47 protein-coding genes, 2 tRNA genes, 2 rRNA genes and 6 pseudogenes (2 of these 57 only partly in view) are annotated in these 57,671 nt (G+C 41.0%); 24 read left to right on the top strand and 33 right to left on the bottom strand.

Features of this window, described 5'->3' with window-relative positions; all coding sequences use genetic code 11:
- The 6 genes and pseudogenes from RS130_RS19705 to RS130_RS19730 all read right to left on the bottom strand — a co-directional run.
- Positions 1-100, bottom strand: a 23S ribosomal RNA gene (locus RS130_RS19705); it reaches 2,775 nt to the left of the window's first position.
- Between the two features lie 347 nt (positions 101-447).
- Positions 448-523, bottom strand: a tRNA-Ala gene (locus RS130_RS19710).
- 136 nt (positions 524-659) lie between these two features.
- Positions 660-736, bottom strand: a tRNA-Ile gene (locus RS130_RS19715).
- A 246-nt stretch (positions 737-982) separates the two neighbouring features.
- A 16S ribosomal RNA gene (locus tag RS130_RS19720) occupies positions 983-2,514 on the bottom strand.
- The 16S and 23S rRNA genes sit together here with 2 tRNA genes alongside, the layout of an rRNA operon.
- Before the next feature lie 493 nt (positions 2,515-3,007).
- Positions 3,008-4,184 (bottom strand): annotated as a pseudogene (locus RS130_RS19725) (mandelate racemase/muconate lactonizing enzyme family protein).
- Between the two features lie 49 nt (positions 4,185-4,233).
- A complete protein-coding gene (locus tag RS130_RS19730; RefSeq protein ID WP_316027336.1) occupies positions 4,234-5,001 on the bottom strand; it encodes a class II aldolase/adducin family protein in 768 nt (255 codons plus the stop codon).
- 148 nt (positions 5,002-5,149) lie between these two features.
- Here RS130_RS19730 and RS130_RS23970 point away from each other — a divergent pair, with 148 nt between their 5' ends.
- Positions 5,150-5,239, top strand: coding sequence for a Gfo/Idh/MocA family oxidoreductase (locus tag RS130_RS23970; protein WP_428982876.1), 90 nt, complete (start codon positions 5,150-5,152; stop codon positions 5,237-5,239).
- Here the strand turns inward: RS130_RS23970 and RS130_RS19735 are convergent.
- Positions 5,234-6,064, bottom strand: a complete 831-nt coding sequence (locus RS130_RS19735; protein WP_316027337.1) for a phytanoyl-CoA dioxygenase family protein — start codon at positions 6,062-6,064, stop codon at positions 5,234-5,236. The two genes, RS130_RS23970 and RS130_RS19735, sit on opposite strands and share 6 nt — an antisense overlap.
- A gap of 284 nt (positions 6,065-6,348) precedes the next feature.
- Here RS130_RS19735 and RS130_RS19740 point away from each other — a divergent pair, with 284 nt between their 5' ends.
- The 5 genes from RS130_RS19740 to RS130_RS19760 all read left to right on the top strand — a co-directional run bounded on the left by RS130_RS19740 (position 6,349) and on the right by RS130_RS19760 (position 11,739).
- A complete protein-coding gene (locus RS130_RS19740) occupies positions 6,349-7,038 on the top strand; it encodes a DUF4097 family beta strand repeat-containing protein (RefSeq protein WP_316027338.1) in 690 nt (229 codons plus the stop codon).
- Positions 7,039-7,403: 365 nt separating this feature from the next.
- A complete protein-coding gene (locus tag RS130_RS19745) occupies positions 7,404-9,467 on the top strand; it encodes a M13 family metallopeptidase (protein ID WP_316027339.1) in 2,064 nt (687 codons plus the stop codon).
- Positions 9,468-9,576: 109 nt separating this feature from the next.
- Positions 9,577-9,828, top strand: coding sequence for a DUF1289 domain-containing protein (locus RS130_RS19750; protein WP_316027340.1), 252 nt, complete (start codon positions 9,577-9,579; stop codon positions 9,826-9,828).
- Between the two features lie 243 nt (positions 9,829-10,071).
- Positions 10,072-10,860 (top strand): DUF481 domain-containing protein, encoded by a 789-nt coding sequence (locus RS130_RS19755; RefSeq protein ID WP_316027341.1) that lies wholly within the window; start codon positions 10,072-10,074, stop codon positions 10,858-10,860.
- A gap of 156 nt (positions 10,861-11,016) precedes the next feature.
- Positions 11,017-11,739, top strand: coding sequence for a DUF481 domain-containing protein (locus RS130_RS19760; RefSeq protein ID WP_316027342.1), 723 nt, complete (start codon positions 11,017-11,019; stop codon positions 11,737-11,739).
- A gap of 80 nt (positions 11,740-11,819) precedes the next feature.
- Here RS130_RS19760 and RS130_RS19765 read toward each other — a convergent pair whose 3' ends face one another.
- From RS130_RS19765 to fabB, 11 genes and pseudogenes are all read right to left on the bottom strand, one after another.
- On the bottom strand, positions 11,820-13,034 hold the full coding sequence (locus RS130_RS19765) for a hypothetical protein (RefSeq protein ID WP_316027343.1): 1,215 nt from the start codon (positions 13,032-13,034) through the stop codon (positions 11,820-11,822).
- 7 nt (positions 13,035-13,041) lie between these two features.
- Positions 13,042-13,896: a putative bifunctional diguanylate cyclase/phosphodiesterase gene (locus RS130_RS19770; RefSeq protein WP_428982877.1), complete on the bottom strand. Its 855-nt coding sequence runs from the start codon at positions 13,894-13,896 to the stop codon at positions 13,042-13,044.
- Positions 13,897-13,932: 36 nt separating this feature from the next.
- A pseudogene (locus tag RS130_RS23975) lies at positions 13,933-14,303 on the bottom strand (diguanylate cyclase domain-containing protein); the annotation flags it as partial.
- A gap of 5 nt (positions 14,304-14,308) precedes the next feature.
- The gene (locus RS130_RS19780) at positions 14,309-15,160 is read right to left on the bottom strand and encodes a HAMP domain-containing protein (RefSeq protein ID WP_316027346.1); all 852 of its coding nucleotides are present in this window, start codon (positions 15,158-15,160) and stop codon (positions 14,309-14,311) included.
- Between the two features lie 8 nt (positions 15,161-15,168).
- On the bottom strand, positions 15,169-15,375 hold the full coding sequence (locus tag RS130_RS19785; protein ID WP_316027347.1) for a hypothetical protein: 207 nt from the start codon (positions 15,373-15,375) through the stop codon (positions 15,169-15,171).
- A complete protein-coding gene (locus RS130_RS19790) occupies positions 15,368-16,012 on the bottom strand; it encodes a cupredoxin domain-containing protein (RefSeq protein ID WP_316027348.1) in 645 nt (214 codons plus the stop codon). Before RS130_RS19790 ends, RS130_RS19785 begins: the two co-directional genes overlap by 8 nt.
- Before the next feature lie 199 nt (positions 16,013-16,211).
- On the bottom strand, positions 16,212-20,060 hold the full coding sequence (locus RS130_RS19795; protein ID WP_316027349.1) for a FimV/HubP family polar landmark protein: 3,849 nt from the start codon (positions 20,058-20,060) through the stop codon (positions 16,212-16,214).
- Between the two features lie 472 nt (positions 20,061-20,532).
- Positions 20,533-21,549 carry an aspartate-semialdehyde dehydrogenase gene (locus RS130_RS19800; RefSeq protein ID WP_316027350.1) on the bottom strand — a complete coding sequence of 339 codons (1,017 nt, stop codon included), beginning with the start codon at positions 21,547-21,549 and terminating at the stop codon, positions 20,533-20,535.
- A gap of 56 nt (positions 21,550-21,605) precedes the next feature.
- A complete protein-coding gene (locus RS130_RS19805) occupies positions 21,606-22,724 on the bottom strand; it encodes a 4-phosphoerythronate dehydrogenase (protein ID WP_316027351.1) in 1,119 nt (372 codons plus the stop codon).
- A 335-nt stretch (positions 22,725-23,059) separates the two neighbouring features.
- Entirely contained in the window at positions 23,060-23,257 is a 198-nt protein-coding gene (locus tag RS130_RS19810) for a DUF2970 domain-containing protein (RefSeq protein ID WP_316027352.1), read from the bottom strand.
- 70 nt (positions 23,258-23,327) lie between these two features.
- Positions 23,328-24,542 carry a beta-ketoacyl-ACP synthase I gene (gene fabB, locus RS130_RS19815; RefSeq protein ID WP_316027353.1) on the bottom strand — a complete coding sequence of 405 codons (1,215 nt, stop codon included), beginning with the start codon at positions 24,540-24,542 and terminating at the stop codon, positions 23,328-23,330.
- Between the two features lie 207 nt (positions 24,543-24,749).
- Here fabB and RS130_RS19820 point away from each other — a divergent pair.
- Positions 24,750-25,731 (top strand): annotated as a pseudogene (locus RS130_RS19820) (transposase).
- Positions 25,732-26,152: 421 nt separating this feature from the next.
- Positions 26,153-28,159: pseudogene (gene mnmC / locus RS130_RS19825) on the top strand (bifunctional tRNA (5-methylaminomethyl-2-thiouridine)(34)-methyltransferase MnmC2/FAD-dependent 5-carboxymethylaminomethyl-2-thiouridine(34) oxidoreductase MnmC1).
- 24 nt (positions 28,160-28,183) lie between these two features.
- Here the strand turns inward: mnmC and RS130_RS19830 are convergent.
- The 10 genes and pseudogenes from RS130_RS19830 to RS130_RS19875 all read right to left on the bottom strand — a co-directional run bounded on the left by RS130_RS19830 (position 28,184) and on the right by RS130_RS19875 (position 38,859).
- Complete coding sequence (locus RS130_RS19830; protein WP_316027354.1) at positions 28,184-28,684, bottom strand: Lcl C-terminal domain-containing protein; 501 nt, start codon at positions 28,682-28,684, stop codon at positions 28,184-28,186.
- 1 nt (position 28,685) lies between these two features.
- Positions 28,686-30,389 carry an Lcl C-terminal domain-containing protein gene (locus RS130_RS19835; protein ID WP_316027355.1) on the bottom strand — a complete coding sequence of 568 codons (1,704 nt, stop codon included), beginning with the start codon at positions 30,387-30,389 and terminating at the stop codon, positions 28,686-28,688.
- A 353-nt stretch (positions 30,390-30,742) separates the two neighbouring features.
- Positions 30,743-32,101 (bottom strand): PEP-CTERM-box response regulator transcription factor, encoded by a 1,359-nt coding sequence (gene prsR / locus RS130_RS19840; RefSeq protein WP_316027356.1) that lies wholly within the window; start codon positions 32,099-32,101, stop codon positions 30,743-30,745.
- A gap of 29 nt (positions 32,102-32,130) precedes the next feature.
- Positions 32,131-34,149 (bottom strand): annotated as a pseudogene (prsK, locus tag RS130_RS19845) (XrtA/PEP-CTERM system histidine kinase PrsK).
- A gap of 123 nt (positions 34,150-34,272) precedes the next feature.
- A complete protein-coding gene (locus RS130_RS19850; protein WP_316027357.1) occupies positions 34,273-35,406 on the bottom strand; it encodes a beta-ketoacyl-ACP synthase III in 1,134 nt (377 codons plus the stop codon).
- 183 nt (positions 35,407-35,589) lie between these two features.
- Positions 35,590-36,498, bottom strand: coding sequence for a hydrogen peroxide-inducible genes activator (locus tag RS130_RS19855; RefSeq protein WP_316027358.1), 909 nt, complete (start codon positions 36,496-36,498; stop codon positions 35,590-35,592).
- Positions 36,499-36,575: 77 nt separating this feature from the next.
- The gene (locus tag RS130_RS19860; protein ID WP_316027359.1) at positions 36,576-37,511 is read right to left on the bottom strand and encodes a porin; all 936 of its coding nucleotides are present in this window, start codon (positions 37,509-37,511) and stop codon (positions 36,576-36,578) included.
- 151 nt (positions 37,512-37,662) lie between these two features.
- Complete coding sequence (locus RS130_RS19865; RefSeq protein WP_316027360.1) at positions 37,663-38,010, bottom strand: CofD/YvcK family protein; 348 nt, start codon at positions 38,008-38,010, stop codon at positions 37,663-37,665.
- Between the two features lies 1 nt (position 38,011).
- On the bottom strand, positions 38,012-38,635 hold the full coding sequence (locus tag RS130_RS19870) for a 2-phospho-L-lactate transferase CofD family protein (RefSeq protein ID WP_316027361.1): 624 nt from the start codon (positions 38,633-38,635) through the stop codon (positions 38,012-38,014).
- Positions 38,602-38,859, bottom strand: a complete 258-nt coding sequence (locus RS130_RS19875) for a hypothetical protein (RefSeq protein ID WP_316027362.1) — start codon at positions 38,857-38,859, stop codon at positions 38,602-38,604. Before RS130_RS19875 ends, RS130_RS19870 begins: the two co-directional genes overlap by 34 nt.
- Before the next feature lie 198 nt (positions 38,860-39,057).
- Here RS130_RS19875 and RS130_RS19880 point away from each other — a divergent pair, with 198 nt between their 5' ends.
- The 8 genes and pseudogenes from RS130_RS19880 (at position 39,058) to RS130_RS19915 (ending at position 47,316) form a co-directional block, all read left to right on the top strand.
- Positions 39,058-40,695 (top strand): phosphotransferase, encoded by a 1,638-nt coding sequence (locus RS130_RS19880; protein WP_316027363.1) that lies wholly within the window; start codon positions 39,058-39,060, stop codon positions 40,693-40,695.
- Between the two features lie 43 nt (positions 40,696-40,738).
- Positions 40,739-41,593, top strand: a pseudogene (locus RS130_RS19885) (GAK system ATP-grasp enzyme); the annotation flags it as partial.
- On the top strand, positions 41,593-42,687 hold the full coding sequence (locus tag RS130_RS19890; protein ID WP_316027364.1) for an HprK-related kinase B: 1,095 nt from the start codon (positions 41,593-41,595) through the stop codon (positions 42,685-42,687). The pseudogene RS130_RS19885 and the gene RS130_RS19890, both read left to right, overlap by 1 nt.
- Positions 42,680-43,402, top strand: coding sequence for a histidine phosphatase family protein (locus RS130_RS19895; protein WP_316027365.1), 723 nt, complete (start codon positions 42,680-42,682; stop codon positions 43,400-43,402). Before RS130_RS19890 ends, RS130_RS19895 begins: the two co-directional genes overlap by 8 nt.
- An 80-nt stretch (positions 43,403-43,482) precedes the next feature.
- Positions 43,483-44,691 carry a metallophosphoesterase gene (locus tag RS130_RS19900; protein ID WP_316027366.1) on the top strand — a complete coding sequence of 403 codons (1,209 nt, stop codon included), beginning with the start codon at positions 43,483-43,485 and terminating at the stop codon, positions 44,689-44,691.
- A gap of 120 nt (positions 44,692-44,811) precedes the next feature.
- A complete protein-coding gene (locus RS130_RS19905; RefSeq protein WP_316027367.1) occupies positions 44,812-45,078 on the top strand; it encodes an amphi-Trp domain-containing protein in 267 nt (88 codons plus the stop codon).
- A gap of 346 nt (positions 45,079-45,424) precedes the next feature.
- Positions 45,425-46,381 (top strand): tetratricopeptide repeat protein, encoded by a 957-nt coding sequence (locus tag RS130_RS19910; RefSeq protein ID WP_316027368.1) that lies wholly within the window; start codon positions 45,425-45,427, stop codon positions 46,379-46,381.
- Complete coding sequence (locus RS130_RS19915) at positions 46,357-47,316, top strand: GGDEF domain-containing protein (RefSeq protein ID WP_316027369.1); 960 nt, start codon at positions 46,357-46,359, stop codon at positions 47,314-47,316. The genes RS130_RS19910 and RS130_RS19915 overlap by 25 nt, the downstream gene beginning before the upstream one ends.
- A 134-nt stretch (positions 47,317-47,450) precedes the next feature.
- Here RS130_RS19915 and RS130_RS19920 read toward each other — a convergent pair whose 3' ends face one another.
- Positions 47,451-47,765, bottom strand: a complete 315-nt coding sequence (locus tag RS130_RS19920; protein ID WP_316027370.1) for a phytanoyl-CoA dioxygenase family protein — start codon at positions 47,763-47,765, stop codon at positions 47,451-47,453.
- A 7-nt stretch (positions 47,766-47,772) separates the two neighbouring features.
- Positions 47,773-48,333 (bottom strand): phytanoyl-CoA dioxygenase family protein, encoded by a 561-nt coding sequence (locus RS130_RS19925; RefSeq protein WP_316027371.1) that lies wholly within the window; start codon positions 48,331-48,333, stop codon positions 47,773-47,775.
- Positions 48,334-48,613: 280 nt separating this feature from the next.
- Here RS130_RS19925 and RS130_RS19930 point away from each other — a divergent pair, with 280 nt between their 5' ends.
- The 8 genes from RS130_RS19930 to RS130_RS19965 all read left to right on the top strand — a co-directional run bounded on the left by RS130_RS19930 (position 48,614) and on the right by RS130_RS19965 (position 55,139).
- Positions 48,614-49,240, top strand: a complete 627-nt coding sequence (locus RS130_RS19930) for a hypothetical protein (protein WP_316027372.1) — start codon at positions 48,614-48,616, stop codon at positions 49,238-49,240.
- A gap of 13 nt (positions 49,241-49,253) precedes the next feature.
- Entirely contained in the window at positions 49,254-49,460 is a 207-nt protein-coding gene (locus RS130_RS19935) for a hypothetical protein (protein WP_316027373.1), read from the top strand.
- A gap of 66 nt (positions 49,461-49,526) precedes the next feature.
- Positions 49,527-50,633: a hypothetical protein gene (locus RS130_RS19940; protein WP_316027374.1), complete on the top strand. Its 1,107-nt coding sequence runs from the start codon at positions 49,527-49,529 to the stop codon at positions 50,631-50,633.
- A gap of 144 nt (positions 50,634-50,777) precedes the next feature.
- Positions 50,778-52,295, top strand: coding sequence for a TonB-dependent receptor (locus tag RS130_RS19945; protein ID WP_316027375.1), 1,518 nt, complete (start codon positions 50,778-50,780; stop codon positions 52,293-52,295).
- A 1-nt stretch (position 52,296) separates the two neighbouring features.
- Positions 52,297-53,085: a TonB-dependent receptor domain-containing protein gene (locus RS130_RS19950; protein WP_316027376.1), complete on the top strand. Its 789-nt coding sequence runs from the start codon at positions 52,297-52,299 to the stop codon at positions 53,083-53,085.
- A 21-nt stretch (positions 53,086-53,106) separates the two neighbouring features.
- Entirely contained in the window at positions 53,107-53,616 is a 510-nt protein-coding gene (locus RS130_RS19955; protein WP_316027377.1) for a Ca2+-dependent phosphoinositide-specific phospholipase C, read from the top strand.
- Complete coding sequence (locus RS130_RS19960) at positions 53,576-54,307, top strand: Ca2+-dependent phosphoinositide-specific phospholipase C (protein ID WP_316027378.1); 732 nt, start codon at positions 53,576-53,578, stop codon at positions 54,305-54,307. The genes RS130_RS19955 and RS130_RS19960 overlap by 41 nt, the downstream gene beginning before the upstream one ends.
- Before the next feature lie 289 nt (positions 54,308-54,596).
- Complete coding sequence (locus RS130_RS19965) at positions 54,597-55,139, top strand: type II secretion system protein (protein WP_316027379.1); 543 nt, start codon at positions 54,597-54,599, stop codon at positions 55,137-55,139.
- A 331-nt stretch (positions 55,140-55,470) separates the two neighbouring features.
- Here the strand turns inward: RS130_RS19965 and rluB are convergent, their stop codons facing one another.
- The 3 genes in view from rluB to RS130_RS19980 are tightly spaced (each overlapping or abutting the next) and all read right to left on the bottom strand, a layout consistent with a single transcriptional unit that may run on beyond the window.
- Entirely contained in the window at positions 55,471-56,316 is an 846-nt protein-coding gene (gene rluB, locus RS130_RS19970) for a 23S rRNA pseudouridine(2605) synthase RluB (RefSeq protein WP_316027380.1), read from the bottom strand.
- Positions 56,316-57,008, bottom strand: coding sequence for an SMC-Scp complex subunit ScpB (gene scpB, locus RS130_RS19975; RefSeq protein ID WP_316027381.1), 693 nt, complete (start codon positions 57,006-57,008; stop codon positions 56,316-56,318). The genes rluB and scpB overlap by 1 nt, the downstream gene beginning before the upstream one ends.
- Positions 57,001-57,671: the 3' portion of a segregation and condensation protein A gene (locus RS130_RS19980; protein ID WP_316028105.1), read on the bottom strand. Its footprint extends 205 nt past the window's final position; 671 of the gene's 876 nt are visible here — the last part of the coding sequence; the start codon falls outside the window, past its right edge; it ends in the stop codon at positions 57,001-57,003. Before RS130_RS19980 ends, scpB begins: the two co-directional genes overlap by 8 nt.

The following is a 57,671-nucleotide window of genomic DNA, read 5'->3' on the forward strand; positions in this document are numbered from 1 at the left end:
AAAGCATTTTGTCGGCTCCCCACAGCTTTTCGCAGACTTACACGTCCTTCATCGCCTCTAACTGCCTAGGCATCCACCGTATACGCTTAGTCACTTAACCATACAACCCCAAATGACCTCTTTGTTACCGTAGTAACAACACGTTATGTTTGCTTGGTAGACAGTAACGGCCTCCAATTAACACAACTCGTCTCACCCCTTGGCCTTTTATCCAAGGTTAGGCATAACCTCGCGGTTATCGTTGTATGCGTGACAAGTACTAATCATAAAAATCAGATAGAGTAAGCTCTTAAAGAGTACTCTTTTTGTTTTCGATTACTTTTTTATCAGCTTTCCATATTGTTAAAGAACATTTAAGGTTTAAAAAACCCTAATCAATAAACATACTATTATGCGTATTGATTAAGGCTACTTAATCTTGTTGAGCAAATCACTTCCCAAGGAAAGTGGTGGAGCTAAGCAGGATCGAACTGCTGACCTCCTGCGTGCAAGGCAGGCGCTCTCCCAGCTGAGCTATAGCCCCTCAAATACATTGAGAGTATGTGTCTATTACCATCAACATAACAGTTGTCATGCAATTCGCATTCAGACAAGGCGAAGTAAGAGGACGTGTGGCTTTTCTACACGACGAATACTTCAACGCAGTATCAATGCGAATTTGGTAGGCTTGGGCAGACTTGAACTGCCGACCTCACCCTTATCAGGGGTGCGCTCTAACCAGCTGAGCTACAAGCCTTTCTTGCTTCTGCTTTTCGCCCTATGCTTCGCTTTTGTTTTTCGCTCACTCGGTTATGTACGACTTGTACACGCCCTCGCTCGCTCAAAAGTCAGCTCGCCTAGAACAAAAATCATCGCAATAAACTCGCGATGACTGCAGCGCTAAGAATTTGCTTGAATAACCCAAGCACTTCTTTTTGCTCTTTCTTATCAACAACAAAACAATCTGTGTGAACACTCAGCAAAGCAAGGCCTGCCGTAATAGTAAGGAGGTGATCCAACCCCAGGTTCCCCTAGGGTTACCTTGTTACGACTTCACCCCAGTCATGAAACACAAAGTGGTAACCGTCCCCCCGAAGGTTAGACTAGCTACTTCTTTTGCATCCCACTCCCATGGTGTGACGGGCGGTGTGTACAAGGCCCGGGAACGTATTCACCGCAACATTCTGATTTGCGATTACTAGCGATTCCGACTTCATGGAGTCGAGTTGCAGACTCCAATCCGGACTACGACGAGCTTTAAGGGATCCGCTTACTCTCACAAGTTCGCTTCCCTCTGTACTCGCCATTGTAGCACGTGTGTAGCCCTACTCGTAAGGGCCATGATGACTTGACGTCGTCCCCACCTTCCTCCGGTTTGTCACCGGCAGTCTCCTTAGAGTGCCCAACTTAAGGCTGGCAACTAAGGACAAGGGTTGCGCTCGTTGCGGGACTTAACCCAACATCTCACGACACGAGCTGACGACAGCCATGCAGCACCTGTATCAGAGTTCCCGAAGGCACCCATTCATCTCTGAAAAGTTCTCTGTATGTCAAGAGTAGGTAAGGTTCTTCGCGTTGCATCGAATTAAACCACATGCTCCACCGCTTGTGCGGGCCCCCGTCAATTCATTTGAGTTTTAACCTTGCGGCCGTACTCCCCAGGCGGTCTACTTATCGCGTTAGCTACGCTACTCACGAGTTAAACTCACAAACAGCTAGTAGACAGCGTTTACGGTGTGGACTACCAGTGTATCTAATCCTGTTCGCTACCCACACTTTCGCACATGAGCGTCAGTCTTTGGCCAGGGAGTCGCCTTCGCCACTGATGTTCCTCCAGATATCTACGCATTTCACCGCTACACCTGGAATTCCACTCCCCTCTCCAAGACTCTAGCCTGCCAGTTCTAAATGCTATTCCTAGGTTGAGCCCGGGGCTTTCACATCTAGCTTAACAAACCGCCTGCGTGCGCTTTACGCCCAGTAATTCCGATTAACGCTCGCACCCTCCGTATTACCGCGGCTGCTGGCACGGAGTTAGCCGGTGCTTCTTCTGTTGCTAACGTCACAGCTAGCAGGTATTAACTACTAACCTTTCCTCACAACTGAAAGTGCTTTACAACCCGAAGGCCTTCTTCACACACGCGGCATGGCTGCATCAGGGTTCCCCCATTGTGCAATATTCCCCACTGCTGCCTCCCGTAGGAGTCTGGACCGTGTCTCAGTTCCAGTGTGGCTGATCTTCCTCTCAGAACAGCTAGAGATCGTCGCCTTGGTGCGCCTTTACCACACCAACTAGCTAATCTCGCTTAGGCCACTCTTTGCGCGGGAGCAAAAGCCCCCTTTGGTCCGAAGACATTATGCGGTATTAGCTATCGTTTCCAATAGTTATCCCCCACACAAAGGCATGTTCCTAAGTATTACTCACCCGTCCGCCACTCGACATCATCTAGCAAGCTAGACATGTTTCCGTTCGACTTGCATGTGTTAGGCCTGCCGCCAGCGTTCAATCTGAGCCATGATCAAACTCTTCAATTAAATATATCGAAAATATGAATTTTTTTGGTAGACACTCACTTCGTGAATGTCCACACAGATTGTCTTGTTATTAATTGTTAAAGAACAGTGTCATTTACATGACCGCTACCTCAGTAGCTGCTTCCGTAGAAGCATCGCTTTAGATGCTGTCCGAAGACCCTCTTAAGCGGGAGGCGTATAATACTCGCTTCCGATTCGATGTCAACAAGTTTTTTTAATTTAATTTCAAACTAAACAACTCGCTGCATCCCGCTAACCACAACACTCTCAGAGCATCGCAATGACAATATTTACTCTAGGTAAATCCTATCTCGGTAAGCCGTTTTAAGTGGCCTCCCCGAAGCGAGATGCGCATTATAGAGATAACTTCCCTCACTGCAACCCCTTTTTTCAATTAATTGTTTGAATGGTGATTTATTAAACAAAAAGGCCCTTTCGGGCCTTTTTTTGTACATTTATTGTGCGTAATCGCTAAATCATTTTCTCTTTTGGATTATTTAACTTCCATATGAGGTGAACGGTAGACGATTTCATCGTTAAGTTCGATACCAATACCTTAGCTCTTCTGATACTTCAAAGAAACCGTTTACTGGTTGTGGATCTTGAATACACAATTCTCTGTTCCATGCTTTAATCGCGTAAGTATGGTGTTCATGAATTAAGAAATTAGGTATGGCTGTTTCTAAATGCAGACTTGCCGCCGTTGCTACTGGTCCCCCGCATACATGTGCTTGCACTCGAATATCGTAAACATCTGCGTAATCACATACTTTCTTAGTTTCGGTAAACCCTCCACATAAGCCCACGTCAGGCTGTAACACATCAATACTTTGATCTTCAAAATAAGGACGGACATCCCAGCGATGATAAAGTCGTTCACCACCCGCGATTGGCACCCTTACATTTTCAGCCACTTTTTTATGTACTGCTGAGTTTAAGTAGTTAACTGGCTCTTCGTACATCATACAGCCTACTTCTTCTATTACTTCCCCCATTTGAATCGCTGAGGCAGCCCCCATTAAAGAATGGGATTCGAAAATGATATCTACATCAGACCCCACCGCATTACGAATGGCTCTTAAACGATCTCCAAATAACCTCATTTGTGGTTTAGTAAATAACTTAGTGCGATCAAAAGAAGAGTTTCCTTCTTGGTCATACACTATTGGATCGACTTTTACTGCGTCATATCCTTGTGCCACTGCTTTTAAGGCAGCTTCTGCGTATTGCTCTGGTTGCGTCAGTTTTGTGCACTCTTTGTCCCAATCGAATTGCAATTGGCTGGCGTAGGTTCTCAGTTTACCGTTAGTTTTCCCGCCCAACAATTGATAGACAGGTACACCAAAAGCCTTGCCCTTGATATCCCATAAAGCGGTATCAATTGCACTCATGGCAGCGTACAACACTGGCCCGCCCCCTAATCCCCAAAAACTCTCACGCAACATACGAGACCATAACAATTCGGTATTCATTGGATTAAAACCAATTAACATAGCCTCTGCTATTTCTTTAATCATATGTGCAGCAGCGCTATGTCCTAAATCATAGGCTAACCCAGCTTCACCTACGCCTGTTACTCCTTCGTCTGTATGAATACGAATAAATACGGGATTCCATGGTGGGCGTTCTGGGCAGTGGATGTCGAAGATTTCAACACGAGTAATTTTCATATCATTTTCCTAATTAAACTGTTTGGATAGTATAAATAAAGTAGTTGGGCTATTCACAAAAACTAGGGTCGAGCTTATATGCTTTTCGTAACATAGCCGGCCATGCTTTTTGGCCACCGGTTTCACCACTGTGTACTACGTTAGCTTGAGCATATATGCCATCTACTATTTCTTGAGGTATCTCAATGATAGGTTGTCCAGCTTGTAACAAATCCATCTGAATTTCACAGGCTCTTTGTAAGTCGTAAAAACGCATAAACGCGTCTCCTACCGTAGGGCCTAAGGTTAAACCACCATGATTGTGCAGTAACATATGATTATTACTGCCAAGATCGTTTTGCAACCTGAGTTTCTCTGCTGCGTTAACCGCTAAACCTTCATAGGCGTGATAACTCATAGAAGAAAGGGAAAACATGGCATACTGACTCCAAGGTTTTAGTCCACCTTGAATAGTTGCCACTCCAATTGTTGCTTTAGTGTGTAAATGTAAAACACACTTTGCATCATGGCGTACTTCATGAATTGCACTATGAATAGTGAACCCTGCAGGGTTAATTTGATAAGGCGAACCATCTAGCACGTTACCTTGTAGATCAACTTTAACTAAGTTTGATGCGGTTACTTCTTCAAAAGCCAGACCAAAAGCATTAACCAAGTAGTGATCAGAGTTAGGTACTCTTGCTGAGATATGCGTATAGATTAAATCCCCCCATCTAAAATCTGCCACCAAGCGATAACACGCAGCTAAATCAATTCTGGTCTGCCATTCTTCTTCGCTCACTTTTCCCTTTACACTAAACTTATCTAATTCAAACACGGAAGTCTTGCACCTATCTAGTCCTCTGTTATATACCTTAAATAGTACCCTATTCATCAATTAATTACTGATAGAAAACATGATGATTATATATCTATTTGTTATCGCACAGCGCCGTTCTATCTGCTATTAATTTACTTCTACAGTGATGGTATCAGGCGAAGAAGGCTTGAGAGATATCCGTATCGTACAAGCCGCTTTTGAATCAGCTAAAACCGGTCGAACAGTGACATTATAACAATGCGGAAGGTGTGGTTTGCAGCCAGTTTTCTTTAGCGTAAGCGGTATTCGAACACGTTACGTGCAGAGTGAAGGCATGCCTTGATGTATCCGACAAGTTTGGTGCACTAAAGTGTGGGAGTAGACCATTAAACACCACTAGGCTGCCTTTTTTCACCTCTAAGGCTTTAGCATCTTCATCTTTTGGCCAAGGCAGGTTATGCAAGCACTTCAATTCGGTACTGTCATCAGGATAACGACAGAACTGCTCTTTTAATGGAATGGGCTCACCGCCGTTCTGAACCTGTAAACAGCCATTTTTAATTGTCGCATCTTCAACAGCAAACCAGTAGGTGATGACCGAAATTGGCTTAGTAAAAAAATACGTCGCGTCTTGATGCCATCTAATCACTCCGCCGATTCTAGGCTGCTTAAAAATATACATAGACTGATGGATCTGTGGTTTAACTAATCCCAATGCTAGGGCAATAGATTTAATTCTCTGATCATGACTAAATTCTTTAAATACAGGGTTTTTAGTATGTAATGCATGACCAATTTTGTTAATGCTTAAGGACTTTTCCTGCGACAAATTGCCATTTTGATCGAATGCATTTTCTTCAAAAAAACACCTGACTTTATCACCAGATGACAAGAAGTAATCGTCTTTAGTTTTACTATGATCTTTAGTGGAAAACACTGAGCGCGTTGATTCGGGATCAAAGTCATCCACTATTTCATTAGCGGCGGTTCGCAATTTGTCCATTTCTTGTACAGTAAACAATTCAGGCAATACTATGTACCCTTGTTCTTGATATATATTCAATTGTGCTGCAGATAACATCTCATTCCTAATTTACGTTGTATCACATTCATCTAGCTATCATACCTAAAATAGGCCCCACTGAAAGATTCAATGTAAAGGTTTAACGTTGAATTAGGCAATATGATTTTTGGATGTTTCGTTTTGACTAATTTATTGTGTAAATCGCTAAATAATAGGATTTAATAATTGTGTTTGAGCCATTCTTAAACTAAAACCTAATAATATCAACAAGTTAAATTTTGGCATAAGGACTGCTAATTTCAAATCAACAAAACAATATAATTTAACACCTAAGGACTCACATGAAACTTTCACCTTTAGCTTTAACCGCCATATTAGCCGCCACTGTTATCACGACATCAGGCTGTATTATTCATGTCAACGCTCATGAAGATGACCACCATCATTCTCAACACAAAGAAAAGTACAAACGGGTTTTTGGTGGCATTGAAATTGAGAAAAACCGAGAAGTAGGTGATCTTTCCTCAGTCAATGGTGGTATCGACATTGCAGATGGCGTTACCGCAAACAAAGTTGAAACAGTAAATGGTGGCATTGAAATTGGTAAAAACGTGACACTTAAACAAGCATCTACGGTAAATGGCGGCATCGAAGCCGACCCCTATTTAAATGTGGAGAAAGATTTAAGCACTGTGAATGGGGGCATAGAAGTAGCCGCACACTCAACCATTGGTAAAAGTGTGAGTACAGTCAATGGCGAAATTAACTTGGAGCAAACTTTAGTTAGTAACAACGTCAGCACCAAGAACGGTGATATCAATTTACGCAACGCAACAATCGTTGAAGGAGATGTGATCTTCAGGTCGAAAAAGAATAATTCGTGGTCCAAAGACAAAAATCATTCACTTCCTACATTGAGCATCGATGCTTCTTCTAATGTAAAAGGCCGGATTATTCTTGAACGCAAAGTTATTCTAGAAATTGAAAATGATCAGCTATTGGCCAAAATAGAACATCAATACGCTGAATAACGGCCCCTTACAATAAAGACCATAGGTGAGAGGATTTTCACCTGGTTTGCAACTTCCAATCACTCAACCCCAGAAAAATATCTGCGATGTACAAGCCTCGGCGCTTTTCACTGCTGTGCGTATTTCAATCTTGAGCCTCGAGACAGATTGATACTGTGTCGGCATGCTTGATAGGTATCAGTAACAATTACTCACACTTTTCATTTTCAATCCTTTGCACAGAGATTACTCTCCCAGTAAACTGCATATTCTATAACTAAAAGCGATAAGGCTCCGATTAGAGAGCTTACGTTCAAATCAAGTGGTTAACTCGTTGTAAAAACTCAGTTTTATCTCGTGTTCACTCACCATTTTAAGGTAGGAAAATGAAAAAAAATAGTATGCTAGCACTCGGTGTTAGTTTAGCCCTCGGCCTTGCAGCTTGCAGCTCAAGCACACAATCTGGTAAGACACTAAAAAGTCACACTGCAGTAGTCGCAGCAACGTCAGGAATTGACTTAACGGCAATCGATAACAGTGTGCGCCCTCAAGATGACTTATTTCGCTACGTAAATGGTACATGGCTAAAAAACACAGAAATTCCAGCAGATAAATCTGGCTACAGTACGTTCAACATTTTATATGACGATACCCAGCAGGATCTAAAAACACTGATCCAGGATGCCGCTACAAGCAAGGCTGAAAAAGGTTCGAACACACAAAAATTGGGAGACATGTACAACAGCTATATGGATCTTGAACTGGCGAATCAAAAAGGCCTATCACCTCTTAAAACACAAATAAGTGAGATTGCTAACATTGAAAATATGCAGCAAGTGTCTGAAAAGTTTGGCCAGCTGTTAACATTAGGGGTAGGTGGAACCTTTAACTTCTATGTTTCTCCAGATGCCAAAAAACCCGAAATTGTCACCATGTATTTATATCAAAGTGGCCTGACATTGCCTGATAGAGATTACTACAGTAAAGATGAGCAAAAGTTTGTCAATTTCAGAGCGGCAACAGAAAAGTACATGGCTGATCTGCTAGCCAAAGCCCAACACCCATCTGCAAAAGCGGCGGCCAAAAGATTAATGGCTTTAGAGAAAGATATTGCTTCAAAACATGTTTCTCGCGTAGAAAGTCGAGATGCAGATAAAAACTATAACAAACTCAGCACCACAGAATTACAAAAGATGCTAGGTAACTTTGATTGGCAAGCTTACGCCGACGCCAGCGGCGTAGGTAAAGTGAAAGATTTAGTGGTGAGAAATACGCCATATTTTGAAAAAGTCGCCGACTTATTTAGCCTCTACGATGTACAAACATGGAAAGACTACCTGACGTTTAATTTACTAGATACCTACGCTCCTCGACTCGGCCAAGATATGGTTGACTTACATTTTGCTTTTCACTCAACTACTTTACATGGCATTCCTGAGCAAAAACCACGATGGAAAAATGCAGTTGCCGCTACTAGTAGTGTATTAGGTGAAGTATTGGGTAAACAATATGTTGATAAACATTTTCCACCCATAGCCAAAGCTAAAATGGATACCTTGGTCAAAAATATCACTAAAGCCTACGGTGAAAGTATTGCTCAGCTTAAGTGGATGTCGAAAGAAACCAAACAATCTGCCCTAGAGAAACTTGCCGCATTTACGCCCAAAATTGGTTACCCCGACAAATGGCGAGATTACTCCTCACTAGACATCAAAGCAGATGATTTAGTTGGAAATTACATTCGCTATTCTATATTTAATCACAACGAAGAAGTGAGCAAAATCGGTAAACCCGTAGATAAGAATGATTGGGGCATGACACCACAAACTATCAATGCTTATTACAGCCCAGTAAGAAACGAAATAGTCTTTCCGGCCGCTATATTGCAATATCCATTTTTCAACCTTGAGGCTGATGACGCCGTCAATTATGGTGCTATAGGTGCAGTCATTGGTCACGAAATAGGTCATGGCTTTGATGATCAGGGCGCTAAGTACGATGGCCAAGGAAAATTACGCAGTTGGTGGACGGATGAAGATAGAGCCGCCTTCGATGTATTGGCAGCAAAATTGGTTACACAATTTGATGCCTTTGAACCAATCGAAGGGCAACACGTTAACGGAAAGTTGACATTAGGCGAGAATATCGGTGATTTAGCTGGCGTTAACATTGGCTACAAAGCTTATCAAATGTCACTGGCGGGTAAGCAATCAAAAGTCATTGATGGATTCACCGGTGAACAACGATTCTTTATGGGTTATGCCCAAGTATGGCGAGGCAAATATCGTGAAGACACTCTTAGAGCTATACTACTCAGCGATCCCCATTCTCCTGGCGAATACCGAATCAATGGAATTGTAGGCAACGTCGATGCTTTCTACCAAGCGTTTGATGTAAAACAAGGTGACGCGCTATATTTAAAACCAGAAGATAGAGTGAACATTTGGTAAGTCAGTGCCAACTGTTTTATGTTGTAGGCCGCTTAATGCGGCCTTTTTATATTCTACTAATCCGTATTATACTGGCTGCTAGCGCTTTTCTAACTCCTTGGAACAGATATTGAAGCAAATTGAGATATTTGAAATCAACAGCCCTTGTATTGGTGTCTGTCAATCTGGGCCCAAAGGCTTCTGTTTGGGCTGTTTTCGCTCGAGAGATGAACGGCTACATTGGAACCAATTAGAGCAAGACATACAAAGTAAAATCATTAAAGCCTGTGGACAAAGAAAAAAACGAGCTAAACAACAAAGGGCAAGTAAAATTGAACCAATAGCAGATAACAAACAAATTGATATTTTTGACCAAAACTAGCGGACGATGATTTTTATAGTTTAATTTTTAGAGCGCTATCTCCCTCTTTTACTGCAACTCCCCTTTTCATATTTCAAAATCAATTCACGTCGCTAAAAACTTCGAAGTAGAGCAACCTTCGTCAAATTTACTACCCAGACACTTAGAAATTAGTAAAAACTCCATGCTTTTGCTATCAACATTATGCATAAAACACGGTACACTAGCTGCAATTTTTTTGGCCGTTATTACTTATCACCCTTTATGAAAATCAAGCTATTAATCATCCTGTTATGCTTTCCATTAGGTGCTATCGCAAAACCCAACTTCATGCGCTCTTTGTATATGGCCGACAAACGCAATTATAAAGCCGATGACGAATTATCGATGGTCGGCGAATTAGGCTTTATCCTCGCCAGAGGCAATACCAACGCATCAACATTAAAAGCTAAAATTAATACCAGCCAAGAGTTAGAAACTTGGAGTTATCAAATAATTGCCGACACCCTTTATAAACAAAGTAAGCGAACAGTCAATGGAGAAAACGTTACGACGACTTCTGCACACAATACATTTTTGTCAATTCAGGGAGATTACAAATTAGTTGAGCCAGAAAATCGTGTTTTTGCCTATGCAGAATACGAACAAAAACGTTTTAGTGGTTTTCATTACCAAGCAGCGTTTGCCACAGGTTGGTCTTCAAAATTATGGAACACAAAGAATAGCGAATTAAAATATAGCATTGGGCCTGGATACGCAATTTCAGAAATTGATGAAGGGAGCAACAAGGAAGAGCAAAAAGGCATCATCGCCAGAGCTGCTATGCAATATAAGAAGAAATTCTCTCACCAAGCGACGTTTTTGCAATTTATCAGTACCGAGCTTGCCACCAGCTTCTCCAAAACAAGATCTGAAACCTCTCTATCCACAAAGCTTAGCGGTGCTCTTGCGATGAAATTAAGCTTAGTACTTAATCATGAAACAAGTAACAACGACGATAGCAATGAGGTAGACACCCAAACGGCCGTCACCTTGGTTTACCAGTTTTTTTAAACGGCTAAACCAGACATATCCCAAGAATAGTAAATTAACAATTTGCTCTAATATAAGACGAATGGTTACATGAAATCATCTTTGAATTTAGGTAAACTGCGGCCAATTCTATTCACCCATTAAGTTTAAACACCAATATTTAACAAGGAATTATATATGAAGGCATCTTTACTTTTAGTTGGCCTATTGGCTTCTGGACAAACATTTGCTGCAGAAGAAGAGAAACCTTTCTCAATGGATGGCGAATTTGGCTTTATTGCTACGTCAGGTAATACTGAAACAACATCAATCAAAGGTAAGCTTTCTGCTCATCAAGAACTAGAAATGTGGAGCAATGATTTTAAAGCTGAAGCGTTGTATAAGAAAGACCAAATAAGTGGTACAGCTCAAACGACCGCTCAAAAGTACTTTGTATCAGCTCAAGCCAATTATAAGTTAGAGAACCCAGACCACCGTGTATTTGGCTTTGCGTCATATTCAGATGACAGATTCAGTAGTTTTAACTATCAATCAACTGTATCTGCTGGTTGGTCTCAAAAGTTATGGCAAGACGATAGCAGTAAATTCGACTACAGCATCGGTCCTGATTATTCATTTAACGAAACAGATGAAGGTGAAAAGCAAAATAGCTTCATTGTTAGGGGTGCTTTGAACTATCAATTGAAACTATCAAAGACGGCTAACTTCACACAATTATTTAGTACAGAAGTGGGTAGCGACAATACTAAGTCAAAGTCTGAAAGCTCTGTATCAGCTAAAATTAGTGACGGATTTTCACTGAAAGTATCTTTAATCTTAGATCACAACACTGACGTTGCTGCTGACAAAGAAAAGCTTGATACGCAAACAGCTGTAACCTTAGTTTACACATTTTTCTAAAATGCTCTTACCACTAGCAGTGGTATGATCCGCTGCTAGCTTCTGGTTTACTTAACCTGTGTTCTGATTACTTACTATTTTTACCAACGAAATTGAATCACTGCCATGCTTTGCTGTTGATTGACTGCAACGTCTTCTCCCAGCGAAAAGCGGTTTTCGGCGCGATTTTGATTGAAGTGGTGCTCTACACCTAATTGCCAATTTTGATCCAGAGTATATCGCCAAGCCATGGTTATTGCTTTGCCGTCACTGTTATTCTTATCTGCTGGCATAGCATCGTTTTCACGCACTTTAAAGTGATCGTATCGCACGCTTAATCGATGCTTTTTAATCTTATGACTTAGCATTAAATAGGCCGCATCGAAATTAACATAGGTGACTCGTGGGCCCATAGCAGAAGAGCCTGTTAACCACTGGCCAATTAAGCGAGTACTACTATTAAATTTGTGTTGCACGGCTAACGAATGGAACTTAGTACGCCAACCGTAGAGTCTCTCATTGCTAACAGCTAGTGGATCGGCTTGATTGTCATAATAATAATATCGCAGATTAGTTTGTTTGTAATAGTCAAGATGGGCACCAAGATAAAAGCCCATGTGTCCATCTAATTCATGAAAAGGTTCTACGTAGCTTGGGTGAAAAACTTGATCTTCTTCAACAACACTCGGGTATGGAGCAAATTGTACTTTATCGTTATTTAGGCTTTGTCTGTCGTGTAAGGCAAACCCTCGCCAACTAATCACCGTGCCTAACGGATCATTGGCCTTAAACACGGCCCCATGCACTTCCCAAGACCAAGCGCTTCTTCTCACTCTGCCCGGACTAAACACAGTCAATTCTAAACCAGCGGTTCTTAACTCTTCGCCAATCCAGCTATTGATAGCAGACTGTGTGTAGGTAAATGGAGATAACCAGCCAGTATCTACATTTTCTAATGACATTTTAGGATAGAAGAAGCCTGCACGAGCGCGCCAACGAACCGTACTGTTACTCAAAGGTTTATACGCTAACTGACCTTGCGATATACCAAGGTGCTGTTCTCCCAATTGATAGTAATTGGCAACCAAACTATAACTAAAACCATCAGACAGGGTATCTGACAACTTAACTAAGGCTTGCTGCACTGTGGGCCCATTCTTTGAATACGCGAGTATTCCGGTGCCACTATCAATCCAAGACTGTTGTCCATCAGCCAACACATAATTAACTTGTACCACGCCTGTTGTTTCAACGGCTAAACCGTTGAAGGCAATACCGGCTAAGAGTATGGAAGTGCTAATTTTAAACGAACCCATTGTCGATTTAACCTAATTTTGAATTTTGATTAAATGTTTCATACCACTGATTAAACTGATCAGCAGGCAAGGCTTTACTCAAATAGAACCCTTGTGCTTTAGTACAGCCGAAAGCGTTTAGTAGCTTAAGGCTTTCAATATCCTCTACCCCTTCTGCGACAGTTTTCAGTCCGAGGTTGGCTGCTAGCGATATCAGGGTTTTCACCATCACTTGATCTTCTTTATTTGAGGCTAAATCAAGTACAAAGGCTTTATCAATTTTGAGTTCATGTACCGGCATTTTTTTCAATTGAGCCATTGACGAGTATCCCGTTCCAAAATCGTCAATTGACAAGGTAATTCCCATAGATTTAAGTACATTCAGCGCTTTAAGAGCATTTTCTGGATTGCTCATTACCGCACTTTCTGTGACCTCCAAAGTCAGAAGATTTGGCGTCAACTTATATCGCACAAGCAGCTCAGCAATATAGCTAGGCAATCGCATATCAACCAGATCCATAGCTGAAATATTCACCGCGACACCTAATTGTATACCTTGACTCTGCCAGCTATTCAATTGGTTACATGCCACATCTAGCGCCCAATTCGTCACATTTCTGATAGCACCGGTTTGCTCTGCTAGGGGAATGAACTCATCTGGTGAAACAAAGCCGTGCTCGGGATGGATCCAGCGAATTAAACACTCAACTGTGGTAATAGCGTTCTCTTGGAATGCTAATTTAGGCTGATAATACAAATGCAATTGTCCATCATGCAGCGCCTCTTTTAATTCCGACATCAAATTAAGGCGCATGACAGAATACTTATTTAACGATGGGGTATAGATTGCACTTCGATAATGTTGCTCTTTGCAGCTGTACATTGCTATATCAGCACATTGTAATATCCCTTGATAAGTAGTGGCATCATCAGGATAAACAGCCAAGCCAATGCTACAGTCTATGTCTAACACTAATTCATCAAGGCTAAACGACTGTTCAAACAACGTCTCTAAATTACTGGCAATAACCTGGGTGTCATCTGTACTGTGAGCATTCAGCACGATACCAAATTCATCACCGCTTAAACGAGCAAAAATGGCTGATGCTCGGTATACATAGACAATCTTTGCGCAATCAAAGTTAACAACCTATCACCAATCTCATGGCCTAAGGTATCGTTTATTTCTTTGAATCTATCCACATCTAAGGTGGCAACGACAAAATGGTTATTTGGCTTCGCCTCGATTTGGTCAGCTAAATATTGATTAAATTGTAGGCGGTTCGGCAAACCAGTTAACTCATCAAAAATGCGAGTTGGTTAATGGATTTTTCACGTTGAAAAATACCATCTTGCATATCACTGATTGCTTTTGAAAGGGTCTCAACTTCTTTCGCGTTAGATGAAGGAAACTGGTCGGTATATTGACCTTTGCTAATATTTTTTGCCACTCTGCTTAGCTGCTCTAGTGGACGCGTGATCCCCCGAGAAATAATAATTGCCGCAACCCAAGCAAAAACGGCAGCCAATGCAAGTACTAGAAACAATTCATTTCTTAAGGTTTGATTAGACAAGTAGGCATCAGCTTCATTTTTAGCCAAGACTAAATGCACCGGAGCCTGTAACCAGTCACCCAATTTCGAGCTGGTATAAAGATAAGTCACCCCGGCCACACTTTGCTTACCAATCTCATTGTGCGCGCTAGTGGGTAAAAACTCGTAATCTACAAAGGTTGAGCCAATTGTTAATCTGTTCTCAAAATCAAAAATACCGACATGCATATTAGTCAGTTCAACTAATCTGTCATTAAATAAAGACTCAGCTTTTACCCCTGAAACAATCCAAGCGTTGATTTTACCTGACAGCTCAACAAACCTGACAGGCTTTGCCTGCATTAAATAGAATTCCCCTTTGTGTTGAAACCAATGCACGCCTTCATTAGCCAAAATACTAGCGAAGCCCACATTAATATTTCCAGCATCGTCAGAACTCACAAGCACTTCACTATCGGTACTCAATACCCAGTAAATATCAGTGTTCCACCGATTCTGTTGATAATTGTCCATTGCAGAACGTAGAGATGAGGGATCATCCATTGCCAAAGCAATCAATTTTTTAGTGCTGAAATCTTTGGCTACTGGAGACAAGTCAGCCTCTAACGCTTTTGCACTTGGCTCTGAATTCTCTCTTCGACCACAGCTTTAGCGGTGTTAAATTGCGAAACAAGCTGTGTAGTAAGGTGATTGTAGGTGGTCTGCCAAACCACCACTAGGGTGACACTGACCACAATAATTAATAGCAATAAAAAAAATAACGCAATACGTTTTTGTAAGGAAGCTGTTGCCCGTTTAAGTCTAATCATAATCTTGGAATTCGTCTGAACTCTCGTACTCAATTAGATTAGGTAACAGTGCTTTTTTCAAAGTGATTTTTTGCATTTTGGTATTATCTGACACCTTGAGTTGGGTGCTTAACGTATCTAAATCATCTTGGATCAACGGACTCCAAACTTTCAACGTATAATCCCCTAAAGGCACATCTATCCTAACATTGCCATTTTTATCCGATTTTGCAAAATAGGGAGAGTCGACTATAAAAATATAACCTAGCATCCAATCATGTACGTTACAGCCTAATTCTACTACCCCCTCTTTAGAAAACAGCAAAGGATCAGCTTGCAGATCTTTATAGAGTTGTAGCTCAAATGTTTTGGCCGCAGAAAAAGAGTACACATGGTGTTTAATAGAGTCGGAATTCGGGAATTTTACCAAGGCATTTTTTTGTATCGCTAAAATATGTGGGGAAAATTGAGTATCAATTTGATCCATAATAGCAACGTCGCTCGGTGGAGTACTTTGCTGTTTCACACTAGGTTGCAGATAAACAACCACGTTGGAAACACTAGCACCGTTCAATGCCGACACATTGACCATGATTTCTTTTGAGAAACTATTAGAACCAGAAAACAGCAAAACAAAAACGCACAAAATTCTATACATAACATCTCATTAAAAACAATAACAATAAACTGCAGTGAAATATCTCTACAAACAACTTAAACCGTCTAATAACAAAGATCAACACCTCTTAGACAGAGGTTTTGACTTTAATCATTCAAGGTAAAGGCAATTTCTTTTATCACATTTCTAAAAATTGCCACACTTCGCAGCAGATTGTATGTCCTTAACTAACCTGTTTTTAATCGATTTCACCTAGCACTTTGATTGCACTCTCTTTTTGTGCTTGATCACCTTTTTGAATAATTTCATCCAGTAATTCTCTAGCAGAATCAAGCTCACCAATTTCAATATAGGCATGAGCTAAATCTAGTTTAGCGCCTATACCGTTATCTGCATCCACATCAATCATTTGCAAATCATCATCTTCACTTACAAATGGTTCTATTGACATATCTAAATCTAATTCTTTTACATTTTCTTCAAAGGACTCAGCTGATGCACTGTCATCAAGAAGTGCTTCAACATCCAGAAAATCCTCCTCGTCTAGCGCATCAAGTTCTTCTTCTGGAGATTCATTCAATAGTGCTTCAATGTCGATGCCCGTATCATATTCTTGTGCAGCAACAGGTTCATCATCATCTTTACTATCAATAGAGTCTAACAAGTCATCGAAACTAGATTCTTCTAATTCATCCAAGAGCTCTGAATCTTTGTCTGACTGACTACCATCTAACCAATCACCCAATCCAGGTAAGTCATCTAACTCATCGGCTGCTGAATCATGCTTGGTTGCCGAGTCATCATCAAATTGCCCTAGGGCTTCATCCAAAGCGAGATCATCAAAGTTAGAAACTGACGCGATATCATTAGGCTTTTTCTCTGCATGCGTAGTGTCATTATGCTCGTTAGCGAAAAAATCTTCTGCCGCCGCACCGAATTCTAAATCGTCTAGCGAACCGATAGTCGTTGAATTATTGGAGGTTAAATCTTGTAACACCTCATCTAATTCTTCGTTTTCAAAATCTTCTAAAGCTCTCTCTAGTTGATCTTCGTCTAGCGAGCTTTCAATTGATTCTAGATCATCGAGTTCACTAAGCTCTTCAAGGTCAAGCTCAAGCTCGTCAATATCGACTTCTGATTCAGCTTCGACTTCTGCTTCTGCTTCAGCTTTGGCTTCTGGTTCAGCTTCGGCTTCTGGTTCTACTTCAATTTCTGGCTCAGCTTCGACTTCTGCTTCAGCTTCGACTTCTGGTTCAGCTTCGACTTCTGGTTCAGCTTCAATTTCTGGTTCTGCTTCGACTTCTGGCTCTGCTTCGACTTCTGGCTCTGCTTCGGCTTCTGGTTCAGCTTCGACTTCTGCTTCAGTTTCGACTTCTGGTTCAGTTTCGACTTCTGGTTCAGTTTCGACTTCTGTTTCAGCTTCGACTTCTGATTCAGCTTCGACTTCTGCTTCAGCTTCAGCTTCAGCTTCAGCTTCAGCTTCAGCTTCAGCTTCAGCTTCAGCTTCAGCTTCAGCTTCGACTTCTGCTTTGGCTTCTGGTTCAGCTTCGGCTTCTGGTTCTACTTCAATTTCTGGCTCAGCTTCGACTTCTGCTTCGACTTCTGGCTCTGCTTCGACTTCTGGCTCTGCTTCGACTTCTGGCTGTGCTTCGACTTCTGGCTCTGCTTCGACTTCTGGTTCAGCTTCGACTTCTGGTTCAGTTTCGACTTCTGGTTCAGTTTCGACTTCTGTTTCAGCTTCTACTTCTGATTCAGCTTCGACTTCTGATTCAGCTTCGACTTCTGGTTCAGCTTCAATTTCTGGTTCTGCTTCGACTTCTGGCTCTGCTTCTACTTCTGGCTCTGCTTCGGCTTCTGGTTCTGCTTCAATTTCTGGTTCAATTTCTGGTTCAGCTTCGACTTCTGGTTCAGCTTCGTCTTCTGTTTCAGCTTCTACTTCTGTTTCAGCTTCAATTTCTGGTTCAGCTTCAATTTCTGGTTCAACTTCAATTTCTGGTTCAGCTTCGACTTCTGGTTCAGCTTCAATTTCTGGTTCAGCTTCAATTTCTGGTTCAGCTTCAATTTCTGGTTCAGCTTCAATTTCTGGTTCAGCTTCGACTTCTGGTTCAGTTTCGACTTCTGGTTCAGCTTCGACTTCTGGCTCTGCTTCGGCTTCTGGTTCTGCTTCGGCTTCGGCTTCTGGCTCTGCTTCGACTTCTGGCTCTGCTTCGGCTTCTGGTTCTGCTTCGACTTCTGGCTCTGCTTCGACTTCTGGCTCTGCTTCGGCTTCTGGTTCTGCTTCAATTTCTGGTTCAGCTTCAATTTCTGGTTCAGCTTCGACTTCTGGTTCAGCTTCAATTTCTGGTTCAGCTTCGACTTCTGGTTCAGCTTCGACTTCTGGTTCAGTTTCGATTTCTGGTTCAGCGTCTTCTGCAATTTCATCTAAAACATCATTTAATAGTTCGTCGTCAACCTCGCTTTCAAGCTCATCTAACGTTTGAATACCGTGTTGAACATTTTCTGGGTCGACTGCCTCTTCGTCTTCGTCAGGCAACATTTCACGCATTTGCTCTACTTGTTCAAGCTCATCAATCAATGAGCCTGTCACTTTGTCTAATTCTTCATTCTGCGCAGCTATTTCTTTATCAAGTGACTGCAACGATTCTTCATTGAATTCTTCCGATTCACCAATAGGACTGTTCTCTGGCAACATGTTGGACTGCGAGTCTTCTAGCAGTTCATCAATGCTAATTTCAGGTTGTTCGACTTCATTTTGTTGCTCTGCTACCCCCTCACTCTCTTCAATCAGTATATCTGCAGGATCGTCACCAAGATCAATTTCAGCTAATAGGCTATCATCCGCATTGTTATCTGCGTCCTCATCTTCAACCTCAGCTAGTAAATTGTTTTCTTCAGCAAACAACTCATCCAAATCATCCTGTTTTATGGCTCCACGATTCTTTGCATCTTCCTCTAGAAGGTCATCGCCAAGTTCATCGAATATTTCAGATTCTTCGACTAACGGCTCATCCAATTCATCTTCAGTGAAATCTTCCAGCGACTCTTCCAACTCATCAGACAGTACATCATCTAAAACATCGTCCTCTCCAAACAAATTGTCATCATCTAATTCGTCTTCCACTTCTTCAGATAATTCAGCGCTTAACGCATCAGATAAATCATCCATTTCTATGGTGTGCTTATCTAATGTCAAATCTTGTTCTAAATCTTCATCAATGGGCGTTTCAACAACTGAGGACTTACGTTTAATCAACCAATAGGCTAGACCTGCTAAGGTCAATAAAACAGGCAACATAGATAACAAGATGAGGTTTATTGGGTCATTCAGCCAAGACGACTGCTGCTTTGCAATTAGCGCCTCTTTCTCGGCTTTTTCTTTACGGGCTTGAGCTAATAATTCTTCAACGCTTTTGTCTATTTGTGCTACCTTTTCGTCACTCTTTTCTCCCTGAGTACGCATATTGGTAAGATCGGTATCCACTTTTTCAAGACGTTCAAATAACTTTCTGTTTTCCTCTAGTATTGATTGAACACTACTAATCGACTCAGCAAATTGTTTCCTAATGGCCATAAACTGCCGAGTTTGTAGGTCATTAATATCCCCTAATTTTTGCTCTAAAATTTGCTTGGCTTCGGTTAACTCAGTTTGACTTGCCGCGACTACCTCTGGTTGTTTGGGATTGTTACCAGCGCCTCCTGCAGAAGACTGTAATTTTTGCTTATCTGTTTCAGCTCGACTTGCAGCTTGCTGTTTATTGACTCTTGCAATGTAACTTTCTGAAGGGAGTCTTAACGTAGAACCGTCTTTCAACAAATTAATATTATTTTGTTCAAAAGCGTCAGGATTAAGCTCAAAAATAGCTTGCATAACCTGATAAATCGAAAGCGCGCTGTTTTGGCGATAACGTTGGGAAATCTGCCATAACGTATCAGAAGACTCAATTGGACCGTAGGTAACGCCGGAAAATTCAGGTGCAGAATTCTTAGGGCCTTTAATCCTAACGTTTTCAAAATCAGCGGCGTAAACGGCGGATGTCACAAAAGTCAATAATACAACGATTTGCACCGCTATCTTTCGCAAATTCATAGAGTTCCTTTTTAATCTCAGCATGCTTAACTGACAAACTAGCTCGGTTTAATGTTAGGGCAATAAATGAAGCTAAGTAGACAAATATTTATTTAAATGAAACACAATTATTGTTGTTAACTAAACACTCATACTTTTAATCCTAATACCGCCTGTTTACTAGCTATATTCATTGACAATAATGCGATACCAATGATTTTAGGTATAGATGTTTTAATGCCACTGCCATTTAATTGGCATTATAAAACACATTAGCAAATCATATTCCAAGTTTCACAACAATAAATTATTTTCACAACTATAAACTAGATGCAAATTTTGGTCTATAACACTAGATGTTGTTTTTAAAGGGTTATCGCCTATTTATAATTCAACAAGTGACGAGCATAATTTACCCCTTTAATTCAAGAGCGTTTATGCCTGTCGATCAAAAAAGCCGCAATAAATTGCGGCTTTTTTGACACATTAAATTTTACATATAGTCGCGAATAAGTACTTCAGCGATTTGTATACTATTAAGTGCCGCACCTTTACGTACGTTATCTGCAACAACCCACATATTAATGCCATTTGGGTGAGTGATGTCATTTCTCACTCGGCCCACATATACATCATCTTTTCCGCTAGCATCACCTACTTGAGTAGGAAACTCCTCTCTATCGGCTTTCAAGGTAACGCCTGGGGCATCAGCTAACAGCGCTTTCACTTCTTCAGCATCAATCGGTGCACGCGTTTCTAAATGAATTGATTCGCCATGGCCAAAAAACACAGGAACACGAACAGCGGTAGCATTCACTAAAATACTGTCGTCACCTAAGATTTTTTTCGTTTCCCAGACCATCTTCATTTCTTCTTTGGTGTAGTCATTGTCAGTAAAGACATCAATTTGAGGGATCACGTTAAAAGCAATTTGACGGCTAAACGCCTCTACCTTAACTTCTTTACCACTTAACAATGCTGCTGTTTGGTTGGCCAACTCATCCATTGCAGTTTTACCAGCACCCGAAACACCTTGATAAGTAGATACGTTGATACGGTCAATACCCACAGCATCTTGAATCGGTTTTAGTGCAACCATCATTTGAATAGTTGAACAGTTTGGGTTTGCAATGATATTACGATTGCGAAAATCAGCTAGAGCTTGAGGATTGACCTCTGGCACAACTAAAGGAATATCAGCTTCGTAGCGGTAATGCGACGTGTTGTCTATTACTACGCAGCCAGCTTCCGCAGCCATTGGCGCAAATTTTTCAGAAACACTACCACCTGCAGAAAAGAAACCAATTTGAACTTGACTCCAATCAAATTCATCAGCATTTAACACAGTAATTTCTTCTCCCTTGAAGGTCACCTTACCACCGGCAGAACGTGCGCTAGCTAATGGATAAAGTTTGTTGACCGGAAATCCTCTTTGTTCAAGAATTTCGATCATATGTTGTCCTACTAATCCAGTAGCACCCAACACTGCGACATCAAAGGCCCGAGACATGTTTACATTACTCCTAAAAATTTAAATTTATATTAATTGTTTGGTTACTTGTATATTCACAAAAATCCAAGGTCGTAGATTGCCTTTGAATTAACAAAATTTCCAGCATTAACCTTAATTGCGGAAAACTCTCTTCTTATAGGATAGTGTTTTCGGATATATCTAAATTGTTCTCCACCATCAACCTGCGCCTTAAATTGGCGGTCATCATCAGCAATATTGTATACATCCAGTACTATATTTCTAATACCTTGCCAGAACGGTTCGGTCGATTCTAAGGCAATATCGCTCGGAGCAGCAATTGGCAAATAATCAGTCAATTCCTTATTTGGCTGGATATTAAGTTGTTGGCACAAGTCCAAATACAACATTTCCGTCCCACGAGCTTTTCCTTCAATAGTATGCCCAGCTATATGCGCCGTAGCCAACGCAGTAAATGGCATGAGTTCAAGATTGATGTCGGGTTCATTTTCCCACACGTCTAGCACCAATTGAAACCTATGCCCTTCTTTAAATAATTCAAGCGCAGCTTGATTATTCAATACCTCACCACGACAGGCATTGATCAGGACTTGCCCATCAGACAGTTGCGCAAGTTGTGCCTTGTCAAACATATTCTCTGTCTTATAAACGCCGTCTTTAACCCAAGGCACATGTAGGGTAATGACATCGCACTGCATAATTTCTTGCATTGACACAAATGTTCTAGAGTCCCCATTATCTTGTAACGGTGGATCACACAATTTGTAATTAATCCCTAGTGCTGATAAATGTTTAGACAACGCGGTTCCAACATGACCGGCACCAATAATACCTATAGTTTTGTCAGCCACTTGCCAATCTAGTTTGTCGGCCATCACGAATAATGTACTTAACACATATTCGGCCACGGCCACGGCATTGCAACCTCCAGCAGAGAAAAATGGAATTCCACGACTCGCTAAGTATTTAATATCAACATGATCCGTACCCGCCGTAGCAGTCCCCACAAATTTTAGATTTGTGGCTAAATGCAGTAATTCCTGATTAACTTTAGTAGTTGAACGAACCAGCAAGACATCGGCATCTTTAATGGTTTCAGCATCAATTGTTTTATGAGAAAACACAACTGCTTCACCCAAATCTGCAAAAAATTCCGCCGCGTATGGCATGCTGTCTTCGTAATATATTTTCATCTTTAACTGTCAGGGTTGAAATATGAGGGCAGACATTATGCCATAGTGGATATTTTAAGAAAACTAGCCAAATTACTCTGCGACTAAACGAGCTCAATATGCCGTATTCAGGATAATTAAAAGTTTTTGATTCATGGTCAAGCCTTAAGCAAGAGCTGCGCTCTTTTATGACAGGATAGAACGCAGAAGACTTCTACCGTTTTTTTGTGTTGACGGCAAACGACTAAAACGAATCGGACCGTTGTCAACTCCAAAAGGTTTACCTGATAAACATCCCCTTAATCCAATTGTTTTGCATACTCACTGAAGCGCTGGAATAGCATGTAATTGCTACATTAAACACTCAAATTTACCAATAATAACAGTATTCCAATCAAGCCTAAAACGAAGACTACACCAATGACGACAAAGGGTACAAACGACTCTTGCTCAAAATCACTCTTATAATTAGCATTGCTTTGCACCCCCAACATACTTGCGGCGACACCTTTAAATACCTGCCATAAATTAGTTTTTTTGCTAAGCTTTTTCATCGACTTATCCTTGAAAAACAAAAAAGCCAGCATAAGCTGGCTTTTGTCAATTTGCACGTTTTTCAGACAATTAATCTTGGTACTTTTGCATAACTAAGGTCGCGTTAGTGCCACCAAAACCAAAGCTGTTAGACATAACTGTCGTTAAAGTAGTCTCACGAGTTTCTGTGACAACGTCCATACCTTCGGCTTTTTCATCTAAATTCTCAATATTAATTGATGGTGCAATAAAATCATTTTCCATCATTAATATGCTATAGATAGCTTCGTTTACACCAGCCGCACCAAGAGCATGACCAGTCATCGCTTTGGTCGCACTAAGCGGAGGCGTAGTCTCACCAAATACTTCGCGGATAGCCCATAATTCTTTAACATCTCCTACCGGAGTTGATGTACCATGAGTATTAATATAATCAATTGGTTTATCAATGCCTTGCATAGCTTGCTGCATGCATCGCACTGCCCCCTCACCAGATGGAGCAACCATATCAGCGCCATCTGATGTGGCACCGTAGCCAACAATTTCAGCATAAATCTTAGCACCGCGAGCCAAAGCATGTTCGAGTTCTTCAACTACCACCATGCCGCCACCGCCAGCGCCAACAAAGCCATCTCTAGCAGAATCATAAGTACGAGATGCTTTAGTAGGATCATCATTATACTTAGTAGACATAGCTCCCATCGCATCAAATTCTGCTGACAAAGTGTAATGTAACTCTTCACCACCACCAGCAAAAATAATATCCTGCTTGCCTAACTGAATTTGTTCCAACGCATTACCAATACAATGCGCACTAGTTGAACAAGCCGAGCTAATCGAATAATTGACACCTTTAATTTTAAAAGGAGTCGCTAGACAAGCAGAAACAGTACTTCCCATACAACGTGTAACCATATATGGCCCGATACGTTTCACGCCTTTTTCACGTAAAATATCTATCGCTTCGACTTGGTTTTTCGAAGATGCGCCACCTGAACCAGCAATGATCCCGGTTCTAACATTAGACACTAAATCATCGGTTAGTCCAGAATCCTCAATGGCTTGCTGCATTGCAATATAGGCATAACCAGCTGCTTCACCCATGAAACGTAAAATTTTACGGTCAATGTGTTCTTTAATGTCTAAATCGACTTTACCCCAAACTTGGCTACGCAAGCCAGCTTGCTGAAACTCTTCAGAAAAAGTGATTCCCGAGCGACCTTCTCTTAGAGACTCTGTCACTTCATTTTTATTGTTACCAATACTAGATACAATACCTAGCCCGGTAATTACTGCTCTTCTCATGATTAACCCTTCAAGAAAAATTTGTGGACATATTAATGAATTTTAACGAACAACTGGTCTGCTTTGAGCGTACAAGTGTTAGCTTAAATGAAATCTAAGTAAAAGCCAACAATTGTTACTCCCCCAATCAAGACACCCATGATTAAATTCGACGAATCCGCAATTTGAACTAGACTAACGGTAGTGATTCAACCAAGGATGGCCATGATGCCTCAGTCTCGTAAAAGCCAAATCAGTTTAGTCGACACCCCTTATTATCATTGTGTTTCACGCTGTGTTCGCCGTTCATTTTTGTGTGGTGAAGATACGTTGACAGGCCAGAGCTATGAACATAGGCGGGCTTGGGTTGAAACACGCTTGCTTCATTTAAGCCGTATCTTTGCTATCGACATTTGCGCCTATGCGGTGATGAGCAATCACACTCATGTGGTGCTGTGCGTGAACAAACCATTGGCTGAGCGCTGGACGGTGAAACAAGTGCTCGTTCGCTGGCATCAACTGCATAAAGGCACCTTGTTGTCGCAGCGGTTTATGCGAGATGACACGTTGAGCAAGAGTGAGCGGCATACCCTTCTAGAAACCGTTGAAATTTACCGGATGCGTTTGTATGACATCAGTTGGTTGATGCGTAATCTCAATGAGTACATAGCCCGAGAAGCCAACAAAGAAGATGCCTGCACTGGCAGATTCTGGGAAGGACGGTTTAAGTCTCAAGCACTACTCGATAAATCAGCCCTACTGGCCTGCATGGCTTACGTGGACTTAAACCCCATTCGCGCCAATATGGCCAACACACCTGAGGACTCTGACCACACCAGTATTCAAACTCGGATACAAGCTTTGAGACAACACCAGCAACCCAAAGGTTTAATGCCATTTGTTGGCAACCTACAGGCAAAACATGCCGAGGGGCATCGCTTTTTCACTAAAAGATTACTGCGACCTCATCGACACCACAGGTCGTGTTATCAGAGATGATAAGTCAGGATTAATCGATACACAGCAACACCCCATTCTACAAAGGCTAGGCCTAAACAACGAACAATGGTTGACCTTAACCACCGAATTCGAAAAGCACTTTTGTTACGCTGTAGGCAGTGAACATTTAATGCGAAACTTCAGCCTACACACCCAACATCAAAAAATACGAGGCATAGGTAAAGCCAAAACCCTACTCAAACACGCTTAGCCTTTTTTCCAAAGTAACAAACCTCATCAACATCGCTGTTGAGAATTAGCATGCCTGATATTCCCCCCCCCACAAAATCACGTCATCATACCCGCAAACATCATCAATTTAGTTGTCTTGAGCATAATTTAAACCGAATGGATTAGAAAAGCGGGAGCTAAGATGGTTTAAAGCTCGATTTTGTCATGGGTGTATCAATTGGTTGGTGTCTCAATTGGTTGGTTATGGGTGTCTCAATTGGTTGATTGGTTGATTGGTTGATGGGTGTCTCAATTGGTTGGTTTGATCTCCTCTACTTTTTCAAAGTCTGGGGGCAATTGCAGGATATCCACATAAAGAATACTCAACATCAATTGTTGCTATTCGTTTGATCCTTTAAACTAAAGACTTTTGTACTAGTAAAAAACTGTTAGGCAATCACTTGAGTATTAACACCGCAAATATTGAATTTAATGAAAATGGCACACCTATTGCGACTGAATTTGCAGATATTTACTTCTCAGACTCCCAAGGATTGGCTGAAACTCACCACGTATTCATCGCCAATAATCGGCTGCTCGAACGTTGGTCTAGTTGGAAGTGTGGATTTTTTACCATTGCTGAGACAGGATTTGGCACCGGATTGAATTTTTTAGCGACTATTGCGTTGTTCGACAACTACCTTTTAAGTAATCCGCAGGCTGAACTTAATTTACATTTTATTTCGATTGAAAAGTTCCCTATTTCAGCCAATGACCTCAAACAAGCGTTGACGGTTTATCCAGAGTTGCAAGTTTATTCTGAATCATTGCTAAGACAATACCCGTTGCCAATCGCTGGATGCCATCGCCTCAATTTTTTGCAAGGTCGTGTCACCTTAGATTTATGGCTCGGTGATGTTCATCAAGTGTTACCTCAGATACAAAATACCTCTACAGGTATAGTTGACGCTTGGTTTTTGGATGGTTTTGCGCCGAGTAAGAATCCAGAAATGTGGACGCAGTCTTTATTCGAACATATGGCCAGATTGGCGAAAGATGCATGCAGTTTTGCAACGTTTACCGCAGCCGGTCATGTTCGCCGAGGTTTGATTCAAGCAGGATTTGCAGCCCAGAAATGTCACTGGACACGGACGCAAGAGAGAAATGTTGGCAGGCACCTTTTGTCGTCAAAAAAATGCGCCAGCACGTTTACCTTATTATGTACGTACGGGTTACCAACCTCACCAAGCAAACGAACAACACCTCCCTAGTGTAGCTATTATAGGTGGAGGATTGGCCGGAGCTAATTGTGCTTATGCGCTGGCTAAAAAGGGCTTAAAGGCTAATATTTATTGTAAAGACGCCAGTCTAGCCCAAGGGGCATCGGGCAATCCTCAAGGCGGCTTTTATCCTCAGTTGAATGCAGAGGCGGGCGTATCCAGTCAAATTCATGCGGCGAGTTTTACTTATGCATCTCGCGTTTATAAGCAGCTATTAGTGGATGGTTTTGACTACACCCACAATTGGTGCGGCACATTGCTATTGGCATTCAATGGGAACGTCACGCGTCGCTACCATAAAATGATCGACAATCAGACTTGGCCCACTTCTTTTATACATTGGCTAACAGCCGAGCAAGCCAGTCAACAAGCGAATATCCATTTACCTTATCCGGGATTATTTGTGCCTGACGCGGGTTGGATCAATCCAGCGCAATTAATCCAAGCGCTAATAACCGCCAGCCAAACTGACGTGACGCCTAACAAAAATTTAAGTGATTTAACACGACAGCACAATACATGGCAATTAACTTGGGCGGACGGTAGTCAAAGCTCGGCAGATATAGTGATACTAGCCACAGGCAGTGACAGTGTTGATATCCCACTCATTGCAAACTTACCGTTCCGCTTAGTACGAGGTCAAGTTGAAGCAGTACCCAGTCAAGCAGAATTAGCCGACTTAGCTACCGTGCTTTGCCATAAAGGCTATCTAACCCCAGCATGGCAACAAAGACATGCATTAGGTTCAACTTATATTAAAAATGATAGAGATTGCGAGTACCGTCAGTCAGAACAAAGCACCAACCTCTGCATGCATCAAAAAGCCCTAGCCAATTGCAATTGGATACACAATATTTCGACTGACAGCACAGGACGAGCAGCCATAAGAGCCAGTACCCCTGACCACCTGCCTATGGTGGGTGCGGTACCAAATTTCCAGCAACAAAAAGTAGCATACCAAGATTTGTACAAAGCACTGCCAGCAGCCCGTTACTCTTTGCCAATTGATCATCCCAACCTATATATGTTATCGGGCTTGGGCTCTAGGGGTTAAGTACGGCACCTTTATGTGCTGAAATGTTAGCCAGTCAAATCACTGGACAAGCGCTTCCATTACCTAATCAATTGCTTGATGCACTCAACCCGAATCGATTTTTAATACGTGGCCTTATTCGCAGAGAAATTTAACGATCTAGTCTAACCTAAAGCTTACTAATCGAGGTTGCGAACTAGACGCGTAAAGACAAATAGTTTTTTATCTTTGATAGAGTTACTGCTATTAAAAAATGCCACAACCCACGCCCTTTCGTGATCCATAACCGAAGGGGTTGACGTCCAAAAATCATCTGAAGGAGTATTCGGAAAAAATAACTCATTGATAGCGGGTCGTACGCATTTTCGCTCGGTCAAACTGGCCAACTCTTTTATATTCGGCACTCGCCAACCTAGTTTATCCGCATACTGGTAGCCATGGGCGGCCTGTAAAGCTTGTTGCCAGCTTAACTCACTGGCGTCGCCCTCACAGGTTTCGTTTTGCCATGTTTGTCCCAAGCTACAGCGCATCCACATAAGACCCAACGATAAGTCCGTTGCCGTACCGTCTCCATTATCTAAAAACTCTTCTTCTTGCGTGGCGGCGTCAAAATCTACCAGACAGGTTTGACTCATTGCAGCGAAAGACCAAAATAAACACCCCAGAATTAATAAACGCATATTATCGACCTGCCCTAACTAAGCGAATGCTCGCTGCTGTAGATTTATGTAAAAAATTATCATTGCCTGATGTAAAGTCTATCGCCCAAGCATTTTGGGCACCTTCAGCAGAGGTGCCATCAGCACTAGATTCTCCAGTCCAATACCAAACCGGCGAGCCCAACGCATCACTGGTATAAGGGAAGTATTCCTCATCAACAGTAGGCGCGCTAGTTCTACCAAAATGAACAATCGACAATAATTCTTCATGAGTTGGCAGTCGCCAATCTCTAAAATTACATAGACCTTGTTGGTTAACTTCGTTTACAAAAGCACTAGAATTACACTCGGCCAAATTGCAAACGGCATTAGTGGCCTGTTCATCCCCTTGGAATTCTATCTCACTCTCTTGGTACCAAGAAAAGGTGTGTTGACTACTGTGTAAGGTGGTTGTAGAAACAGCCGTTTTAACTTCCCATACCAAACCGGTAATATTATCTCTCACACAACTCCAATCTTGCGACGGGTCATCGACTTCGTCGCCAACTACATCTAACTTTGTAAAATCAAAGCCTTGCTGTCCTCGACCCGCTTTAGCCGACAAGCCATTCTGGTGAATAACATCTTGTCCACGTTGCCCGTCTTGCCCTGGGAAACCCGCCTGATAAAGACTCACCACTTCTGTGTTGTTAGCTTGTTGTGTCACACCAGTATCATTTAACGGTTGAATAGGTAGAGGTTTAACCGTTACCGTTATACTGTCTTCTACTTCATTACCTTGAAAATCTTCTATCTCTAGTGTGAAGGTAACACTTTGTTGTTGCGAAACTGCAGGGGCAATAGCATAAGTTTCTAGATTGCTTTTATCGGCGATGATAGGCGTATTTTCAGAGTCGTTTAGCCAGTTTGAAGTTAGTGGCCTAGAAGCCGCAATGTTAGTACTGGCAGCGCCATTTAAATTTATTATCTCGCCCGAAAAAACTTCGTGATTAACTCCTGCTTCTACTTTAGGCAAGGTTTGACTAGCACTTTGAATCGCCAAATTGACAACTTGTGTATCCTTTGCTCCTTCTTGGTCCGTCACGGTTAGGCTAAGGGTAATAACATTTGGTTCATCTACAATAGGCGTTGCAAAAGACAAAGTATCACCTACATTATTGATCCCCTCTAATATTGGTTCTCCGGCGGTTTGTTGCCACAAGTACTCGGCAATGGCGTCAGAATTTGCCGGAGGATCGGAATCCGTACTGGAACTTCCATCAAGGGTAATAATCTCTCCCGCGGGGAATTCATTTACAGACAAATTGGCAAAACTAGGCACAGTTAGTACTGCGGCTGGTAAGTTGTTAATAGGATTAACGGTGAATATCACTTCATCAGAACCACGATTACCGTTTTCGTCAATCACCACAGCTGTTAGCGTATAAATTTCTGTTTCAGTCACCGTTGGCGTAGTAAAACTAGCAAGACCTGTAGCAGGATCCTCATGGGTTATCGTGAGTGCTGGTGTAGCACGCCATGAGTAAGTATAAGTGTCAGAATCACCAGATACTTGGGCATTAACCGTAATCAATGTCTCTTCATTTACCGTTTTATTTTGTCCAGCATTCACTAACACGTCGGGCGTATCTTGCCCCGTATTACTATCAAGAGAACCTCCAGAGCAGCTGACAAAAAGTAAACTCACTACCCCAAAAATCAACAACCGTTTATGCACAACGCTCATAAAATAATTTACCAATATGAAGGAAAAAAACGTGAAAATTACAATTAGTAAAGCAGTAACTATACCAACCTTAAATAGCCAGCCATTTTAACAATGGCGACACACAAGGTTGTGAGAAATGAAGTGAGCGTTAGAAAATGCCAATCATTAAATTACAGCTATGGTCTGAGCAATATCGTTCAGTACAAACAACCGAAGGTAGCAACGATTGGCAAACTTGAAATCAGTGCCGCTATTTAGCAGCACTAATAATAATGCGAGCTTGAATTATGAATAAAACGGAATGAAGCAAAAACACTGGCGACGAGATGAATTTGCCAGTATTGATGTAAACACCAACAAAGCCGAGGCCTTTACACTCCTGTTTTTATATCTTCTAAGTGATATTTGTCGATCAATGAGTATAAAGTGGGCCTAGTCACACCCAATAACTCGGCGGCTTTCGACATATTTTTATCTGCCACCAAATAAGCGTTGCGTATAGCTCGACTTTCAGCATGCTCCCGTACTTCTCGCAAATTTAAAGACGTGAGGGTTGGCCCCTCGTCTTTAACAATTAAGCTTAGGTCTTCGGCTTGGATTTGATTACCTTCGGCCATGATCACGGCAGATTTTAATTTATTCTGCAATTCACGAATATTACCCGGCCACTTATGTTGTTTCATCGCTAAAATAGCTGAATCACTAAAGCCTTTAATTTTGGTTTTGAATTCTTCGTTATATTGGGCTAAAAATGTTTTAGCCAGTAACACTACGTCATTATCTCGTTCTCGTAGTGGCGGGATCATGATACTGATTTCACCGACTCGATAAAATAAATCTTCGCGGAATGTCTCTTCCGCCACCATCGATTGCACATCCCTGTGGGTTGCACAAACCACCCTAATATCGACTGGTATTTCGCTACGACCACCTACACGCTCGATTACCCGCTCTTGTAAAAAGCGCAACATTTTAGCTTGCAGCCCAATCGGCATATCACCAATTTCATCTAAAAATAAGGTACCATTTTGAGCCGATTCTATTTTGCCTGGAGTGGTTTTGTTAGCGCCAGTAAATGCCCCTTTTTCATACCCAAACAATTCACTCTCTAATAAATTTTCTGGGATTGATGCACAGTTTATCGCCACAAAGGGTTTGTCTTTTCGTAGACTATGTTCATGAATACTGCGCGCAAAGACTTCTTTACCTGTGCCGCTCTCTCCCAGTAATAAGGTACTGATATCGGTTTGAGCTATTCGCTCGGCTTTTCTACTGGCTAATAATATTCCTTCACTTTGACCTAAAATACGGTCCATCGAAGGTGCTACAGCACTCAGGTGGCGATTTTCCATTTCTAAATCAAATAGATTGATTGCACGACTCACTAAAACTTGGATCGTATCTGAATCAATCGGCTTCTGATAAAAGTCGTAAGCGCCAATTTTAATTGCTTTCAACGCATTTTGTTTGTCATTGTTCCCCGTCACCACTATTACTTTAGTTTGTGGTGCGAGCTCTAAAATCTCTTCTAGCGTAGCTAATCCTTCACTAGCATTGGTTGGATCGGGAGGTAACCCCAAATCCAATGTAACAACCTTGGGCTCATACCGTCTGAGTTGAGCAATAGCCGACGCCCGATCTTCTGCAAAAATCACGTCGTAACCCGTAAAGCTCCACTTTAGTTGCTTTTGAATTCCTAAATCGTCATCTACTACTAAAATCTTATCCATGTAGTTAAACCCTTATATATGCGTAATTACTAGTGTGCTGGAATTCGTAATGTAAACGTACTGCCTACTTGAATTTCACTTTCAACAATTAATTGTCCACCTATTTTTTCTAGGTAGGCTTTAGCATCATATGCCCCAATCCCCATTCCAGCGTTCCCTTTGGTTGTATCAAAAGGTTTAAACAGCCTAGTCCGAATAAAGTCTTTACTCATTCCCGACCCATTATCTACAATTTTTACTATGACAAATTTTTCGTCAAGCGTTTTTTCTAGAATAATATTAACTTCTCCCTGATCGTCAGTCGCTTGTTGTGCATTGCTTATTAAGTGATACATCACATTACTAAACTTATCTTGATCTAATACTACAGGTGATTCATCCAATATTTTTAGCGTTGGGTTAGGTAAATAAGAACCACACCTTTGTGCAATAACTTGCTCTATACATGTAGATAATGTCACAACGCTATCTGAGCCTATTGGCACAGTGTTTTTTTCAGTGAGTTGACGTAACATTTTGTCCATACGTGCTTTGGTATGATGCAGTGTTTCAAAGGTATCTTCAATAAATTCAGGATTATCTTTGTGTTGTTCCGCATTGCACAGAATCAAATCAATTTGTGCTAAAACGTTCTTGAGATCATGTACCACAAACGCTGACATTCGCGTAAAGGCAGAAAATTGTGCGTTTTCTGCGACTTCTTGGGCTGCTAAATGATGAAATACAAAATTTGAAATCTGCGCGGAAACGACCGTTAAATAGTCCCGCAATTCCCAATTTAATTTTTTACTCGTATTTTCATCGCCCTGAATGGCCACCACTCCCCACAAATTTTCCCCTTGATAAATAGGAATAACCAATTGAAATGACACGTCATTGAGCAATGCGTGATTGACTTTTAGGCCTTCATACATAAAGGTTTCACCCTAAGCTCATCAATATCTACAATCCAATTTTTACTCTGAAAGAATTCACAAAAGGTGTATAAAACAGATAATTCGCTTTGCGACAAATCATCTTGATCAATATTAGCAATCATCTCCAATCTACTATTGTTTAACTTCAAAAAGCAGCCTTGCTTATAATCAAACGCTTTTATAAATCCTCTGAGCCCGGTGGCATAAACATTACCTTCTGGGTCACCAGCATCGAGACATTCAGTTAACTTCAACCATTCGTGACGGTAGTCAAATTGATTAGCAAAAAAGTGTTTAGTAATAAATACTTTAATCTTGGTTCTAAAAACTCAAAGATAAAAATAAGGTCGCCAATAAGGCTAAAGACAACGCAACCAGCACCACCTGGATAGTAGAGGTCCATTCACCGCCTAAATATTGCACTGCATAGCCAACCAGTGCCATAACAAATAAATAGCCACCTGCCACCATCAGCAATGTACTATGCATCACTACTTCTCGAGAAATATAAATCTCAACTCCCCAAGTTTTGACTCGTCTAATAGCTAAAATTAAGAATGGAATAAAGGCAGTGTAAATATATCCCATAGCAGCAATATAACTAGGGTGAATGTTTTCTACCATTAGCGCGTTAGCAAATGTCACAAAATCAAAAATACTGATTGCGGCTAAGTATAAAATCAATGGCTTAAGCGCCCAGGCGTTATCACCAGCTTGGCGATAAATCACTTCGAGCAAAACCAATACTTCTAATGCAATAATAGTCTGTAAAAGAAACTCCCACTGCCGATCGTCTATTCCTACAGCCAGTAAAATCAGGGCAATAATTGGCAAGGCCAAAATAAGCCAAGTATCTGCACGGCACAATACATCGGCAATTGTCTTAAAATTATCTTTTAAACAGGAGGCGAGAAATAACAACCAGAAGAAATTTTTGATATTGTCAAAAACGAGTAAGTGAACAATTGTCATCGGCGACAAAAAAAATGGCACGATAGCCCATAAACAAGTTGAAGCCGTCGCTAAAATTAATAGATATTTCGCTAGCCCTGACTTACGTACGGTTAACAGCAATAAAAGTAAAAATATATAACCTATTGTACAAACTGCGTAACCAATTGTTATTAGCATAAATAAACCTGTTTATCCTTCACATCTATACCTTTCATTCTTGAAAAGAATGCTTTATTACTGAGAAAACCTATTCGTGTCAACTACGGGATAGGGTTACTCGAGTGGCGATGAAACATCACATTAAATTTTCTTTAGTACCAAGCTTCCTATGGAATAGCCCGCGCCAAACGAGCACAGCAAACCATAATCGCCACTGTGCATATCTTGATGATGTAAATTAAACGCAATAATAGATCCTGCCGAGGCAGTATTGGCATAGCTATCTAACACAATAGGCGCTTCTTGCGCTGAAGGTTGACGGCCCAATAATTTACGAGTAATGAGTGTGTTCATGTTGATGTTTGCTTGGTGTAACCACCAACGATTTACATGTTCAGGTGTCAGGTGATGACGCGCTAAATGTTCAGAGATATGCGTTGCAGCCATTGGGCATACTTCTTTAAAGACTTTGCGACCTTCTTGATGAAACAGCTTGTCAGCTGCGAATGGGTCTACATCATTTACTCTGCTCACATAACCAAAGTTAGAGCGAATATTGTTCGAATAAGTGGTGACCGCTTTGGTGCTCAAGATTTCGAATACATGCTCAGCGCCTGTGGTGGCCGCGCTTTCTGCACTTTCAACCACCATTGCCGTGGCTACATCACCAAAGATAAAGTGACTATCTCTATCACAGTAATTCACTTGCGGTGACGTCAGCTCAGGATTGATCACCAGCACCGCTTTCGCCGTGCCCGCCGCAATCATTTCATAGGCCCTGTGCAGGGCAAACGTTGCAGCAGAACAGGCAACTAACATATCAAAAGCAAAACCTTCAATGCCTAATGCCCCCTGAACTTCAATTGCAATAGCAGGGTAACTGCGCTGGGTATAGGCGCATGCAACGATCACCGCATCTATATCACTGGGCTGCTTATTGGCCTCTAGCAGTGCTTTGTTGGCGGCAAACACCGCCATTTCTGCTTGATCAGAGATTTCATCGTCAGCACGCTCTGGTATGTTGGGACGCATCCGTTCAATATCTAACACACCGTCTTTAACGTACACGTATCGACTCTTTATACCCGATGCCTTTTGAATAAACTCAGCACTAGAGAAAGGTTTAGCAACTACCTCTTGGTTGTCGATTGCAGCTTGATTAGTACGGTTAAAGTTTTCGGCATAACGATTATATGCGTCAACTAACTCTTCATTTGAAATACTATGTGTAGGAGTCCACAAACCAGAACCACTAATTACCACAGATGATGTCATGTAAAATCCTAATTAAAATAAGCACTACGTCACGCTACAAAAATTTATCTAGGGACGCCTATTAAACACTTAAATAACAGCGATATAGCTAGCTTATCTTTTTGCAACAAAAAAGTCAGCTCGAAGCTGACTTAAAATGCCAGAAACCACCAGAGCACAGTCGTCCTCTAGCTTTATACAGATTTACTTAAACGTAGGAATGGGCATTAAAGGCGTAAGTAATTTAGCTAAATGCCGGAACAACCTCACTCTAGTTGTGCCACTGCGCCAAACCAAGCCTATTTCTCGAAAACCTCCTGCATCTGCTGGCATAGAAATTAACGCTGTTGAATGCAAAATATCATGGTTTATCGCCATTTCAGGCATAAACGTAAAACCCCGCTTACTATTGGCTAACTGAATCAAAGTATACAAACTACTGGCAGCTAACGAGCTAACCTGCTCGGTCTGTTTCAATCCACAAGCACTCACTGCGTGGCCAGTCATACAATGTTCTTGGTGTAACAAAAATACGCTTTGTTTGGGTAATGATGACATATCTAATGGGCTCATCAGTGACTCAGCGAGATCTTTGTGAGCGACTAAATGAAATGGGTCGTGGCCCAAGGCTAATTGTTTGCAATCAGGCGTTTCCATGGGTAACGCTAGCACTAATAAGTCCAAGCTCCCTTCATTCAGTTGAGTCAGTAAGTTAGCGGTTGTATCTTCTTGTAACTGCAGATTTATTTCTGGTAAGTTAACTGTCACTTGCTTGATAATCCCTTCAAACAAAAATGGCGCTATGGTAGGAATGACCCCCAATTTAAGTTGGCCAGCCTGCCAATCCCCTGCACTGTGAGCAAAATTAACCAGCTCATGAGCTTGAGTCAGTAGGACTTTACTACGCTCTACCAATTCCAAACCGAATGAAGTAAACACGAAAGTTTTGTGCTCACGTTCTAAGAGTTGCGAACCAAATTGCTCTTCTAAGTTCTGAATAGCGCTACTGAGGGTAGATTGACTGACATTGCATCGTTGAGCAGCCTTCACAAAATGTAACTCTTGATGCAATACCACTAAGTAATGTAAGTGTTTTAGATTAGGTAATTTCATGCTAAATAGAATCAGTTTAAGCGATTAATACCACTAGTTTACATCATTTAAATTGATTAATTATGATTTATTCAACGCTAGAACTTGTGTTCAACTCCAATCGCTAGCCAAGACTGCTGTGCATCTTGCTGTGCTCTTCGGTCGGTGAGCCATGCGTATATTTTACTTGATTTGGCTAACTTATAGTCGACCATCAGGCTCACACTATTATCACCTGATAACGTTTGATATTGGCCGCTAAGTTGCCATTTACCAATTGAATATTGTGAATTGAGCAAGATACCTGAGTCCGGATCACCTAGCTGATTATTCTTTTCCCTATGGGCTACCGCCCCAAATATCCAACTGCCCATTTTTGCTTTTGCCAATAGACGTTGTACATCAAAACCGTTGGCCTTTGACGCGTAGCCTACTGCCGCATACCAAGTTGACTTGTTTAGAGTGCGATCCCCATAATAAATTGTCGAAATAAAACTATCGTCACCTTTGGCTTTGTTCACGCGAACATAATTGAACTCAGCAGCAAAGCCGGTATTAAACACAGGGCTGATGTAATTAACTGAATCACTATATCGTTCATCACCTTGCCAAAGACCTTTCAGATCTCCTTCGTACCCATTCATAACATCAACAGGCGAGGTCACGTTTTTTAAACCGTTATTTTTTCGACCTACAAGCAACGTACCCAAATTGCCTGTTACACCTATGTATTGATCTCGAGATTGGATGGTTTTACTGCTTGTTAAGTCAGCTAAATCGATCCCCCATTCAACTCGATAGACTAACTGAGCGTCAGGGCTCATGTCGAATTCACCACTTACCCCTAAACGAGACGTGTTACTTTTGAATTCTGTCGAGTGACCATCGCCTTCATCGGCAAGTTGCGCAGACAGGCTCGCTTTGCCATAAATAACGTACGGTTGTGCAACGCCAAAAACAGAATAGCCCAATAAGCTCAAAAGCAGCAATCTAGGCGCAAAATGCATTGTGAATTTAATCCAGTTGATTGACATACATAGTAATTGTACGCCAAGTTTCAGCAATATTTAACGTTTATGATCAATTTATTATATATTAAGACTTTTTAGATATATTTATATACTTATTGTTTTCTAGCTATGTAACCCATTAGCTAGCGCCTTTAACACAATACTCTGGAGCGAGTTAGTCACTCAAGGTTAATAGCGCATTGGCCAATAAATGATTGTCGTAAAAAGGAGCGCTTTGCTGTGTTACCAATGGAATGTCAATCAATTGGATCCCCCACTTTTTCAATTCAACTTTTGGCAATTCACCACTATAGTGACCATTTTGACTGTCAATTAATATTACATTGAGTACTTTATGAGGTGCTATGTCGCTGTCAAAATCACTCTTTAATGTCTTAATTAAGACGCGAATACATTCAGCTAAGTCGGTGCCGAATTGCTCTGGATCTTGGCCTAAATTTGGCACATAAACTTTAGGCACATCACTCTTTGCGATGGCTTGCGCTACACCAGTTGGTAACAAATTAGCGATTAGACTTGTGTAAAAACTGCTCAGGTGGATAACAAATTAAATCAGCGTCACCTATCAAGCCTCGCGTGGTTTTTCTAACCTGACAATTGGCCGGCTCTATTTTCTCTAGCCCTTTATTTAAAAACAAAGAGCGTATAGGTGACTTAATGGGCGCCACTTCTTTGCCGGTTATGTTGTGTTGCCCTAGTATGGTTTTACCATTTTGTAGGGTAGCTCCTAGATGCAAATTTTCATTTACAACGGCTCGCACAACCCCCTGCACATTCACTAATTTTGAAAACAAAAAAATAATAGGATCTAACTTGTGATGATTATTAATGTAACCACCAGCTAACGTTAAATTACCAATATTTGCCCCTTTCAAATCAAACGTTTCGGGCATGTGCTGTAAAAACAAAACCAATTTATTACAAATTAACTTACGCATTGGGTGAGCAATATCCAACATCGATCGATCTTTGGCCATTGCTAGGTTTTCTAATCGCACTTTTAGTTGTTGCTGCGTTTCGTCGGTGGGAAGACGCATTTTGAATAGGGATTTAATTTCAGGGTGACCAAGTAAAGTATCATCAGCTAAAGCCATTAAACGACTACGCAAATCGCCAATAGCCGGCATCTGGAAGTTTTGCCGTAATTTTGCTGAACTTCCCCTGAATCAAATGGCGTGACAATATGGATAGAATTATGGGTATAACCTTTTAAGGTTTCACAAAAATTCGTTAATGCAGAGCCGCCAGAAAAAAACAACAATTTAGGTCCCAGCTCAGGATGCCGTTGAAAACGCATAATCTTAGTAGGATTAGGAATGGTAAGCGTACGTGTAATTCTAATTTTTTTCATATAACTCGTATTTTACTAAATAACGACGTTCAGGCGGAGCAAAAGTATATTGTCATTTTTACAAATTCCCACCACTAAATTGGCTAATTTTCATAAAAAATTAATATAAATCAACGTTGTAGTTTTCGCAATTTCGAGCATACTATACTCCCTACAAATGACACTAGCATGTCAAATTAATACAAATAACCTGATTGTATGAAAAGCCTACCGAAAAGTGTTTACGACAATTTAAACTTTTTAACCGTTGAAGTGGATTCACAACTCGCTCGATTACAGCAGTTTTTTGACCAACCTACATCAGCAGCCGCGCGCAGAATTTTAGATCGACTCGGTTACACCACAAATTTAAAAGCCAGGATCCACTCTAGTAGTGTGCAAGCATTATCAAAAGGCAAAAAAAATAATAGTGCGCGATTAAATTTACGCATGGCCGAATTTATAGCCACCGATTTAGAACGCATTACTGAGTTATGTTGTAACAGTGTGAAGCACCTAGATTACATCAGCGAATTGGCCCTGCTAAAGCCGGCTAGTTACATTGCCATGTTGGAAACATTACGCCACGAAATACGCAAAATACATAAAACCCTGACCAGTAATAACAGTCAATTGGCCATCACTATTGGCCAAGTAGAAGAGCAAATACAACAAAGTCGACAAAAACTAAAAAAATACTACACCGAACAACTCAAACAAAAAAACCATACCGAAGTGTTTATTCAGGGTTTGTTTTTGACCCATGAATTTAAACAAATGGGCGAATCATTGCGACAGATTAGCGAGTCAATTATTTCCGCCAACTTAGGGCAACCTATTAATTTTGAACGTTTTTTCTCACTACAATCACTAATAAGTGAACTGCCCAGTGAGGATGGTGAATTTAATATTGAACCCATTGCTGAAACCCGCTCTGGAAGTTCTATATCGGGTATCACTTCTTCTCATAAGGAGGAAAATGGGTTCGTTGCGATCTTTAAAGATGGACAGAAACGCAAGGTAAAAGAAGAAAAACAAGGTGTTCAAAGTTGGCACGACATCTATCCTGGACTTGCACCCAAAATACTCTCTTACAAAAAACGCGGAGAATCCGCGGCGTTGTTGATTGAGCACTTATCGGGTTACACCTTCGAACAGATTTTGTTAACAGAAAGTCCAGAGCTATTACAAGAAGCTCAACAACAACTTAGCAACACGTTAAAATCAGTGTGGCAAGCGACACGTACCAATAAACCCGTTTGTGCCAATTTTATTGCACAACTTGAAAAAAGAATGCCAGACGTTTACAAGATACACCCAGAGTTTCAGCGCCAAAATGCAGTGATAGGTGAGTTTGCCCTCCCCTCTTTTGAATTGTTGATGGCACAGGCTAAAACACTAGAGTCTACTGTGAGTTGTCCATTTTCTGTGTATATTCATGGTGACTTTAACCTGGATAATATTATCTATGACCCATTAGAAAAGAAAATAAACTTCATAGACTTGCACCGCTCAAGCCATATGGATTACGTACAAGATGTATCGGTATTTATGGTATCGAATTATCGCTTACAAATTCTCGACAAACATACCAGACAAAAAATTATGGCTGTCGCCCAAACCTTTTACAAAATGGCAAGACGCTACGCTGTACGAGAAAATGACAGTCTCTTTGATTTGCGGCTTGCACTTGGATTAGCGCGCTCTTTTGCCACATCTACACGTTTTATTTTAGACAAGTCGCTGGCAAACAGAATGTATTTGCGAGCCCAATATTTATTACAACTTGTGTTGTCTTTACCACCAGAAAAACACAGCAAATTTAAAATTCCCCTAAAGGAGCTATTCGTTGAGTAACTTAAAAATTGCGGTTGTTGGGATCCCATGAAAATGGTCTACCGAAGTGCTAGCCGATAGACTCGAGGCCAAAACAGGTTTTCGCTTAGTCGTTGATATGGCCGATGTAAAGTTAAACCTTACCACTCAAACACTTGAATCCAAAGGGGTTAATTTGACCCAACTGGACGGCATAGCAGTAAAAAAAATTAGTGCCGAATATAGCCCTAACACCATAGACAGATTAGAGCTACTGCGCATCGCCGAGGCGCAAGGGGTTAGAGTATTTAGCGGTGCAGAGCCGATGTTACGTTTAGTCGATCGGTTGAGCTGTACCGTCACGCTGCGCAATGCACACATTCCAATGCCCGACACCATAGTGACAGAATCAGAAAATGAAGCCCTAGCAGCAGTACGAGAGTTTGGCAGTGCAGTGTTTAAACCTTTGTTTTCAACTAAAGCTCGAGGCATGTGCGTTATAAAGGCCAACCAAGACGAGGCAAGCATTCGAAGTCAAATACAAGCTTTCAATCAAGATAACCCCATGATGTATATACAACGAAAACTTGATTTGAATGGTAAAGATTTAGGCATGATATTTCTTGCGGGCAAATACCTAGGTACATACGCCCGAGTGTCACAAAACGGCACATGGAACACCACCATCCACAGCGGCGGAAAGTACCAAGCGTATACGCCGTCAGCCGAGATAATAGAATTGGCAACGCGAGCACAAGCACCATTTAATATGGACTTTACCACAGTAGACGTAGCATTAACCGACAATGGCCCTATCGTTTTTGAAGTCTCTGCTTTTGGCGGATTTCAAGGAGCATTAGAAGGCGCAGGCGTGGATGCAGCCGAACTATATGCAACACACATTGTAGAACAACTCTCCATGCAAAAAGGCAATACATAATGAATTTGGAATTTGCAGACCTAGCAAAAAAGCTCGGTGCACAAGAACAACTAGTCAACAATACACTTTTACTAGAAATAGATAATTGCGTGATTCAAGTCAAAAGCAACTCAGATAAGTTGTTAACGAAACTCACTGAATACTTTGGCCACGTTGTCTGTACGCAAGGACAAGCCGATTTGACCATTTTAGCCATCGAAAAGCCTGCAGTAGACTTAGCTCTGCCTTTTAAAGATTGGCAAAGAGAAGCCGGAAAAACAGGCCGAAAAGATAGTTATTATGATTTAGCAGAGGCTAGAATTGTTCACAAAGTGAAAACCGGTATGTGTTTTATGCAAAGTGAAACAGTAAAACTGGCGTCGGGTCCTTGTATTAAAAATGACAATCAAGTGATTAACTTTATCAATAGCCAATATTTAAATTGGTTACAGCAACAAGGTTGGCAAAATTGCCATGCAGCCGCGCTAGAACGAAATGGCCAAGGGATTGCTATGGCTGGGTTTTCGGGCGGCGGTAAGTCGACCTTAATGCTGCATTTAATGGAATTAAGCGGCGCACGTTTTACCAGCAATGATCGCTTATTAGTAAAAAGCCAAGGGCAACAAACTATCGCCAAAGGTATCCCCAAATTACCTAGGGTGAATCCAGGCACAGTGGTCAATAACCCGCGCCTTAAAAGCATGTTTAGTGAACAGAAAATTGCCGAGCTGCAGTCCATGCCACTTGCCGAGTTATGGGACTTAGAAGAAAAGTACGATGTCTTTGTCGAACAAGCCTATGGCCCAAATCGCATTTGCCATACCACTCCGTTAAAAGCCTTTATTGTATTAAACTGGCACAGGGACAATACCGATCGCATGCAAATCAGCCAAATTGATTTGACTCAAAGGCGCGACCTATTAGCTGCGGTAATGAAATCTTCTGGGCCATTTTATCAATATAACGATGGTAGTTTTTATCAAGACTCAACAGAATTAAACGAAGAGGCATACTTGCAAGCATTGCATAATGTGCCAATTTATGAAGCCAGTGGTCAGGTAGATTTTGCGGCTTTGGTCGATTATTGCGACAGCAATTTGCTACCAGTTGAATAAAGGTACAAACACATTGTCTATTTTACATTGCGCGATTATACGCCATGGTAATTATCAGCAACTAGCTCATACACCTAGTGCGCTTCAGCCATTCCCTTTAAATAGTCAAGGAAAACAACAAGCGCTAGCAGGGGCCAAGGAATTGGCTAGCTTACTCGATAAACACGAGTGCATGTTAGCACCGCAAGTTGACAGCTCCAACCTATTACGCGCCTGGCAAACCGCGACCATTTTCATCGATGAATTGCAGCAGTATTTTACATCTACACCAACACTTAGCGGCTATGATGCATTAGCCGAACGCAGTGTAGGCAGTGCTGCCAACTTATCTATCGAGCAAATAAACGCCATTCTAGCCGCCGATCCACGTTTCCCTGCCCCACCGGAAAACTGGAAATCAGATAGCCATTACTGTTTACCCTTACAAGGCGCTGAATCTTTGCTACAGGCAGGGCAAAGAGTCAAACAACACCTAACAGACTGGGCTAACGCTTCTGCCGCCACCACAACTAGCAAAACCGTAAAATTATTTTTTGGCCACGGGGCGGCGTTTCGGCATGGAGCCCATCATTTAGGATTATTACCTTTCGATAAGATCGCAGCTTTGAGCATGTATCACGCTAGACCCATCATGTTTAAAGTAGAAGACGGTCAGTTTTCTCACATCGATGGTAGCTGGAAGATTCGTCAGGCAACAGACATACCGATAGATTAAGAAATTTATTTTGAGTTTCATTTAACTGTAATCAAGATGTAATATAAATATCGTCAATATTTTTTCTTTTGACGTTTACTATGCCAAATACTGGTCTGTCTCACTATGTCCCTCATTTCGATGGCGTTAACCCTGCCACTCTTTCTCTGCCAGTACTGGCAGAGTATTGGCAGTTAGATGTCAAGCACTCTGGCAACTTGCTACGCACCAAAACCATTGAAAATAAAGTTGACTTGAGTCAACACCAAAGCTGGAAGTGGCCAAGTAAGCCACTGTATTTTATTTCTGATGCACATGCCGATGCTGAGGCTTTTATCGGATCTCTGGTGACCACTGGTACAGTTGTTAAAACAGGAGATGGAGCCACCGATTTTATGGTAAAACCATCTGCTAAACATGCGACTTTTATCATAGGTGGAGACTGTTTAGACAAGGGGCCAAGTAACTTAGCATTACTTGATGCCGTGCAACACCTTAGGCAAAGTCAGGTAAAAGTCAAATTGCTGGCAGGCAATCATGACATGCGATTATTGATGGGCCTGCAATCTTTGCGCTCAAAACGCAATGTACTAACTGACCATTTATTTGTACGCATGGGCAATAAAGTTGTACCTTTGCTAAAAGAAGTTTATCAGACTTATGTTCAGCACACGCCTTTACTTAACTCGATCCCAGATATTGACGAATGCAGAGCTCGTTTATTTCCCAAAGCTGATTGGTTTCAAAAATTCCCGTTAGCAGCCACTCAACTATCGGCAGGATCGATAGAGCGAGAATTAGAACGTATGCAAAACAAAGTCGCTTCGTTTGAAAAAAACTGCTTGAAAGCAGGATTAACGTTACGAGACGTTTATGCCACGGCACTCAAATGCCAGGACTTATTCTTAGAGCCAGAAGGTCACTATGCATGGTTTTTTGATTCAATGAAGTTAATTTATCGAAAAGGCGCATTTTTATTTCTGCATGCAGGCGTGGACGATACCATCTGTGAAGAAATAAAAAATGTGGGAATAAAAGATATCAATCAACAATTTAAGCAACTAATCAAGCAAGATTTATTTACCTTTTATTACGGCACATTAGCCAATTCACTGCGAACTAAATATCGTCCCGTTGATTTACCATTGACCGAAAACGGCGTAAAAACCTTTAAGCAACAAGGTTTGCACGTAGTCGTGCACGGCCATAAGAATCGCAAACAAGGTCAACGCATTGTCAACCAGCATGGCATCATGCATATTGAAGCAGATATTACATTAGATCGTAACTCTCGAAAAAAGAAGGCTTAAGCGGCATCGGAATGGGCGCCACCATCATTCATCCCAATCGGCGAATTATTGGGGTCAGTAATGACTATCCTTACGCCAAAGTATTCGATCCAGGCCATTATATTTAATCTAGGAAAATTCATGTTACAGAGTAAAAACACCTTTCGTCACGAATCATTGCAAGACAACAAGAGTATTCAAGACATATTGAAAGCAATTACCAAAGGTATTGGTAAAGGAAAGTTGGTATTTAGCGACGACAATGACAGCTTTGAAATACACCCAGAAGGTTTATTACAACTGAAAGTGACAGCATCTGAAGATGAAAGTCGTCATCGCTTGGACCTAAGAATAAGTTGGCAACCGAAGGAGCGGGTACTAGAAGAAAAAAACTTAAAAGTAGAATGAGCGTAAGGAAAGTGAAAAACATAGGGCGCAGAATAGAGTATTAACCAGCCCTGATTCAAAAATACCAGCCAAAATATCCGACGAGAACATTTATAACCCAAAAAATAAGGGGGATTTTAAATGTATTTCCCTAAAAATACTGTTAAATTAAATCTAAATCAGTAGGTTACCGTTATGCTTTGGTTAATAACGGTTTACTGTGGTAGAAATAAATAGCAGTTTTACTTTGTCCATTGAGAAAATAGGCAGCCTGCATATTTATTTAACTGTTAAATGTGGGAAGTTTATTGCTTCATTTAGCGGTTGTTTTTTACTTGGATATTAAAGGACTGTCAGGCGATCACATATGCAACCCATAACAAGGTTAGTGTTTATTTTATTATTCTCAACAATGTTACTTTTTCAAGTAAAGGTATCTGCGCAAGAAAACAACCTAGTCAGTGAAAGTCAATCCTTGCAAAAAATTGAGTTATTACAGGACAGCGTATCTGAATCACCACAACAGCAAGTCGTAACACTCTCCTCAATAATCAACACATGTCGCGAAAATGATTGGCAACAAGCTTACTTATACGCATCCATGTTAAAAATTGAATTACTTCTTGATATTGAACATGTTAATGAAGCAGAAGCGATATTTAGCCAACTAACTTCGACTGCCAATCAAGTATTAGACCCTGAAATATCCATACGCTTAGATGTTGCCCAACTTCGTATCAATGATGCAAAAGGCTTATTGCTTGATATAAAAAAGCTGCATGAAAGTTTGTTAGCAAAAGCTGATAAAATTGAATCACATAAACTAGCTGGGCAAGTTTATCTTGCAGTTGGCAATAGCCTATACAATAACTCCGATAATATTGGAGCCCTAAAAGCATTAAGAAATGCCTATACCGCCTACGAGACAGCCAATGATTTATCTGGTCTAGGTTATGTTTATAACACCTTAGCTAATGTAAATGGCGACCTGAAGAACAATGACATAGCCATCGAATATCTAGAAAAAGCGCTGACAATTTCCCGCACCCGTAACGACAAATTTTCGCAATCAATTAACCTCTATAATATTGGTAACACTTATATAATCATTGGCAACGCCAAAAAGGCACGAGAATACTTGGGACTGGCGATGCAAGCAAGTATACATATTAACGATGATATTGGCGTAAGTTGGGCGAAGAAAGCTTTAGCGGATATAGATATAGAAGAAAAAAATGGCAAAGTGCAATCAATTTATTCAGTGAGATTGAGCCTATCTTTGCTGAAAGTGGCACCACTGTGCCTCTATTTGAAGCACTGCTAGGACAGGCTAAAGCCTACTTAGCGTTAGAACAAATTGATTTAGCTAAACAAAAAGCAGCTGAAAGTCAGGACATTTTAGACAAGATGAATGTTCCTTATTATGAAGTAGAGCTATCTAACGTTTACGCCGACATTGCCTATGCTAAAAAAGAGTACCAACTAGGATTCGATATTTTAAAGCAAAATTTCGAATTTGCCCAAGAACTGAACTTAAAGGACAAAGAAAAAGCAGTAGAAAAATACCGCATTCAATTCGATAGTGAAATCAAAGAAAAAGAAAATCAGACTCTATTGACGGAAAATAAACTCAAGAACCTACGAATAGAGCAGCAAAATTCACAGCAAGAATTATGGTGGTTAATCGCCGGCATTAGTAGCTTATTGCTAATAGCGGTCGTAGTTATGCTGGCTGTGCAAATAAGAAACCGCAACCATTTTAAATCAATAGCACTGAAGGATTACTTAACCGATTCGCCCAATCGCCGTTCCATACTCAAACAGGCTAAACTGTATTTCTCTGAAACTAATCAGACCCAGCAAAGCTTAACGGTTGGCATAATCGATATCGATAACTTCAAATTACTAAATGATAAGTATGGCCATGATGTAGGCGACCATGTACTGATTGCATTTGCAACGGCGAGTAAAAGAACCCTGAGAAAAGATGACAAATTTGGTCGTTATGGTGGAGAAGAATGGTTATTTGTGTTTGTGGATACAACGCCAGAAGAAATACACCTTATTTTCGACCGACTTCGAGATGAGTTTAATCGATTAATCCAACAGAAGCAGGAGGTTTATGAGCCTGTCACCTTTTCAATGGGAGCAGCTACATTTGATAAAAGTATAGATATAAGCTTATTTAGCTTAATCAATCGGGCCGATAAAAACCTTTATACAGCAAAAAGATTAGGTAAGGATCAAATCTCATTTTGAAATAACTGTGGGGTTGCCGTTAAAACACAAAAACTCACACGATAAAGCGACCATCAATGTATTCGTTCAAAGCCAGAGTGGTCGTAATATCCACAGCTTACATTCACGGAATGGGCCATTTCGTCACTCATAAATTACTGGTTGTCATATAGAAGCGGAAAAAATTTACCTTGCATTTTACTGCCTTTTTCTACGGTTATATCAGTCCCTCGTAACATGATGTCATTGGTGTCACTTTGAGTGCCGTCTGCAAAGACATTTAACACTAGAGCTCGGCGGCTACGTGACGACTTGTTTGCAAAAGAACCGTGCAGCATTAGCGGATGGTGAAAACAAGCGTAACCCTTTTTTAACTCCATAGGCACTGGGTTGATTTGTGATTGTTGTTCGGCTGTAAGTTGCTCGAAAATAGCATTCATCTCTCCGCCTAGTTCGAGTCGTTTTAACAAGCCCCACTTATGGCTGCCTTAGTATATAGTTTAAACAGCCGTTCTCTGTGGTAGCGTCATCTAAACCAATCCAGCAAGTCAAATGTTGCATCGGCATAGTGCGGATCCAATAAGAATAGTCCTGATGCCAAGCCACTACACCACCGTGGTTAGCCGGCTTGCAGAATAACTGATCGTGCCAGAATCGAATCGATTTATCTCCTAGTAATTGACTGGCGGCTTTTGTAAACGCAGGGTTCCATAAAGCATCATGAAACCCTGGGGTAATACGCCAGTGTCCTAAAGAATGAAATAACACTGTTTCAGGATCAGTCGACTGATTATTATGAAATTCATAAAACAAATCATGTTTAGGATGGCTAGGATCGGCTATCTCGGATAACTCACTGCGCAATATGGCCACTTGCTGTTCATCAAAAATTTGAATATTGGTCAGATAACCAAAGTGGTGAAAATGCTCTATTTGCTCAACAGACAATTTAAACGGTTCAAAGTCAATTTTCGATATCGCTCGCTTGAAAATGTCCGACACCGGAAAATGGCAATCCGCTAAATCTCGTTCCTGCATACTACCCCCTTATAAATTACATACCATAAACCATGAAAATTTAACCTATCATTATTTTCAAACAAAAAACATGGATAAAAATGAGAATAGAAAGCAGCAAAACCAGCCGACAGCAACCAATTAACCAAAGCCAAACTCCCCCTTATCATTAAGACGTCCATATGTGTCTTGATGAAAGTGGGTGGCTTGATAGGCAAACATAAGAACCTAGTGCGACTTAACCGTATTGTCACAATTTTGTAGTAATTTACGCTGGTATTAATTTTTAAGTAGTTATTTGATGACTTTTTTTCGAACGGTTTTAGGATATAAAATTCAATATACTTTGCTAAGTTTTTTATGTATTGGCGCTACCGTGCTAGTATCGTGGCAGCATTTTGTGCCTGCCAACCAAACTAACTTTTACACCTATAGTTGTTCGATAAATAACGCCGGTCAGGGGCGTACGCTAAAAATACGCAACGTTATTTCAAACTTATCAACCACTTTTGCAGATAAATTATGTGCGTCCAAAACCTTATCGCAACACGGCTACAGCCACGTTCAAATTGAATGGCCAACCTCAAAGCAGTTAACCGCAAGAGTATTAGTTGACGGACAATACGACTTTATACTCAATAGGCACCATCATTTAAAAGGCTTAGTATTAGATATTGATGAGCTTTACCAACCTATTTCTATTTTTTCAGGCTATGATATTTTTTGGTGGAATAAATTTGAAAGCCCTCAACTCACTGCAGCGTTTTTAGCCAATAAAACAATTGGCGTAACTAGCAACACTAAAAGTCACCCTTATTATTTAATTCCTCTCAGATCACTCTCTGATGCAGGTATTCAGTTGAGCGAACAACAAATTAAGGTTTTTCCTTCAAGCGATTCGCTTTTTAGAAGGCTTTTTAAACGATGACATCGATTTACTCATGTGGGACAAGCAAATTCAAAAGTATTCAAACGACGGAGAACTTTTTGCCTCGCAACAAGGTTGGCAGGTAGAAGGTTTACAGTGGTTTGCAGCTAAAACAACCGAGCACGCAGTTATTTGCGAGTTTACAAATGGATTGTCAGTGTATACCGCCTACTTACATTCTCTAAACTTCGACAGCAAGGTGCTTTATGACTGTCCATAACCGAATATTGCGCATAGCCTTACTTTTTTGTTGGTTTTTTCTTGCACCTGTATTATCAGTGCAACAGTGGCTAAATACTCACTAAAGCAAAATATCCAAACACACTTTAATAGCCAAATAATTAAAGATATAAACGACTCGCTTGAATCAAGCTATAACGATGAAGAAATAAAGCAATTTATTATTAAATCGGTTAACACTTTATTAAGTGAAATTGGTAACCAGTCTTACTTCCCTGTTTATAGCCGATGCGACATACAAATAAGCCAATGGTTGTCGGCCGAACATATTACACCTGAAAATAATTTCGACATCAGTATTAATTGGCGTTCGGGCGCTACCGAGCATCAACTTGGGGTAAACATTTATTGTCATTACGCGTGGTTTACTTGGATAGTTTGGTGTTTGATATTTACAAGCAGTTTTATTGTTTGCTTTTTATTTTTACCTAGGCCATATAGTGCTCGTCAGCAAGATTGGTTAAAAAATGGAGAAAATCAACTATCGAGTAAGCAGTTAAAACGTTCGGCATTTTTAATAGAACAACTGTCTGACACACAATACAAGTGGTTTTTGTCGGCTATTAGTGCAAAAACGTGGCAACAAGCCGATCTATTAGCATGTTTAGGATCGAGTGATTTCACGTCTTTAGGCAGCGAGCAATTAAATTGGTTTGCGTTTAGTTACTTTCACTATAATAAGCAACTAAAACCGGCGCTTAGCGCAGCTAATGCCAAACCATCATTGATTTTTGACCTCAAACAAAAAACGATAACCGTGCACGGAATCACCATTGCACTGCCAATAACGCCTTTTTTATATTATTTTTGGTATGCCCAACGGCGCGTCAAAGATATAGACAACGGATGGTTGCTAAATCCGGCTAACAATAAATCATCTCCTCAGTTAAGCGAGTCGCTTGCTCAACTAATGCAAACCTACCAAGGTAACACCCGTGCTATTAACGATTTACTGCAAAATGGTTTAACACCTAAAAAGCTAGACCAAAACCGAAACCGCATTAAAGACGAAATGCTAGCCATCATTCCCGAAACGTTAGTCAGTCATTATTTGTTTGAAAGTAAACGCGATCCCAAAACAGCTCGTTTTACTTGTCGACTCATATTGTCAGAGCAAAATATTGAGTTTAAAAACTTAAAAGAGCTCATTTAAATAATCTTTAAACAATAAAATTAACCAGTATTTTCATACATTTACGCTTAATAGATATCTATAACAAGCGTTTCAATCTCGCTTTAACAAGACTGAAATATAAAATCGTGAACATAGCCCGGGTCAACTTCCAAGGAGCACAACATGAATGTGAATAAATTAGTTTTTCAAGCTACTAAATTGAAAACACTGGCTATGATTATCCCCTCGCTTATTGCAACAGGTGCATATGCCCAAACAACTGAACAAGCCACTAAACAAGTTATTGAACAAGGCAATGAAGAATCAAAAATTGAGCAAATTGTTGTAACAGCACAGCAACATGCTCAGCCTATTACCGAAGTGCCACTAGCCCTTACCGCTTTTGGTGCTACCGATTTAGAAAAAATGAATTTAACCGACTTAGAGCGTATCGCATCTTTAACGCCGGGTTTAATTGTTCAACAACAAACAGATAGCTCACCCAGCTTTGTTATTAGAGGTGTAGAAGCCGCCAATGCTGGCGCTGCTGCCGAGCCTACCATTTCAATCTTTTACAACGGCATCGACTCTTCTCGTTCGCGTAGTTCGGTAAAAGAACTTTACGACATAGAGCGTATTGAAATAGCAAAAGGCCCTCAAGGCACCTTATTTGGCCGTGGAGCATCAACCGGTGCGATTGCTATCCATACTAAAAAAGCCGATACCGAAGGGAACGAAGGTTTTGTTGAAGCACGGTTAGGAAACTACAATTTACAAAGTGTAACCGGTGCTTATAACTTTGCAGTCAATGAAGAGTTTGGTATTCGTATTGCGGGGAGCAGAAGAACGCGAGACGGGTATGTAGATAACCTCACCCCTGATGAAGATAAGTTCAATGATGACGACATGCTAGCGGCTCGCGTTTCATTAAAATGGATCCCACGAGATGATGTCAATGTAGACTTTATTTTTGACCATCAAAATGACTCTGATGGCGAAGCGGTTACTAAGTCAATTGTCGTTGCTTCTCCGGGGGGCAATACTTCAGCATTTACCGCATCGGGTCAAAATCCTTCTCCAGTAGAACAATCACGCCGCCAGACAGGTTATACCTTGCTTGTCGATTGGGATATTAATGAAAACTGGTCTTTGTCTTCACTTACTGGTTATCGTCAACTTTGGTCCCAAAATGGATTTGATATTGATGGTACCACTTACGATGCATTTTCGGCTCTACCTCACGATAATCAAAAAATGGCTAGCCAAGAGCTACGTTTTAGCTACACCGGCGACGCAACAACTGTGATATTTGGAGGCAGTTATTACAACGATAAGTCAGTATCAGGTACCGACTTTGTTGTTAACGAGCAATACCTATTGGCAGGTTTTCCAAAAAACTTAACGCCACTAACAGAGTTACCTATTAGTGAAGACGTAAGCGTGCCACTTAACACCGGTAACGTGTCTAGTTCGGTAACGGATAATGATCGCGATAGCTTTTCTATTTTTTCAAACGTCAATGTCACTTTAAGCGATCGTTTAATTTTAGATGCAGGGCTACGCTATACTTGGGATAAAGCAAAAATTAGGCTTAACGGCTTCGCCATACACCTTAGATGGCACGCCATCATACGTGTTTCCGAACGGTTTATTTGGTGGCAACTCTTTTGGCGAGCAAATAACAACAAGCGCCGACTTTAACATGGTGTCTCCCCGCTTTGCGCTAACGTATAAAGTTAACAACATTATGAACGTTTATGGTGGTGTTTCTATTGGTAAACGCTCTGGCTATCCGCAAATAAACATTACTAACCCAACGGTAGATACCTACGAATTTACCACCAACAATATTGGTAACGAAACCCTTATATCGTACGAAATAGGCGCCAAAGGACAAACTAAAAACAGTTATTTTGATGCCGCGCTATACACCTACGATTATAAAGACTTCCAAACCATTAGTTTAGATGTTAGCGAAGGTACTGCTAATGCCGGTAAAGCTACAGCATGGGGCTTTGAAGGCGTAGTGAGTACAACCCTTACAAGCTGGTTAGATGGATATGCAAACTATGCCTACATTGATACCGAATACGAAAATTTCTTTGACACCTTAAACGGTGAAAGAGTCGACCTTTCGGGCAACGAATTTCGCTTAGCACCTAAACACACTTTTAGTATTGGTTTAGACACCATCATTAATATCAGTGGCGATTGGGACTTTTTTGCCAACACGCGTTATTCGTACCGCTCTAAATACTTCTTTAACAACGACAATTTGGAGACCGAGCGACAAGAAGGTTTTGGTTTGCTTGACTTTAATATCGGTATCGAAAATTTCAGTAAAGGATACAAAATCGAACTTTACGCCGAAAACGCAACAGACAAAGAATGGAATCGTGACGTTGGCAACGCAGGAAAACTGTTTGGAACAACTACAGCAATTCGTGCAAACCCTCGTTTTTACGGTGTGCGTTTACGCGCTGCATTTTAATTGGAATATAGGTTAACTATTATGAAATCAACGTTATTAGCCATTACTCTTATTATGATGGCAGGCAGCGCAGTAGCGAGCCCTAAAACAACAAACGAACAAGCACTAAAAATGAATCAAATTCAAGTGCTAGGTACTCACAATAGCTACTCACAATTTGTCGAGCCTAAATTATTGGATTTATTTGCGAAACCCATTCAAAGCAAAATGTCGAGCTTTATGAGTAGCATGACTGAAGCACAAATGGAAAAATTTAAGGAAGAACATCCTAACCCTATTGGTTTTACAGAAGGATTGAACTATAGCTACCACTCGTTAACCGAACAATTAGACGCTGGCGTGCGTAGCTTAGCAATTGATATTTTTCGGGATCCAGAAGGCGGACGCTTTTTAAACCCTGCTGGCTATTCGTTGTTAAAGTCAAAAGGCATTGATGAAAAATCACTGCTTAAGCACGACACAACAGACTTAGAAAAACCATGGTTTAAAAGTGTTGCATGTTGCAGATTTAGATTTTCGCTCAAACTGTAATCTATTTAGCACTTGCTTAACTGAAATGGCGCAATGGTCGGCCAAAAACCCTGACCATGCCCCCATATTTGTCATGCTAGAGGCTAAAGGCCGCTCAAGCATGGGCGACCTTCCTAGGGCTACTAAGGTACTTCCTTTCGAAAAAACCGCTTACGCTGAAATGGATGCCACGATTGAACAAGTGTTTGGTAAAGATAAGGTCATTATGCCTGATGATATTCGCGGCGATTACGCAACGCTAGAAAGTGCAGTAAAAGCGCAAAACTGGCCGACTCTAGCTAATAGCAAAGGAAAGTTTATATTTTTGCTTATTGCGGCTGGCGATACTTCAGATTTAGCACACTATGTGCAGGGACGCCCTAACCTTGAAGGACGTATGGCGTTTTTACGTTCTCAGCCATGTCTGTCACACTCTGCATTTGTGCTGATGGATAACGCAATCGTACGACAACAAGAAATTAAAGATCTTGTTAAGCAAGGTTATTTAGTTCGTACGCGTTCAGATATTGAAACCTACGAAGCAAAAGTAAATGATATGAGCCGTGCAAAAGCAGCCTTTAGTAGTGGCGCTCATATTATCTCGACCGACTTTTATAAAGCCGGAAACCCTTACGGTACCGATTACAAAGTAAGCCTACCAGAAGGCGTAGATTACTTGTGTAATCCAATTAATAGCAATTGCGGCAAGTAAATTGTCATTCTAACCGCCCTTTAGTTTGTCACTAAAGGGCGTTTTTATTTAAACTAATAGCAATCAATATTGGTATAGCCGCGAAACAAAAATATTCATATTTACCGCTAGTCAGTTAAGTTTAACGTGACAGCTAGGCAAGCTCCTTGCAGTTTGTCGACTAATCCTGTCAAGTTTTCTACAACCAATAAATGTCAATTTACGTTTAAAATTGTTATAGCCAAACCGGATCTAAGTTATACAATCATTTTATCAATCGTAATGTAAATAACACTATTTAATCAAACAAATGCAAATTCCCAAACAACAAATTTTACTTTCAAACCACTCTGGCTTTACACTACTGGAGTTAGTTATCACAATAGTGCTATTAGCTATTTTATCCATTACCGTTTTACCTAAATTTATAAATTTAAAGTCGGATGCAAATATTTCGGTTATATCAGCAACGGTTGGTGCAATTAAATCGTCTGTTCCGATGTTTAAATTTAAAACCATTACTGCAGGGACTGGATTTACATCTGAAATAGAAATTTTGGGTGTTAAAGGGAGTTATTATCAACCTTGGGCAGTGACAGCTACACCTACAGGCTTTCTTGCAAACTACTCTTCGCCTCCTGAAATCTTCGAATGGGCAGGTATAGATCCTGCAGATTGGGCTTATCGTATTTTTATTTCTAATGGCACCTATGCCGTTGTAGCCGCACCGAAAAACGTTCTTGATCTTGCCGAGCCATCCGAAAGTGAAGTTAAGGCAACGAATTGTTACTTTATTTATCATTGGCAAGGGTCGGGAGAACCAATTCTGACCACCGTTTTTACAGGTTGTTAACGGGGTTGATTTAGATTTTGCCCTCGCCTATTCTATCCCCCATCCCATATGGAGTATAACCATCTAACCTATCAATACGCTCATTCAAGCGCCTTGATTGTGTGCTTTTGAATTCTTGCTGAGTGTGCATTTATTTATTGAAGCAGGTATTGGCTGGGGCGAATACTAGCGATGAAAGCTGATGGTCGCTCTAGACTAAATAGAAAAGGTAAAATGTAACGACTGCTAGTAGCAATAAACAACGGGCATGTCACTGGTGGATAGTACATGCCCTATCATTTTTCACATTCCACTATTTTGTATCTATCAACTTTATTATCTAGCGCTCTTTTTATTTGCCTTGACGCACTCTATGTTTCTTTACAGATCTGCGCATACGACTTAGCTTTACGTGATCTAACTTACCGGGATCAAGTTTGATCAAGGTTCTGGTTTCTGCTGGTAGTTGCACACTTTTACGTAAGGTATTGACATCAGGTAAAGTAAGTTCTACCCAGCCACCTTGTGGCAAACGTTTTTGCAATTCTAATGCACCATAACGTACCCTAATAAGTCGGCTGACCTGTAACCCTTGAGATTCCCACAACCGACGAACTTCGCGGTTCTGACCTTCAGATAAACTCACGTTATACCATGAATTAGTACTTTCTTCGTCACTTGGCTTTTTAACGATTTCGGTGAATTTAGCGAGACCATCTTCTAACTGCACACCATCGGTTAGGCGCTTTAGCATTTTATCTTCTACTTCACCAAAAACTCGTACCGAATACTCCCGCTCAACTTCGTGTTTGGGGTGCATTAAACGGTTCGCTAGTTCGCCATCGTTAGTAAATAACAATAAACCACTGGTGTTTATATCTAAGCGGCCAACCGCGATCCAGCGACCATTTTTAATAGCAGGTAAGCGGTCAAATACCGTGGGGCGGCCTTCGGGATCTTTACGGCTACACAACTCGCCTTCTGGCTTGTTGTACATCAGTACACGGCACATAGGCGCTTCTTCAGGTGAACTAATTGGATTGCCATCTACACGGATCTTATCGCTGGGCTCTACTCTATCCCCCAACGTAGCTATTTTTCCGTTAACCGATACACGGCCCGCTTCGATCCATCTTTCCATTTCACGACGAGAGCCTACGCCAGCGTTGCCTAGGACTTTTTGTAATTTATCACTCATTAATGTATTTGCTCTGGTTCATCTGGCAGATCCGGTGAAAGCACCTTTTGATCGACAGGTTGATTAGATTGAAGTTTTGCATTGGCCTTTTCAACAGGCTCATCTACAACACTCTTTAAATGATCATTTCCGTTCGCTGTAGATGCCTCTACATCTGCGGCTTGCAAAAAAGCCTCCGCACTTGGCAAATCTGCCAGACTTTTTAACGAAAAATAATCGAGAAACTCTTTAGTGGTAGCGTACAACGAAGGCCTACCCGGCACTTCTTTATGGCCAATCACTTTTATCCAAGCTCGTTCGCTTAGTGTTTTTATTATATGGCTACTAACCGACACGCCTCTAACATCCTCGATTTCGCCACGAGTAATAGGCTGCCTGTAGGCAATTAACGATAAGGTTTCTAACATAGCGCGAGAGTATCGAGGCGCTTGTTCTTGCCATAATTTGCCTAGCCAAGGACTCAAACTATCCATAGATTGAAAACGATAACCTGACGCCACTTCTACCAGTTGAACCCCTCTGGCTTGATAGTCTAAGGTCAATTCAGCCAACACTTCTTTGAGCATTTTCTTACTGACTTTTAAACCATCAAGTACTGTCAATTGCAGTTGTTCAAAAGTGATAGCTTGGTCTGCTACAAAAATAGCAGCTTCTACCAACTGTTTTAATTGTCCTCGCGCAATTTTAGCCATGTTCGGCACTCCCGTATTGCTCTATACCATTTAAACGTACATGGATATTGCCAAATACTTGACCTTGAACCAGCTCAATTAGCTGCTCCTTAGTCAATTCTAAAATAGCTAAAAAGGTTACCACTACCCCCGCTTTACCTTCACTTGCTTGAAACAACTCATCAAAACCTGTGAAGTGATCGCTATTGAGTTTTTCTAAAATCAAGCTCATTCGTTCACGCGTCGACAACGTTTCTTTTTCAATATGATGATGGTTAAAGGCCTCGGCACGTTTCATCGCACCTTGAAAGCTCAATACTAACTCTTGCATGCTCACTTTAGGTAATATTTTGATAGGCTCGACACTGGGTGCCGGATCAGCTTTACCTAAAAAGGTGTCGCGCTCCTGTCTAGGAATATTATCTAAATCATGGGCGGCTTGTTTAATCAGTTCGTATTCTTTTAATCTACGGATCAATTCTGCTCTAGGGTCGTCTTCATCTTCTTCAGCATCTGGGCGTTTGGGCAGTAATAAACGAGATTTTACTTCGGCTAAAATTGCTGCCATCAGTAAATACTCGGCGGCCAACTCTAGTTTCAGATCTTTCATTAGCTCAACGTATTGCATATATTGCTGCGTCACTTGGTACACAGGTAAACGAACAATATCGAACTTTTGACGGC

The organism is Paraglaciecola aquimarina, assembly GCF_032464635.1.
Lineage (GTDB): Bacteria > Pseudomonadota > Gammaproteobacteria > Enterobacterales > Alteromonadaceae > Paraglaciecola > Paraglaciecola aquimarina.

Excerpts from the sequence above, each read along its gene's own strand:
- RS130_RS23970 (WP_428982876.1), top strand. The coding sequence starts at position 5,150 with ATGGTATCAGGCGAAGAAGGCTTGAGAGATATCCGTATCGTACAAGCC.
- RS130_RS19735 (WP_316027337.1), bottom strand. The coding sequence starts at position 6,064 with ATGTTATCTGCAGCACAATTGAATATATATCAAGAACAAGGGTACATA.
- RS130_RS19740 (WP_316027338.1), top strand. The coding sequence starts at position 6,349 with ATGAAACTTTCACCTTTAGCTTTAACCGCCATATTAGCCGCCACTGTT.
- RS130_RS19745 (WP_316027339.1), top strand. The coding sequence starts at position 7,404 with ATGAAAAAAAATAGTATGCTAGCACTCGGTGTTAGTTTAGCCCTCGGC.
- RS130_RS19755 (WP_316027341.1), top strand. The coding sequence starts at position 10,072 with ATGAAAATCAAGCTATTAATCATCCTGTTATGCTTTCCATTAGGTGCT.
- RS130_RS19760 (WP_316027342.1), top strand. The coding sequence starts at position 11,017 with ATGAAGGCATCTTTACTTTTAGTTGGCCTATTGGCTTCTGGACAAACA.
- RS130_RS19765 (WP_316027343.1), bottom strand. The coding sequence starts at position 13,034 with ATGGGTTCGTTTAAAATTAGCACTTCCATACTCTTAGCCGGTATTGCC.
- RS130_RS19770 (WP_428982877.1), bottom strand. The coding sequence starts at position 13,896 with ATGTACAGCTGCAAAGAGCAACATTATCGAAGTGCAATCTATACCCCA.
- RS130_RS19785 (WP_316027347.1), bottom strand. The coding sequence starts at position 15,375 with ATGATTAGACTTAAACGGGCAACAGCTTCCTTACAAAAACGTATTGCG.
- RS130_RS19790 (WP_316027348.1), bottom strand. The coding sequence starts at position 16,012 with ATGTATAGAATTTTGTGCGTTTTTGTTTTGCTGTTTTCTGGTTCTAAT.
- RS130_RS19795 (WP_316027349.1), bottom strand. The coding sequence starts at position 20,060 with ATGAATTTGCGAAAGATAGCGGTGCAAATCGTTGTATTATTGACTTTT.
- RS130_RS19800 (WP_316027350.1), bottom strand. The coding sequence starts at position 21,549 with ATGTCTCGGGCCTTTGATGTCGCAGTGTTGGGTGCTACTGGATTAGTA.
- RS130_RS19805 (WP_316027351.1), bottom strand. The coding sequence starts at position 22,724 with ATGAAAATATATTACGAAGACAGCATGCCATACGCGGCGGAATTTTTT.
- RS130_RS19810 (WP_316027352.1), bottom strand. The coding sequence starts at position 23,257 with ATGAAAAAGCTTAGCAAAAAAACTAATTTATGGCAGGTATTTAAAGGT.
- fabB (WP_316027353.1), bottom strand. The coding sequence starts at position 24,542 with ATGAGAAGAGCAGTAATTACCGGGCTAGGTATTGTATCTAGTATTGGT.
- RS130_RS19830 (WP_316027354.1), bottom strand. The coding sequence starts at position 28,684 with ATGCGTTTATTAATTCTGGGGTGTTTATTTTGGTCTTTCGCTGCAATG.
- RS130_RS19835 (WP_316027355.1), bottom strand. The coding sequence starts at position 30,389 with ATGAGCGTTGTGCATAAACGGTTGTTGATTTTTGGGGTAGTGAGTTTA.
- prsR (WP_316027356.1), bottom strand. The coding sequence starts at position 32,101 with ATGGATAAGATTTTAGTAGTAGATGACGATTTAGGAATTCAAAAGCAA.
- RS130_RS19850 (WP_316027357.1), bottom strand. The coding sequence starts at position 35,406 with ATGACATCATCTGTGGTAATTAGTGGTTCTGGTTTGTGGACTCCTACA.
- RS130_RS19855 (WP_316027358.1), bottom strand. The coding sequence starts at position 36,498 with ATGAAATTACCTAATCTAAAACACTTACATTACTTAGTGGTATTGCAT.
- RS130_RS19860 (WP_316027359.1), bottom strand. The coding sequence starts at position 37,511 with ATGTCAATCAACTGGATTAAATTCACAATGCATTTTGCGCCTAGATTG.
- RS130_RS19870 (WP_316027361.1), bottom strand. The coding sequence starts at position 38,635 with ATGCCGGCTATTGGCGATTTGCGTAGTCGTTTAATGGCTTTAGCTGAT.
- RS130_RS19875 (WP_316027362.1), bottom strand. The coding sequence starts at position 38,859 with ATGAAAAAAATTAGAATTACACGTACGCTTACCATTCCTAATCCTACT.
- RS130_RS19880 (WP_316027363.1), top strand. The coding sequence starts at position 39,058 with ATGAAAAGCCTACCGAAAAGTGTTTACGACAATTTAAACTTTTTAACC.
- RS130_RS19890 (WP_316027364.1), top strand. The coding sequence starts at position 41,593 with ATGAATTTGGAATTTGCAGACCTAGCAAAAAAGCTCGGTGCACAAGAA.
- RS130_RS19900 (WP_316027366.1), top strand. The coding sequence starts at position 43,483 with ATGCCAAATACTGGTCTGTCTCACTATGTCCCTCATTTCGATGGCGTT.
- RS130_RS19905 (WP_316027367.1), top strand. The coding sequence starts at position 44,812 with ATGTTACAGAGTAAAAACACCTTTCGTCACGAATCATTGCAAGACAAC.
- RS130_RS19910 (WP_316027368.1), top strand. The coding sequence starts at position 45,425 with ATGCAACCCATAACAAGGTTAGTGTTTATTTTATTATTCTCAACAATG.
- RS130_RS19925 (WP_316027371.1), bottom strand. The coding sequence starts at position 48,333 with ATGCAGGAACGAGATTTAGCGGATTGCCATTTTCCGGTGTCGGACATT.
- RS130_RS19930 (WP_316027372.1), top strand. The coding sequence starts at position 48,614 with ATGACTTTTTTTCGAACGGTTTTAGGATATAAAATTCAATATACTTTG.
- RS130_RS19935 (WP_316027373.1), top strand. The coding sequence starts at position 49,254 with ATGTGGGACAAGCAAATTCAAAAGTATTCAAACGACGGAGAACTTTTT.
- RS130_RS19945 (WP_316027375.1), top strand. The coding sequence starts at position 50,778 with ATGAATGTGAATAAATTAGTTTTTCAAGCTACTAAATTGAAAACACTG.
- RS130_RS19950 (WP_316027376.1), top strand. The coding sequence starts at position 52,297 with ATGGTGTCTCCCCGCTTTGCGCTAACGTATAAAGTTAACAACATTATG.
- RS130_RS19955 (WP_316027377.1), top strand. The coding sequence starts at position 53,107 with ATGAAATCAACGTTATTAGCCATTACTCTTATTATGATGGCAGGCAGC.
- RS130_RS19965 (WP_316027379.1), top strand. The coding sequence starts at position 54,597 with ATGCAAATTCCCAAACAACAAATTTTACTTTCAAACCACTCTGGCTTT.
- rluB (WP_316027380.1), bottom strand. The coding sequence starts at position 56,316 with ATGAGTGATAAATTACAAAAAGTCCTAGGCAACGCTGGCGTAGGCTCT.
- scpB (WP_316027381.1), bottom strand. The coding sequence starts at position 57,008 with ATGGCTAAAATTGCGCGAGGACAATTAAAACAGTTGGTAGAAGCTGCT.